Origin of the sequence: uncultured Mucilaginibacter sp. (genome assembly GCF_913773635.1) — a bacterium.
Lineage (GTDB): Bacteria > Bacteroidota > Bacteroidia > Sphingobacteriales > Sphingobacteriaceae > Mucilaginibacter.
Map to the genome: position 1 here is coordinate 173,015 of NZ_CAJYGQ010000011.1, position 57,671 is coordinate 230,685.

44 protein-coding genes and 1 tRNA gene (2 of these 45 running past the window's edge) are annotated in these 57,671 nt (G+C 40.8%); 38 read left to right on the forward strand and 7 right to left on the reverse strand.

The window, feature by feature from the left end; all coding sequences use genetic code 11:
• Nucleotides 1–2,053, reverse strand: the 5' portion of a protein-coding gene (locus QZ407_RS14205) for a DUF4175 family protein (RefSeq protein WP_295772233.1). It extends 1,280 nt beyond the left edge of the window; 2,053 of the gene's 3,333 nt are visible here — the first part of the coding sequence; its start codon is at nucleotides 2,051–2,053; its stop codon lies beyond the left edge, outside the window.
• Between the two features lie 236 nt (nucleotides 2,054–2,289).
• Between QZ407_RS14205 and QZ407_RS14210 the strand changes: the two genes are divergently transcribed.
• From QZ407_RS14210 to arsB, 8 genes are all read left to right on the forward strand, one after another.
• Complete coding sequence (locus QZ407_RS14210) at nucleotides 2,290–3,909, forward strand: ATP-binding protein (RefSeq protein WP_295772235.1); 1,620 nt, start codon at nucleotides 2,290–2,292, stop codon at nucleotides 3,907–3,909.
• Nucleotides 3,910–4,011: 102 nt separating this feature from the next.
• Nucleotides 4,012–4,085 (forward strand) — tRNA-Pro (locus QZ407_RS14215).
• A gap of 133 nt (nucleotides 4,086–4,218) precedes the next feature.
• A complete protein-coding gene (locus QZ407_RS14220; RefSeq protein WP_295772237.1) occupies nucleotides 4,219–4,506 on the forward strand; it encodes a hypothetical protein in 288 nt (95 codons plus the stop codon).
• 10 nt (nucleotides 4,507–4,516) lie between these two features.
• A complete protein-coding gene (locus QZ407_RS14225; RefSeq protein WP_295772239.1) occupies nucleotides 4,517–4,732 on the forward strand; it encodes a hypothetical protein in 216 nt (71 codons plus the stop codon).
• Nucleotides 4,733–4,802: 70 nt separating this feature from the next.
• Nucleotides 4,803–5,132: a metalloregulator ArsR/SmtB family transcription factor gene (locus QZ407_RS14230; RefSeq protein WP_295772241.1), complete on the forward strand. Its 330-nt coding sequence runs from the start codon at nucleotides 4,803–4,805 to the stop codon at nucleotides 5,130–5,132.
• Between the two features lie 63 nt (nucleotides 5,133–5,195).
• Nucleotides 5,196–5,744 (forward strand): DUF6428 family protein, encoded by a 549-nt coding sequence (locus QZ407_RS14235; protein WP_295772244.1) that lies wholly within the window; start codon nucleotides 5,196–5,198, stop codon nucleotides 5,742–5,744.
• A gap of 21 nt (nucleotides 5,745–5,765) precedes the next feature.
• Complete coding sequence (locus QZ407_RS14240) at nucleotides 5,766–6,185, forward strand: arsenate reductase ArsC (protein ID WP_295772246.1); 420 nt, start codon at nucleotides 5,766–5,768, stop codon at nucleotides 6,183–6,185.
• Nucleotides 6,186–6,188: 3 nt separating this feature from the next.
• Nucleotides 6,189–7,259, forward strand: coding sequence for an ACR3 family arsenite efflux transporter (arsB, locus tag QZ407_RS14245; RefSeq protein WP_295772248.1), 1,071 nt, complete (start codon nucleotides 6,189–6,191; stop codon nucleotides 7,257–7,259).
• Nucleotides 7,260–8,066: 807 nt separating this feature from the next.
• Here the strand turns inward: arsB and QZ407_RS14250 are convergent.
• Nucleotides 8,067–8,669: a sigma-70 family RNA polymerase sigma factor gene (locus QZ407_RS14250; protein WP_295772250.1), complete on the reverse strand. Its 603-nt coding sequence runs from the start codon at nucleotides 8,667–8,669 to the stop codon at nucleotides 8,067–8,069.
• A 128-nt stretch (nucleotides 8,670–8,797) separates the two neighbouring features.
• Here QZ407_RS14250 and QZ407_RS14255 point away from each other — a divergent pair, with 128 nt between their 5' ends.
• The 5 genes from QZ407_RS14255 to nhaA all read left to right on the forward strand — a co-directional run bounded on the left by QZ407_RS14255 (nucleotide 8,798) and on the right by nhaA (nucleotide 20,005).
• Entirely contained in the window at nucleotides 8,798–9,934 is a 1,137-nt protein-coding gene (locus QZ407_RS14255) for a FecR family protein (protein ID WP_295772252.1), read from the forward strand.
• 189 nt (nucleotides 9,935–10,123) lie between these two features.
• A complete protein-coding gene (locus QZ407_RS14260) occupies nucleotides 10,124–13,558 on the forward strand; it encodes a TonB-dependent receptor (RefSeq protein WP_295772254.1) in 3,435 nt (1,144 codons plus the stop codon).
• Nucleotides 13,558–15,195 (forward strand): RagB/SusD family nutrient uptake outer membrane protein, encoded by a 1,638-nt coding sequence (locus QZ407_RS14265; protein ID WP_295772256.1) that lies wholly within the window; start codon nucleotides 13,558–13,560, stop codon nucleotides 15,193–15,195. Before QZ407_RS14260 ends, QZ407_RS14265 begins: the two co-directional genes overlap by 1 nt.
• A gap of 272 nt (nucleotides 15,196–15,467) precedes the next feature.
• Complete coding sequence (locus tag QZ407_RS14270) at nucleotides 15,468–18,302, forward strand: glycosyl hydrolase (RefSeq protein ID WP_295772258.1); 2,835 nt, start codon at nucleotides 15,468–15,470, stop codon at nucleotides 18,300–18,302.
• Between the two features lie 374 nt (nucleotides 18,303–18,676).
• Nucleotides 18,677–20,005: a Na+/H+ antiporter NhaA gene (nhaA, locus tag QZ407_RS14275; RefSeq protein ID WP_295772260.1), complete on the forward strand. Its 1,329-nt coding sequence runs from the start codon at nucleotides 18,677–18,679 to the stop codon at nucleotides 20,003–20,005.
• On the opposite strand, the gene QZ407_RS14280 is transcribed toward nhaA, so the two are convergent.
• The 3 genes from QZ407_RS14280 to QZ407_RS14290 all read right to left on the reverse strand — a co-directional run bounded on the left by QZ407_RS14280 (nucleotide 19,985) and on the right by QZ407_RS14290 (nucleotide 22,124).
• On the reverse strand, nucleotides 19,985–20,329 hold the full coding sequence (locus QZ407_RS14280; RefSeq protein WP_295772262.1) for a hypothetical protein: 345 nt from the start codon (nucleotides 20,327–20,329) through the stop codon (nucleotides 19,985–19,987). The genes nhaA and QZ407_RS14280 overlap by 21 nt on opposite strands.
• Nucleotides 20,329–20,565, reverse strand: a complete 237-nt coding sequence (locus QZ407_RS14285; protein ID WP_295772263.1) for a hypothetical protein — start codon at nucleotides 20,563–20,565, stop codon at nucleotides 20,329–20,331. The genes QZ407_RS14280 and QZ407_RS14285 overlap by 1 nt, the downstream gene beginning before the upstream one ends.
• Nucleotides 20,566–20,849: 284 nt before the next feature.
• On the reverse strand, nucleotides 20,850–22,124 hold the full coding sequence (locus QZ407_RS14290) for a right-handed parallel beta-helix repeat-containing protein (RefSeq protein ID WP_295772265.1): 1,275 nt from the start codon (nucleotides 22,122–22,124) through the stop codon (nucleotides 20,850–20,852).
• A gap of 389 nt (nucleotides 22,125–22,513) precedes the next feature.
• On the opposite strand from QZ407_RS14290, the gene QZ407_RS14295 reads away from it, so the two are divergent.
• From QZ407_RS14295 to QZ407_RS14340, 10 genes are all read left to right on the forward strand, one after another.
• Nucleotides 22,514–23,308 carry a polysaccharide biosynthesis/export family protein gene (locus QZ407_RS14295; RefSeq protein WP_295772266.1) on the forward strand — a complete coding sequence of 265 codons (795 nt, stop codon included), beginning with the start codon at nucleotides 22,514–22,516 and terminating at the stop codon, nucleotides 23,306–23,308.
• A gap of 2 nt (nucleotides 23,309–23,310) precedes the next feature.
• Nucleotides 23,311–25,716, forward strand: coding sequence for a tyrosine-protein kinase family protein (locus tag QZ407_RS14300; RefSeq protein WP_295772267.1), 2,406 nt, complete (start codon nucleotides 23,311–23,313; stop codon nucleotides 25,714–25,716).
• 44 nt (nucleotides 25,717–25,760) lie between these two features.
• Nucleotides 25,761–27,092, forward strand: a complete 1,332-nt coding sequence (locus QZ407_RS14305; protein ID WP_295772268.1) for an O-antigen ligase family protein — start codon at nucleotides 25,761–25,763, stop codon at nucleotides 27,090–27,092.
• A complete protein-coding gene (locus QZ407_RS14310) occupies nucleotides 27,052–28,518 on the forward strand; it encodes an oligosaccharide flippase family protein (RefSeq protein ID WP_295772269.1) in 1,467 nt (488 codons plus the stop codon). The genes QZ407_RS14305 and QZ407_RS14310 overlap by 41 nt, the downstream gene beginning before the upstream one ends.
• Complete coding sequence (locus QZ407_RS14315; RefSeq protein ID WP_295772270.1) at nucleotides 28,515–29,684, forward strand: glycosyltransferase family 4 protein; 1,170 nt, start codon at nucleotides 28,515–28,517, stop codon at nucleotides 29,682–29,684. The genes QZ407_RS14310 and QZ407_RS14315 overlap by 4 nt, the downstream gene beginning before the upstream one ends.
• Nucleotides 29,677–30,735, forward strand: coding sequence for an acyltransferase family protein (locus QZ407_RS14320; protein ID WP_295772271.1), 1,059 nt, complete (start codon nucleotides 29,677–29,679; stop codon nucleotides 30,733–30,735). Before QZ407_RS14315 ends, QZ407_RS14320 begins: the two co-directional genes overlap by 8 nt.
• Nucleotides 30,713–31,285: a serine acetyltransferase gene (locus tag QZ407_RS14325; protein ID WP_295772272.1), complete on the forward strand. Its 573-nt coding sequence runs from the start codon at nucleotides 30,713–30,715 to the stop codon at nucleotides 31,283–31,285. Before QZ407_RS14320 ends, QZ407_RS14325 begins: the two co-directional genes overlap by 23 nt.
• Nucleotides 31,260–32,366: a glycosyltransferase family 4 protein gene (locus tag QZ407_RS14330; RefSeq protein ID WP_295772273.1), complete on the forward strand. Its 1,107-nt coding sequence runs from the start codon at nucleotides 31,260–31,262 to the stop codon at nucleotides 32,364–32,366. The genes QZ407_RS14325 and QZ407_RS14330 overlap by 26 nt, the downstream gene beginning before the upstream one ends.
• Nucleotides 32,366–32,917, forward strand: a complete 552-nt coding sequence (locus tag QZ407_RS14335; protein WP_295772274.1) for a DapH/DapD/GlmU-related protein — start codon at nucleotides 32,366–32,368, stop codon at nucleotides 32,915–32,917. Before QZ407_RS14330 ends, QZ407_RS14335 begins: the two co-directional genes overlap by 1 nt.
• A gap of 388 nt (nucleotides 32,918–33,305) precedes the next feature.
• Nucleotides 33,306–34,070, forward strand: coding sequence for a WecB/TagA/CpsF family glycosyltransferase (locus QZ407_RS14340; RefSeq protein WP_295772275.1), 765 nt, complete (start codon nucleotides 33,306–33,308; stop codon nucleotides 34,068–34,070).
• On the opposite strand, the gene QZ407_RS14345 is transcribed toward QZ407_RS14340, so the two are convergent.
• Nucleotides 34,054–36,075: a right-handed parallel beta-helix repeat-containing protein gene (locus QZ407_RS14345; RefSeq protein ID WP_295772276.1), complete on the reverse strand. Its 2,022-nt coding sequence runs from the start codon at nucleotides 36,073–36,075 to the stop codon at nucleotides 34,054–34,056. The genes QZ407_RS14340 and QZ407_RS14345 overlap by 17 nt on opposite strands.
• 291 nt (nucleotides 36,076–36,366) lie before the next feature.
• A complete protein-coding gene (locus QZ407_RS14350; RefSeq protein WP_295772277.1) occupies nucleotides 36,367–36,660 on the reverse strand; it encodes a hypothetical protein in 294 nt (97 codons plus the stop codon).
• Nucleotides 36,661–37,058: 398 nt separating this feature from the next.
• Between QZ407_RS14350 and QZ407_RS14355 the strand changes: the two genes are divergently transcribed.
• The 15 genes from QZ407_RS14355 to QZ407_RS14425 form a co-directional block, all read left to right on the forward strand.
• On the forward strand, nucleotides 37,059–38,333 hold the full coding sequence (locus QZ407_RS14355; protein ID WP_295772278.1) for a hypothetical protein: 1,275 nt from the start codon (nucleotides 37,059–37,061) through the stop codon (nucleotides 38,331–38,333).
• A gap of 162 nt (nucleotides 38,334–38,495) precedes the next feature.
• Nucleotides 38,496–38,867: a hypothetical protein gene (locus QZ407_RS14360; protein WP_295772279.1), complete on the forward strand. Its 372-nt coding sequence runs from the start codon at nucleotides 38,496–38,498 to the stop codon at nucleotides 38,865–38,867.
• Nucleotides 38,868–38,982: 115 nt separating this feature from the next.
• The gene (locus QZ407_RS14365) at nucleotides 38,983–40,371 is read left to right on the forward strand and encodes a TolC family protein (protein ID WP_295772280.1); all 1,389 of its coding nucleotides are present in this window, start codon (nucleotides 38,983–38,985) and stop codon (nucleotides 40,369–40,371) included.
• Nucleotides 40,372–40,379: 8 nt separating this feature from the next.
• Entirely contained in the window at nucleotides 40,380–43,634 is a 3,255-nt protein-coding gene (locus tag QZ407_RS14370) for an efflux RND transporter permease subunit (RefSeq protein WP_295772281.1), read from the forward strand.
• Between the two features lie 4 nt (nucleotides 43,635–43,638).
• Nucleotides 43,639–44,718 (forward strand): efflux RND transporter periplasmic adaptor subunit, encoded by a 1,080-nt coding sequence (locus QZ407_RS14375; RefSeq protein ID WP_295772282.1) that lies wholly within the window; start codon nucleotides 43,639–43,641, stop codon nucleotides 44,716–44,718.
• 79 nt (nucleotides 44,719–44,797) lie between these two features.
• Nucleotides 44,798–45,193: a DUF202 domain-containing protein gene (locus QZ407_RS14380; protein ID WP_295772283.1), complete on the forward strand. Its 396-nt coding sequence runs from the start codon at nucleotides 44,798–44,800 to the stop codon at nucleotides 45,191–45,193.
• A gap of 375 nt (nucleotides 45,194–45,568) precedes the next feature.
• Nucleotides 45,569–47,284 carry a potassium-transporting ATPase subunit KdpA gene (gene kdpA / locus QZ407_RS14385; protein ID WP_295772284.1) on the forward strand — a complete coding sequence of 572 codons (1,716 nt, stop codon included), beginning with the start codon at nucleotides 45,569–45,571 and terminating at the stop codon, nucleotides 47,282–47,284.
• A gap of 111 nt (nucleotides 47,285–47,395) precedes the next feature.
• Complete coding sequence (kdpB, locus tag QZ407_RS14390) at nucleotides 47,396–49,423, forward strand: potassium-transporting ATPase subunit KdpB (protein ID WP_295772285.1); 2,028 nt, start codon at nucleotides 47,396–47,398, stop codon at nucleotides 49,421–49,423.
• 11 nt (nucleotides 49,424–49,434) lie between these two features.
• Nucleotides 49,435–49,992, forward strand: a complete 558-nt coding sequence (gene kdpC, locus QZ407_RS14395) for a potassium-transporting ATPase subunit KdpC (protein ID WP_295772286.1) — start codon at nucleotides 49,435–49,437, stop codon at nucleotides 49,990–49,992.
• 80 nt (nucleotides 49,993–50,072) lie between these two features.
• A complete protein-coding gene (locus QZ407_RS14400) occupies nucleotides 50,073–51,152 on the forward strand; it encodes a porin (protein ID WP_295772287.1) in 1,080 nt (359 codons plus the stop codon).
• A gap of 74 nt (nucleotides 51,153–51,226) precedes the next feature.
• Nucleotides 51,227–52,363, forward strand: a complete 1,137-nt coding sequence (locus QZ407_RS14405) for a sensor protein KdpD (protein ID WP_295772288.1) — start codon at nucleotides 51,227–51,229, stop codon at nucleotides 52,361–52,363.
• On the forward strand, nucleotides 52,360–54,117 hold the full coding sequence (locus QZ407_RS14410) for an ATP-binding protein (RefSeq protein ID WP_295772289.1): 1,758 nt from the start codon (nucleotides 52,360–52,362) through the stop codon (nucleotides 54,115–54,117). The genes QZ407_RS14405 and QZ407_RS14410 overlap by 4 nt, the downstream gene beginning before the upstream one ends.
• A 262-nt stretch (nucleotides 54,118–54,379) precedes the next feature.
• Entirely contained in the window at nucleotides 54,380–54,961 is a 582-nt protein-coding gene (locus QZ407_RS14415) for an RNA polymerase sigma-70 factor (RefSeq protein WP_295772290.1), read from the forward strand.
• Nucleotides 54,962–55,045: 84 nt separating this feature from the next.
• A complete protein-coding gene (locus QZ407_RS14420; RefSeq protein ID WP_295772291.1) occupies nucleotides 55,046–56,206 on the forward strand; it encodes a FecR domain-containing protein in 1,161 nt (386 codons plus the stop codon).
• 60 nt (nucleotides 56,207–56,266) lie between these two features.
• Nucleotides 56,267–57,671, forward strand: the start of a protein-coding gene (locus tag QZ407_RS14425; protein ID WP_295772292.1) for a SusC/RagA family TonB-linked outer membrane protein. The gene runs 2,201 nt beyond the window's last position; the window shows 1,405 of its 3,606 coding nt (coding positions 1–1,405); its start codon is at nucleotides 56,267–56,269; its stop codon lies beyond the right edge, outside the window.

A 57,671-nucleotide genomic window follows, 5' to 3' on the forward strand; every position in this document is an offset into this window, starting at 1 on the left:
TTGTTTTTTCAGATAGCGATTGTTGTTGTTCAGCCAGCTTTTGCAACTCATTAATATTTTGATTGAGTTTTTGTTCAAACTCCAGTTGCTTATAAAGCTCAAGCATACGATCGAGTTCTTTTTTCAAAGATTTATTATCGTTCTGCATTTTTGAAAGCTCACTTCGCGCACCATCTTTCTGATCTTTTTGAATCATTTGCTGCAACTTATTGAGCATGTCCTGAGTTTTTTCGTCAAGTACATGGTTCAGCAAATCTTCCATTTGCTTTTGCTTCTCCTGTAATTCAGGGCTTTGCTTTTGGTTTTCTTCGCGGTTGTAGCGGTCTCGTTTATTATCGGCCTGTATATCTTTAACCAATTGGTTCAACTCATTTTTTCGGCGCAATAAATCTTCTATTTGCTTTTTTTCTTCAAAAGTTAATGAGTTTTTATTTAGCAGCAACTGGTTAAGTTTTTGTGCATCGCGCTCAACCTGTGCAGCTAATTTTACGGCCGATTGCATTTTTTGCTTTGTAGCTTCGCTATTGGCATCTAATTGACCGGCAAGCTCTTTTTGCGTAGGTACCTGTAATGTTCGTTCATTTGAACGAACGGTTTTCGGGCCGGTTACGGCATCATTATCAGTTACTTCAAAGTAATAGCTTACCTCTGCCCCGGGTTCAATATTCAAATCTTTTAGGTTCCAGTAGTAAAAAAAGTTTGATTGGTTTGAACTTAAATCGGCCTTTACGGAGCGAACGGTGTTTTGTGATTTATTCCCCGGTTTCCTCACATTAAAATGAAACTTCAAAGCAATAAAGCCATGATCATCATGAATATCGCCGGTAAAATAAATTGCTTTGCTGCTTATGGAGTCTTGCTTTTGCTCTACATTTATGGAGGGCATTTCATCGGCAATAACGTTAATCCGGTATTGTGCTTTATCTCCCTCATTAACATGGTTGCCTTGAGGGGTAAGACTGTATGTTGTAGCCTTTATAATACGTTGGTTGTATTTAAACTCACCTTCTTTGTATGGTTGCAGTTGTTTGGGTTGCTCATCTATTACAAATTTCAGGGCTGATGAATTAGCAGTATGTAGATACCAGTTTACCGTAGTACCTGCAGGAATGGTAAGATCGCCGGCGTTATTAAGCCTTTCACTGGTTTTATGTAAATATGCCGGATACTGCAGTTGGGCATCAAAGCTTAGCAAAGATGGTTTGAGACCAACTTTTATTTCATAAGGCTGTGAGCTAAAACCATTTGCCAAAATACGGAATGATGTATTTTGCTGAAGGTTGGTAAACGTGTAATGAAAAGCAGAAAGGCTTTCTTTATCAATTTTAAAGGTATTATTACCGGTTTGGACATAGACATTTGCCGGTAGGTTGTTGCCTTCAAGCTTAATGTTGAGTTTAAAATCGGCTCCTTGTACCGCTTTTAAGCTTTTGTTTAATATTACAAACTTGAAAGGGGCCGCAGGTTCAAAATGTTTATCGTGCTCAATAAGTCTTTTTGTACTCTCGGTCAATATAGAAGGCGCAATAAGCGATATTACAATAATTAATGTTAATGGTAAGGCAATCCATTTAAGATAGTGCTTGTTTTGGCCAAGGTTTATGGCCGATGGAAAACTAACCGGTGTTAACGCAGCAATTTTTTGATTAATACTTGCCTCAAGCAACTGGTAGCTTTGATGACTTTGCTGAGCTTGTTTTTTAAGCTGTAGTGTGTTAAGCAGTTTATCTTTTACATCAGTAAAATGTTCACCAATAATTTCCGCTGCCTCATCATGCGTAAGTGTTTTTCCTAACCTGAAATAAGCTAAAAGCGACGGTATAACCAGCAGTGCAATTAACGCAAGGTTAAGCAATATAAATGCATAAAATAGTACGGTACGCAATACCGTATTAAAATTGCCAAAATGCTCAAGTAAAACAATGGTTAGGTATGCACTGAAGAGTCCTGCGCCCAGAAAAATAAGTCCCCTTAATAAGTTGTTAAGATAATACCTCTTTATAAAAGCATTCACCTTACTTATTAATTGGGTATAACTATCGGGCGTTTGCATACTATTGCTACTAAAGTATGGAATATAAATTTAAACGAAAATTTTAAAAAAGTATTTGCTTACATAGCAGTCATTAAAAATTTTCAAGGTTTAAATTGCAGGGATTTTAAAAATGCACTTAATGGTTAAACTTTTTAATTGTTTTGAGGGTTTATGATACAAGCAACCCAATAATTTACAACCACTTTGTTTATTTTTGTAACGAAGGCATACACTCTACAGTTGGATAAACGGAAATGATCAACACGCTGCCATCGTTAAATAATGAAATGTTACTCCATGTTTTGTCGTTATCGAAAGATGCAACGGCTATTTACAGCGGAAATGATCTTACAATTGAGTTTGCTAATAACGCAATGCTCGAATTTTGGGGTAAAGACAGCAGTATTATAGGGCAATCATTAATTGATGCTGTACCAGAATTGCAGGACCAACCCTTTTTTGCTTACCTGCAAGGTGTATTTGAAACGGGTATAAGCAAAGTAGGCATCTCTGCTGCAGAAACTTTGCGTAATGGCATGTTGCAAACAAGGTATTATGAGTATGAATACAAGGCTGTTAAAAATGCGGCCGGCGTTACTTATTGCATATTACACACAGCAGCTGATGTAACTAACAACGTGTTAGGACAGGAAGCAATAGAACGTTCGCGCGAGCAGGAGGAGGCGCTTAACCGTGAAACTAGTTTGAACGAGGAGCTGGCAGCAGCCAACGAACAATTAGTATCAACTAACGATGAATTACAGCAAATACAACAACAGCTCAATGAGTTAAATGCGGAGCTTGAAAAAAGAGTATTGGGCCGTACGCGTGAGTTACAGGAAAGCGAATCAAGATTCAGGGCTATGGCCGAAGGATCGGGTATTATGATAGCGGTTGAAGATGACGCCAGCCAAATTACATTTTTGAGCAAAGCCTGGGCTGATTTTACCGGCCAGGACCAAGCCACGCTTGCAGCCAACGGATGGACCGACTTTATACATCCTGATGATAAGCAAAAATACCGTGAACTTTACCTTGCAGCGTTTAATAAGTGTGAACCATTTACAGGCGAGCTGAGACTGCGCGGCGTTAACGACCATTATTACTGGATACTTTCAAAAGGTAACCCATTGTTCAGGCCCGATGGTTCATTTGCCGGTTATATAATTACTTGTGTTGATATTACTGAGCAAAAAGAGCTTGAGCAGCGTAAGGATGACTTTATAAGCATTGCAAGCCATGAGCTAAAAACACCGCTTACCAGCTTAAAAGCTTCGTTACAGTTGATGGATAAAATTAAGCATAACCCAACCAACGCAATGATGCCAAAGCTTATTATGCAATCGCGTAAGAGCATACAGCGTGTAAGCGCACTGGTTGACGATTTGCTTAACGTGCGCCGCCTGCAACAGGGCGAAATGCAGCTTAATAAAACTTATTTTATATTATCGCAGCTACTTAACGCCTGTGCAAATCCAATTGCTATCACCGGCTCCCACCGCATAAGCATTACCGGTGATTTGGAGTTGGAGATATTGGCCGATGAACATAGAATAGACCAGGTTGTAACCAATTTTATTAATAATGCCGCAAAATACGCTCCCGATTGCGGCCTGATTTCCATGCATATTGAACAGGTAGATGGCGTTGTAAAAGTTTCAGTATCTGACACAGGTCCGGGTATTCCTAAAAGTAAAATACAGCATTTGTTTGACAGGTATTACCGCGTCGATGCCTCCGGATTCCAGGTATCAGGCCTTGGTTTGGGATTATACATAAGTGCAGAAATTATAAAACGACATGGGGGAGAAATTGGTGCCGACAGCGAACTTGGACAAGGAAGCACCTTTTGGTTTACCTTACCTATTGAGTAGTGACAAATTTGGAATAGAACAGAATACTTGATTTTATAATTTTTATCAAAAATATATATTTGCACTCCTGATAACAATTCAGAATAGGTTAGCTAATGCTTTCGGGATGTAGCGTAGCCCGGTATCGCGCCAGCATGGGGTGCTGGAGGTCGTAGGTTCAAATCCTGCCATCCCGACTAAAAGAAAGCATATTTGAGAGGTTTTAGGACTGATTGAATATGCTTTTATTATTTTTATTCAAGGTTGTTTACCCCTTTGTTTACTCCCTTGTTTACCTCATTTCTGTAGACTGTCATAACAAACATTGTTATGGCTACAATAGCTATTGTCCTTAAAACAACCAAGAAATTAGCAAATGACCAATATGCGGTTGCTCTAAGAGTAACGCATGAAAGACAAAGCAGGTACTTTGTAATTAGTACCCTAATCACCAACCAATCATTGAAGATGAGGTGTAAACCTCAAGACTGGAAACCAGCCGAATTGGAAGATAATGGCCTTGGGCGTTTTCGAAAAACATTTAAGGCTTATAAAGAATGTAATTACTTGTTGCAAGATGGCGTTGGTGAATATGTTGCTGAACTCTTTACAAGGTGAAATAGCTCACATGAACTCATTAACCAATGACTTTTACAGAGGCTACAAAGTGAGCACGACATTAATTAATGATTACCACATGCCTTATTACATTGAGTTTACAGAAGCTGAACGTAGTCATATATGGCTTAGGCCAGTAAAGGAAGCAGCACCTAAGCTTGATAAACAATTTGAACCTATGAGGGCATCACAGCATGTCAATGGCATACAAGGTAGCCTCTTTTAACCGGCTACCACAAATTAAAATTAACACTTGACAGTACAAGTGCTATATCGTAATATTGCGATGTAATACAATGGGTATAACAAAGTCAGATATCTTTAACGAGCAACAAAACCAATTATCGGTTCTACTCAAAGCCGTAGCGCATCCAGCCCGAATAGCCATCCTTCAACACATCATTAAGGCGAACGCTTGCATATGTGGAGATTTGGTAGATGAATTAGGGCTTGCACAAGCGACTATCTCCCAACACTTAAAAGAACTTAAGAACGCAGGACTAATACAAGGCACTATTGAAGGAACAAGCATTTGTTACTGCATAGAACCTAATGCTTGGAAGGCACTTCAACAGCAGTTGAATAACTTCTTTGATGCTTACAAGGAACCTACAAGCTGCTGCTGAATTTTTTTGACAACGATCATCGTAATATTGCAATAACACATTAACCATCGTAACATGGAACCCATGAACTGGCAAACCTTCAAAGAACACCTAGAAGCTCACACTGAGCAAGTCCTCCAATTCAGGTACGCACCTGATACTTTGGTGGAAGCGTCTTATCATATTACAGAGATCAAGCAAGCGCCTATCACCTCTGTTGATTGTGGAGGCGTTATGAATGCATGGACAGAAGTAATCATGCAACTATGGGTGCCCGACAACGAGGTACAGGATCGCGCGATGCAGGTCAACAAAGCGCTATCTATTGTGGCATTAGTGGAGAAGGTGTTGCCACTCAACCCAAACGCTATCGTTAAAATAGAATTTGGAAACTCACAGTTCGACACTCGGCAGATGTTGCCTAACGCCATCATTACGGAAGGTGAAAACTTAGTTGTAGACCTTCAAGCTGATAGCGTGCAATGTAAAGCGATTGAGCGAGGCGGAAGCTGCGGCACAAATGAACAAGGTGAAGAATGCTGCACACCAGTTGTTGAAGTAAAGCCAAAGGTACAATTGAAGAATTTAGTAAGCAGTGCTTCTGCCTGTACACCCGGCTCTGGCTGTTGCTAAGCACTTAAAACAATCCATACAATGAAGAATATCTTAATCCTGTGTACAGGAAACAGTTGCCGTAGCCAAATTGCTCATGGTTACCTGAAAGCTTTTGCAGGCGATCGAGCAAACATTTACAGTGCTGGAATAGAAACGCACGGAGTTAACCCCAAGGCAATTGCTGTGATGGCTGAGGATGGTATTGACATCTCCCATCACACCTCCAATCATGTGGATGAATACGTGTCCATTCCTTTTGATTACGTCATCACCGTATGTGACAACGCTAATGAAGCTTGTCCTTTCTTTCCCGGTAACACAAAGCGCCTGCACTACAACTTTCCAGACCCTGCTAAAGCAACAGGCACACCTGAAGAAGTCATGAGCGAGTTTAGAAGGGTTCGAGAAATGATAAAAGCGTATGCCCACGACTTTGTTGCTAACCATGTTAACGTTTAAAGCATGAGTGCTAATGATTGTGCGCCTGCTGCGAACCGTAAACGACTAGGCTTTCTTGACCGCTATCTAACGTTGTGGATATTCATTGCGATGGCGGTTGGCGTAGCTTGTGGGTACTGCTTTCCGTCCATAGCAAGTAGAATAAATGCTTATTCCAGCGGTACGACCAATATCCCAATAGCAATCGGTTTGATACTGATGATGTACCCACCACTGGCTAAAGTTAAATATGAGAGTCTAGGCCAAGTGTTTAAGAACACCAAAGTGCTGAGCGCTTCCCTTTTACTTAACTGGGTCATAGGGCCAGTACTGATGTTCGCGCTTGCCATATTATTTCTTAGGGATAAACCTGAGTACATGGTAGGGCTTATTATGATCGGTTTGGCACGCTGTATAGCTATGGTTATTGTGTGGAATGAGTTAGCAGAAGGCGACAGGGAGTATGCAGCAGGTTTAGTTGCACTAAACAGCATTTTTCAGGTGCTCCTGTACAGCGTTTATGCCTATCTGTTCATCAGCATATTACTGCCGCTGTTTGGTGTAGAAAGTTTGACGGTAGATGTTGGCATGGGCGAGATAGCAAAGTCAGTAGGTATATACTTGGGGCTGCCATTTGCAGCGGGTGTCGCAAGTCGTTACGTGTTGGTTAGAGTGAGAGGTACGGACTGGTATAATCAGCGTTTCATTCCAGCAATATCTCCATTAACGCTGATTGCGCTCTTGTTTACTATTGTTGTTATGTTTACCCTAAAAGGCCAGCTTATCGTACAGCTACCTTTGGATGTGCTACGCATTGCATTACCGCTTGTAATCTATTTTGCTGTCATGTTCATGGTCAGTTTCTTTATTGGGAAGCGCTTAGGAGCGGACTACACGAAGAATGCCGCAATAGCGTTTACAGCAGCAGGAAACAACTTTGAGCTAGCCATAGCCGTTGCCATAGGTGTGTTTGGTATAAATTCAGGACAAGCATTTGCAGGTGTTATAGGACCGTTGGTTGAGGTACCTGCACTCATTGCGTTGGTAAAAGTAGCCTACTGGTTAAAAGTTTGGTGGTACAAGAAAGCAGTGTAGAAAGTGCTTAAACGCTAGGCTTCTTAGCCTGGCGTTCTGCTCAAGAACCTTGTACACCTGTGATTGCCCAGCACTTAAACAAATTTAGCTTTTAAAGGCTATAGATTAACTTAACAACCAACCACCGCAGAATCCCTAGGTTCCTAATTCAGCTTTCTTATACTCTCTTAAAAGATAATTACTCGATTACTTTGAATTGAAAGTTGAGAATAGCTAGTTGGCAATTGGGGTTTTCTAATGAAGGTTTTGGTTACCCTCTATAAAGAAGAAAACATCCATATTTTGAATTAGGAAGTGGAGTGAAATAGAGAATTATTCAGCAAAGTTACGCTCATAGCTGCTGTAGCGTACAAGAGCTTCCGGCATAAACGCTCAACACAACCGCACAGTCCATTTATTCCTTTTCCATCTTGCACTTGATTGCTATAAGCGTGTGTGGGCATCATAATTCTTTTATTAACTTAACTAAATGCCTATGACACATTCTAAAGATCATTTCACTAAATTTGATCACTGTTTACTCCTTTGTTAACTCCCATCGAGTTAGAAGTGGTAAATAGTGCCTTAATTAACTAAATAATCAACATTAAAGACAGTATAAGTGCAGCATGGGGTGCTGGAGGTCGTAGGTTCAAATCCTGCCATCCCGACTAAAAACAAGGCTCTTGAATCTATAATTTAAGGGCCTTGTTTATTGATGCCCAGATTCAACTCGTGTAGTTTATATTAAAGAAAATAAGCCCAATCCGGTGCCTGTTATTATTTGGCACAAATAGTTTATCTAGCTGAAACAGTAATGCTAAAAGGTCAAAAACTTTGTAAGCGAAGCATTAGGAATACGCATATACAAAATAGCTCAGCTAAAGTAATATGGTCTCTTATGTAACGCGTAGCCTGACTTAGTTGGTTTTCTACAGTCCGTTTAGACAGGTTCAACTTTTGTGCTATTTCCTCATTAGTTAAATGATTTTTACGGCTCAGCAAAAATATTTCCTGGCAACGTTTGGGGAGAGATGTAAGCTTTCGTTCAACCGTTGAAAATATATGCTCATGGTTATAACGGTCCCACGCTTCGTTATACTCAGATGCTATATTAACTTGCTGATATTCGGGCGTATCTACAAAAATTAATTTATTGGAAGCTAGTTTTTGCTGATCATAATAATGATAACGAACAGCGGTAATTAAATATGTATGAAGGGAGTTTATATTAGCCTGATGCCTGCGCTCCCATAAATTCACAAAAATAACATGTACCGCTTCTTTACTTTGATGCTCATCACCAAAGTGTTTGAATGCGTATTTATAAAGTTTTAGCCAATACCTTTCAAACAGCTCACGATAAGCTGAAGCATCATCAGCCTTTACGGCCAACAATAGCTGTGCGTCAGTAATGGAAGAATTAAACATATAATTGGTTAAACAAATAACAATAAATAATTCGGGTTTTCAAAAAGGGTCGCCGATAGTATTTTTTTTAAAAAGTTTGTGAGTTATCTACTACCAAAACAGACTATTAATAAGCAGACCAACCTAAGATGACTCAGGAAGAATACTTTAAGCTTTGTAAAAAATACCTGGATGGCCAGTGCTCTAAAGAGGAAGAAGAGTTATTGGAGTCTTATAGCGCTAATTCATCTTTTAAAGATGATGTGTCTGAAGCTGACGCTATTCTTCATAAGGACATATATTCTGACTTAAGTGAACGTATTAATTGTTATTTAAAGCAGCGTACTAAAAAAACGGCTGGTATTAAGTTTCTATGGCTCCGGGTTGCAGCGTCATTACTTATTGTTGGAACACTAGGTTTAGTTATTTACAATGTTACCCAAACTCATTCCCCACGGAATTACGTTTCCAAACCTGTATCGAAAAAAACAGAAGCTACCGCGCCTTTATTAAAACTACCCAACGGCAAAGAACTACAGCTTGATAGTGCAAGTAAAAATGCGGCCCTGTCTTATCAAACCGGCGTCGATTCTGTTTCCGGCGGCTACATCAAATACCGTAAGCAACTGGCCCCGAATGCTGAAACGCTGGTTTACCATACCATAACCACTCCGGTTGGTAAGCAGTATCAAGTTGAGCTTTCCGATGGAAGCAGGGTTTGGCTGAATGCACAGTCGTCTATTAAATTTCCGGTTGCTTTTAGCAAGCAAAACCGCGACGTCACTATTACCGGAGAGTGCTATTTTGAGGTTGCAAAAAATAAGGAAGCACCGTTTAGTGTGCTTGCTAACGGAACAGTTGTGCGGGTATTAGGTACCCATTTTAACGTGTCGGCCTATCCGGAAGATAAGCTTGTGCAAACAACCCTTTTAGAAGGTGCTGTTCAACTTGCAAATGGGGAGTCGAAATTAAATCTAAAACCTGGAGAGGTGGGCATTGCCAATCTTAACAACAAATCTTTAAAATCCAGAGAAGCAGATGTAACCGATGCTATGGCCTGGAAAAACGGACTGTTCATATTCAAAGACGAGAACATACAAAATGTAATGAAAATAGCAGGCCGCTGGTATGGGGTTGACGTTAAAATTGCTGATGAAGTGAAGCAAAAGTCATTTTACGGCACTATCTCAAGAAAACGAAGCCTCGAAGATTTTATGCAATTACTTAAACTAACAGAAGGGATTAACTATACGATTAAAGAAGGGAGTGTGATTGTTATGAAATAACTTAACTTTTATAACATGACGTAACCTTAAAAATAACCGGAAGCGTTGCACCGCCCCCGGTATTGCTGGTTAAATCGTCAACGTGTATAAGCCATACCATCAATTATTAAACCAAACCAAATGTACAAAATTTTTACTGCTAAAACTTGCAGGTGTCATAGCTATGCCCATAAACGACTGTTTATAACCATGAACCTCACCTTCGTATTTATGCTGCTGGCTTTAATGGAGGTAAGTGCTACAGCAATTGCTCAGCGCATTACGCTTAATGAAAAAAATGCAGCTTTAAAACCAATTTTAGAAAAGATAACCAAGCAAAGCGGGTATGAAATTATTTATGATAGTGATGTTCTCAGCACCGCCAAAAACGTAACCATAAATGTTCATGATGCCAGCATTGATGAAGCACTGACGCTGTGCATGCAAAACCAGGGCTTAAGCTATTTAATAAAAGACCGCACCATTATAATTGTGCCTAAACGGATAGTTAAAACTCAAAATGAGGCAGCGCTACAAGTTAAAGGTATTGTAACAGATGAAAGCAAGCAGCCTCTCCCGGGTGTCAATATCAGGATTAAGGGTGGCACCGTAGGTGCTGTTTCACTGGCCGACGGCCGCTTTACCATCAACGTGCCTGACAAAAGCACAATTTTGGTTTTTAGCATGTTGGGCTTTGAAACCCACGAAGTAACTATAAATGATAGCCAGCCGCTAACTATTGTTTTAAAACAGGTAACCAGTCGCCTTGACGATATTGTGGTTGTAGGTTATGGCACACAGCGTAAAGCAGACCTTACCGGATCGGTAGCCAGTGTAAAGGCCAATGAAATACAGCAGGCCAAATCAGTATCATTTATGGAAGCCATGCAGGGCCGTTTAGCAGGCGTGCAGGTAACTTCATCTTCGGGCGAGCCTGGTGCTGCTGCTAACATCACTATCAGGGGTACTAATTCTTTTAACTCCGGAACGCAGCCACTATATGTAATTGATGGAGTTCAAATTGATGTGAACAATGCAGAGGCCGCTTCGTCGGGCCTGGGCAGCACAGCCTTAACCAATCCGCTGGCGGGTATAAGTCCTAATGATATTGCCTCTATCGAAGTATTAAAAGATGCTTCGGCTACAGCAATCTTTGGCTCAAGAGGTGCTAATGGTGTTATCGTAATCACAACCAAATCGGGCAAAGCCAATACATCAAGCTTTGAGTTTAACAACTATACTGGTTTTGCCTGGGCACCTAAGCATATACAGATGCTTGGTGCGCAAGACTACGCATACTATAGATTAGCCAACAATACCGCCGATCAAAACTATGCCATTGATACAAATGGCGATCAAATTTATGATCAGGTTAGAGATTTAAGTTCCGTTGAATCTCACGACTGGCAAAAAGAAGCATTGCGTACTGCTATAACTCAAAATTATGGCTTGAGCTTTAGTGGCGGTACGGCAAAAACCAACTTTTTTACCTCGGCATCTTATCTAAATCAACAGGGTTTAATTATCAATAACAACTTTGAAAGGTACGGCTTGCTGATGAAAGTTAACCACAACGTTACCGACCGATTGAGATTATCAGCTAATGTTAACCTGTCGCATGCTACCGGCAGGGGAGTTGCATCAAATGGAGGTAACGACGTGCGAAACTACAATGGTTTAATGCAGATGCTTTTAATTACAAGGCCTCTTAACGCACCAGATCCGGCTCAGCTTGCACTTGACCCTGATGGCGCTGCCGTATCAAGCCCGGTTGATTTTGCCAATCTTTCTTACAAAAAAAGCCCTCTATCAAGGGTACTTACTGATATTGGCGCCAACTACCGCATCATTAATGGACTAAACCTTGATGTGAGGGGTAGTGCGGTAATCACGCAATCCGAAAACAATGAATTTTATCCGGGCACGGTTTCATGGGGTTTCCCAACTAATGGCCTCGCGTTTTTAAATACCAGCAAATCAATTAACTGGTATCAAACCAGTACGCTTACTTATAACAAGCGTTTTGCTAAAGTTCATTCTTTTAATGCATTAGCCGGCTTTGAGATGAACTTTTATGATATAGAAACCTTCTCATTGCAGGGACGTGGGTTTGATATACAAAGTGTTAACCCGGTATTTAACTTTGGTTCTGTTAAGTTAATCCCTGTACCACCCGCTACCTCAAAAGTAAGAAATACCCGTGTTTCACAGTTCTTCCGTGTAAATTATGGTTATAACGATAAGTACTTACTAACCGCTACCATTCGTAACGATGCATCTTCACGGTTAGCCGATGGCCGCAAGTCCTCTCTTTTTCCAAGTGCCGGGTTAGCCTGGAGGGTGTCAAAAGAGAGTTTTTTGCAAAACAATAAAGTTGTATCTGATTTGAAGTTGAGAGGTAGCTTTGGCGTAACCGGTAATGAAAGAATACCGGCTTACCAATATTTCCCAACCTTTGGGCAGGTATTTTATGCTTCGGCCACAGGCGCCGCTACATTAGGTATTGCACCCAATACCATCGCCAATCCTGACTTGAAATGGGAAACAACTTATGCTTATGATTTAGGCTTTGATTTGAGTTTGTTTAAAGACCGCATAACCTTAACTGCTGATGCATATTTGAAGCAAACCAAAGACTTACTAGTGCTGGCAGATATACCCGCGCAAAGCGGTTTTTTACGCCAATACCAAAATTTAGGTCAGGTTGATAACAAAGGTATCGAGTTGGCCTTAAACACCATCAACATCAGAAAAGGTAATTTTAGTTGGAGCAGCAATATCAATGTTTCCATAAACCGCAATAAAGTAATATCGCTTGGCGGTGTACCATTTATACCTGTAACTGTTTACGGCGGTCCTATTGGTACATTAGGCCGGGTAACGCAGGGACAACCTATAGGCACAGGTTACGGCTATGTGTTTGATGGCATATACCAGCTTAATGATTTCGTAATTACCAACGCTGCCGGTACTGTAATTAACCCATCGGCGGTAACTGATGCAAATTTAATTGGATATACCTATACGCCTAAGCCAGGCGTTCCGCGTGGGCCTAACAGGAATGCACGCCCCGGTGATATCAAATTCAAAGATTTGAATAATGATGGCTTAACCAACAGCAGCGATGCCCAGGTTATTACCAATAGTAACCCTAAGCATTATGGCGGTTTCAGCAACAACTTTACTTACAAAAATTTTGATTTAAGTGTGCTGTTCAATTGGTCGTACGGTAATGATATTTTGTATGTAGGAAGAGGCCGTATTGAGGCGGGCCAATCTACATTCGCCAATCCTTCCGAGCAGTACTGGTTTAACCGCTGGACTGTTGCCAACCCATCAAACACTTATCCTGGTATAAGCTCGCAGGGCAGGCTTGATGTTTCCTCATATTACAAGGAGGACGGATCATTTTTAAGGTTGAGAAATTTAACTCTGGGCTATAATTTGAATGAAACCAAAGTTTTAAAAAAGATAGGTATTAAAGGCCTGCGTGTTTATGCCACCGGTGTAAACCTGTATACCTGGACAAACTACAGTGGCTTTGACCCCGAGATTAATTCTTACACGCCGTTGTTACCTGGTGTTGACAACATTTCTTATCCCCGCGAACGGTCAATCATTTTCGGACTTAACATTAAACTATAATGAAAAAGATATTTACCCTCATATTCTGCGTGCTTGCATTGTTATGCGGCTCGTGTAAAAAATTCCTTGATCAAAAGCCGTATTCACTTATTGCACCCGAAAACTTTTTTAAATCGGCAAATGATGCTGAATTGGCCATTACCGGCGTGTACGATGTGATGAATGCACCCTCTATACAAGGCTATGGCAACCAAGCTCTTTGGGGCAGGGGTATGCATTACCTAACCAACTTAGGTGTTGATGATTTAACTCAAGATGTGCGCTATACCACAGCAATCCCTGATTTGATGCCGTTTTATGACTATACTTACACGGCCGATAATCCTAACTTATGGTATGCCTATTTTTCATTGTATGCAGGTATAAACCGCGCAAACTTTGTTATTGAACGTGTACCAACCATTGATATGAATGCAACCCGCCGCGCTCAAATTGTGGGCGAGGCGCAATACATGAGAGGTATGTTTTACTGCTATCTTGCCTGGCTTTGGGGCGGTGTACCTGTAACAACAAGCACCAATCCGGAGATTACCACTCCACGTTTACCGGTACAGCAAGTGTTACAGCAAGCCGAAGCCGATTTTAAAGCCGCCTACAACGTGCTTCCCGCTCGTAGCACTATTATAGGGCGTGTTAATAAATACACAGCGGCAGGTTTTTTGGCTAAGCTTTATTTGTATGAAGCATCGTGTAAACAAAACAATGTAAGCCAGTCGTTAAACTTTGCACTAAACAGCTTTGATTGGGTGAACGCCAGCGAGGCCTACACACAAGCACTAAATTGGGCTAAGGATGTGTATGACAACAGCGGCTATAAACTAATCCGCCCGTTTAATTACCTTTTTCTGGCCGCAACCGAGGCAGCAGCACGCGACGAGAACATGATGATTGTGCAGGCTGGCACCGGCGGCTCGCAGGAGATTATTTTATTTTCATACCTGGCCGGCCCAAGAGGTAGTTACCGTACAAATTCGGGAACTTACGGTTGGCTAAGACCGCACCGGGAAACATATCTGCGCTATAACGCTAATGACGGCCGCATAAGCACTATGAGTGGTTACCTCAATACCACTACCAATTTTACCACTATAAACGGCTTTAAATATTATACTCCCGAACCTATATCAACAAGCACCATAGGCACCTTATGTGTAAATAAGTGGCGCGAAGATGATCCAAATGCTAAACTGGCAAGAGGTATAGACACCTTTTCGGGAGAAACTGATTTTGCCATACTGAGATTTGCCGATATTATACTGATGTACGCCGAAGCCAAATTCCAAACAGGTGATGAGGCGGGTGCACGCGCACTGCTGCGCGAGATACGTTTACGCGCTTGTGGTGATGATGTTGCTAAAACTACGACAGTTACTACAGCCTACTTTAAAACCGATTTTATGACAGAATTGCTGGATGAGAGAGGTCGCGAACTTTTGGCAGAAGGCTGGAGAAGATTTGACCTGATCAGAACAGGCAGAATAAGAACTGTTTTAAATGGATTAAGCACTGCCAATATGTTTCCCGGGCATGACATAAACTTGATTAAAGCAAATTTTCAAGATTATAAAATATGGTATCCAATACCAAGTCGTGACATTGCCACAAACACTAATCTGGTACAAAACCCAGGTTATTAAAAGTTTTCAGTTTTTAAATAAATACCTAAACCATATCTACATCTCATGCCCGGCAACGAGCGCCATAATGCAGCAATGCGTAATGGCACTCGTTGCAAAAGGCATGTTATGCGCCTAATTCTATTTTCTAGCAACAATAAGCAGGTGGAGCTTCAATATAGTGAATAAGCCTCTAAGTTTAATCAATCTATATGGCCTGCTATATAATAGGCAGGTAAAGCGTTGCCCTCCTGGTAAGCCGATTCTAGTATTTCTTCTGCAACTAAAAAATAATGAAAAAACTATCTATAATAATTGCCTTGGCTGCGGTTTACTTAACGGCACCCCAAATAAGCCATGCACAAATTCAGTGGCCTGCAATAACACACGAAAACCGCCCGTGGGGGCGATGGTGGTGGCAGGGCAGCGCAGTTACCAAGCCCGATTTGGCCTGGACAATGGAGCAGTACAAGGCTGCCGGCCTGGGAGGTATGGAAATTACACCCGTATATGGCGTAAAGGGTGCAGAGAAGCAGTTTATACCTTTTCTTTCACCCGCGTGGATGGATATGCTAAAATATACCGTACAACAAGGTAAACGCCTTGATATGGGCATAGACATGGCTAATGCCACAGGATGGCCTTTTGGTGGCCCCTGGGTTGATTATGCTGATGCCACTAAAGAATTGTTTTGGAAATCTTACAGTGTTAAAGGAGGAGATGTATTAAACGAAACCGTGACGTTTGTACAGGCACCCTACCTTACACAAGCCGGTACACGTGTCAAGATCAATGAAATAAAGCAACCTTTTGTTGCAAACAATAACTTACAGCAACTAGGTATAGAGCAAATAAGATATCCTGTTGCGCTGCCATTAAGTGTACTAATGGCTTACAACCAATCAGGATCAGCAATTAACCTTACCAGTAAAGTTGGTGCGGATGGCCGGCTTGATTGGAAGGCACCCGCGGGTGATTGGAAACTGTACGCTGTTTTTACCGGCAGCCACGGCAAGATGGTTGAAAGGGCTGCTCCCGGCGGAGAAGGTTATGTAATAGATCACTTTTCAAAACGGGCTATTAACAACTACCTGAAAAATTTTGATAAACCGTTTGATCTTAAAAACGGTAAGCTGATCAGGGCATTTTTTAATGATTCGTATGAGGTAGATGATGCAAATGGCGAGGCTAACTTCACGCCCGCATTATTTGAAGAATTTAAAACCCGGCGTGGCTATGACCTGCGCAACCACTTGCCTGGGCTTTTAACAGCAGATGGCAAAGAAACAGATAAACGCATATTGTATGATTACCGTTTAACTATATCCGAATTATTGCTTGACAATTTCACCAAACCCTGGCAGGAGTGGGCGCGCTCAAAGGGTTCAGTTATCCGTAACCAGGCACATGGCTCACCAGCCAATATTTTGGATTTGTATGCTGCATCAGACATTCCCGAAACTGAAGGCAACGATGTAATGAGCTTCAAATTTGCTACCTCCGCTGCGCATGTTAGTGGTAAGCGCCTGGCGTCTACCGAGTCGGGCACATGGATGAACGAGCATTTCATGACCAAGCTGAGCGATGTAAAGGAATCGGTTGACAGGTGTTTTGTTGGAGGTGTAAACCACGTTTTTTATCATGGCGTAAACTATTCTCCAAAAAACGTTTCATGGCCTGGCTGGCTGTTTTATGCAGCGGTAAACTTTACACCCGCTGATCCTTTTTGGCGTGACTTTGGAACGTTAAATAACTATTTTGCACGTTGCCAGTCGTTTTTGCAACAGGGCAAACCCGATAACGATGTACTGCTATATATGCCCATAGCTGATAGCTTTTCTGATTATGGCGGTAGCTTATTAAAGCACTATCATAACATGGATCAGTTTAAGGCACATGGTTTTGAAAAAAGCGCACGCGAAATGCTGGCCAAAGGCTACACATTTGATTTCATATCAGATAGGCAGCTTATGGATGTAAAACAAAACAGCAATAATCTACTTACAGGTGGCGGAAACTATAAAACCCTTATAATACCCGATTGCAGTTTAATTCCCTTGGCAACCTTACAACGCATTATTGAATTGGCTACTAACGGCGCACAAATTATTGTGCTTAAAAATCTCCCTAATAATGTTGCCGGGTTGTACACCGCCGAAACCAAAGCTAAGTTTGACGCGCTTATTAGTAAGTTTAATTTTACCGATTTAAGCTCAGGCATAAAAAAAGCGGTTATAGGCAAAGGAAGTGTTTTGATAGGTGATGATTTACAAAAACTGTTAAATACAACAGCTGTAAAGCGCGAAACCATGACCGATGCAGGCCTGCAATTTTCACGACGCAGCAACGCTAATGGCAAAACTTATTTTATTGTAAATCAAACCCGCAAGGCAGTAAACCAAAATATACAACTAAACACAAATGCAGTTTCGGCTGCAATATTTAACCCTATGACTGAGCGTTACGGTTTGGCAGCTACTGCCAAACAGCTCAACAACACTTCGATGTATATACAATTGCAGCCGGGCGAAAGCTGTATTGTTCAAACCTTTAATACGGTAAAAAAAGGCCAGCAATACGCTAATTATGAACCTGCCGGCAACGCAACCAAAATTAGCGGTACATGGAATCTTAAGTTTGAGCATGGTGGCCCCGAATTACCGCCATCGGTACAATTGGATAAACTCAAACCCTGGACAGATATAGAGGGAGAAAGTTATCAATCATTCTCTGGAGTTGGCAGTTATAGCATCACTTTTCCAATGCCCAAAGCAGATGCCGATATGTGGCAAATGAATTTTGAAAAGGCTTTTGGAAGTGTTGAGGTTTATTTGAATGATACCAAAATTGCTACCCTGTTAGGTCCGCAGTATACGGTTAACATACCGGCCGGTAAATTTAAACATTCAAACAAGCTTGAATTTAAAGTGGTAAATTCAATGGCAAATCGCATTAAGGATATGGAGAAGAAAAACATTCCATATAAGATTTTTTACAACGTTAATTTTCAGCCACGCGATCAGGCCAACAGGGGTGCCGACCGCTTATTCACTGCACTGAATATGCCGGTTCAGCCATCAGGAATGGTTGGAAATGTAACAGTGGCGCCATTGCGTTTAATGAAGTAGAATTTTAGATAAGCACATATTCCTAACGAACTTATCTATAGTTTGCCACTCTTCATAAAGGAAAAGCATATTTAAAAGGTTTTAGGACTGATTGAATATGCTTTTTGTATTATTGGAGTTTAGTGAGTTGAGCGATGATGTTCGACATGCTTTTGCATTAGCCTGCGTTGTTGCGGCATGTAACGAATCATTATGACACAATGAAACAATTAGTTTTTAGACAGATTATACATTTGTAATTAAACCGCTAAACAAGCAATGATCAGTCATTGCTACCTTAATTTTGCAGTTGTTAATTATATCAAATTCGTTAAACCCAGCAGCTGTATACAGTAATCAACTAATACGTTTGCGAAACAATTCAAGTAACATTAATGCCTCAAAAAGCGCCTATAGATCAATTATTGAAGCCGGTTAGTAAGTTTATACACTTGGAATACACCAGTGGGCTTGTACTGCTTTTTGGCGTGGTATTGGCCATTGCCTGGGTAAATTCACCTTTTGCTGATTCATATCATCATTTATGGGAGATCAATTTTTCGGTAGGCTTTGGGGGCGACAAGCTTAGCTATCCCTTACATTTATGGATCAATGACGGGCTAATGGCCATATTCTTTTTTGTAATTGGCCTTGAATTAAAGCGGGAGTTTTTGGCAGGTGAATTATCAACGGTTAAAAAGGCGGCGTTACCCATGTTTGCGGCTTTAGGCGGGATGCTGGTACCGGCCGTTATATACACGGTTATTAACAGGGGGGGAGATGGTGCTCACGGTTGGGGAATACCCATGGCTACCGATATTGCCTTTGCGCTTGCACTGCTGTCAATGGCCGGTAAGCATATACCATCATCGGTTAAAGTATTTTTATCAGCTCTTGCGGTGGCTGATGACCTTGGTGCTGTGCTGGTAATTGCTTTTTTTTACAGCAGTAACCTGCATTTTACGCCACTGATGGTTGGCGGCGTATTTTTACTGGCATTGGTTATAGGCAATGCAATAGGTATACGACACTCCGCTTTTTACCTCGTACTTGGGCTTGGCGTATGGGTTGGCTTCCTGCTGTCGGGTGTGCATGCTACTATTGCAGGTGTGTTGGTGGCATTTACTATTCCTGCAAGGCGAAAAGTAGATGAGCAGCGTTATGCAACGCGCCTCAAGGAACTTTCAGATGAATTTGAGCAGGAAATACCCAATTGCAGTACCCTTATAACGCCAAGACAACATGAGCTTATTGAGTATATAAAAGGCTTAAGTTTAGCGGCGCAAACGCCATTACAAAAAATTGAATCGTCATTACATCCTTGGGTAGCGTTTTTAATTATGCCGCTGTTTGCTTTGGCAAATTCGGGAATTGTCATAAGCGCTGATTTTATAGAAAAATTGGTTAACCCGGTTAGTATAGGAGTAATTTGCGGGTTAATATTGGGCAAGTTTACAGGTGTGCTTGCTTTCACCTGGCTGTTGGTTAAAATCAAGGTTGCAGAGCTGCCGTACGCCGCTAAATGGCAACATATTGTAGGTGTATCAACACTCGCCGGTATAGGTTTTACCATGTCATTATTTGTTTCGTCGCTTGCATTTTCAAATGCCGAACGAATAGAGCAGGCGAAATACGGTATCCTGGTTGCCTCGGTTGTTGCCGGTATATCAGGCATCATTATTTTGAAACGCTCTGCGCCTGCATCAACACCGGTTAATGAATAAAAGATAAAATATGCCGCCTAATGCGTACATCATTACGTCAGCATAATCGGCCGTGTAACGTTGTATGTAAAAGGGTAATACAAGCTCAAAAATAACGCTGTAGAATACTACTATGTAGAGCACTTGGCCGATAGTTAAAATCAATGTTTTAGCTCCAAAAATTAAACGCATAACCGATCGGGTAATCAATGCAGTTAACGGAACGATAAGCAAATCATTAAGATAGTACCTTACAAACTCAGGGAGCGCGATGTGTGTCTTTTCGGCAAAATAGACCGTTAACCCAACGGTAGATAATACTGCTAACCAATACCTCCAGTTCATTAAGCAAATGCAATTACTACAATAAGCCCAACAATGGAAACTATTGCAAGAAAAATGTAGCGAGCGTAAGCTGGCAATGAGTCAATAAAGCTATAACCCTCATTTACTGATTTTTTTATGCGGGTTGCATACCTGCTGTCAAGTATTGCATCGCAATTGCTGCATCGCTGATCATGTTTGCCGTCAGAAATACTCCATTGCCCACAACCAGGACATTTGATCTTGTTTAAGCTCATAGTAAATTTAAATAAAAAGATAGACTGGCCTATATTCAAGGTCTCGGGCAAAGTGTAAAATCAATATTAAATTCTGTTAAGACAAGTAATTCCAGAAACGAACATATTTAGAGCTTAGTGTTAGGTGTATAAACCGCCAATTTGGCAACCGTAACGGACAAATGATAACACATTCGAACAATACGGAACGTAGCGTTAAGTTGCTCGATTTGCTAAAAATTACAAAAGAGCTTTGATGACAATCAAAAGCTCTTTTATCAGCACAATGACTCTTTAATATTCTTTTAATTCAACTCGTATGCCCCAAGCGTAACCGACCCTTGCCTACGGCTTTTTCCATTGAAATCTGTAGTGCTGAATATCCGGGGGTGCCCCATGCTTATAGCAGGGCTTCCGGGTTTAAGCGCAAAGTTTGCATTGAGGCTGTTTGCCGCGTTTACAAAATCAGGACTTTTACCATTTATGCAGGTGCCGGTGTTAACGTTTACTACAGCTTTTGACGGTGTGGTAATGTTATAATGCAGGTTGTTTTCATAAATGAGCTTAGTGTTTTGATAGTTGGAATTGATAACGGAAGCACTTTCGGCAACCAAAATATTATTTACAATATGTACGTCGCTGCTTACACCGGTTAGTATTTGCCCCGGGTTAAACTCCGGACTGCGTGAGTTGCAATATGCAGTGTTGTTAACAATGTCAACATGATCGCTTTGAAAGGCATGTATACCCGTGCCGCCGTTATACCAGCAAACATTGTTCTCAATTAACGTGCGGGAGCTGTATCCGCCCTGTTTTGATCCGTTTTGCTTGTTGCGGAAGTCATCAATGATGATACCATTACCATCATAAATTTTGCACATTTTTATCCAGGGTACTAACGAACGGTTGTTGTAGCACTTATTTCTACGGATAACGTTATGATATCCTGGCTTTTTATCGTAGTTGTAAAACTGGTAAAATGCAATGCCACTGGTGCCAAATAAGCTATACAAGCTATTATTATAAACTACATTATCTTCAACGGTAACATAATCGCACTGCGATGCGCCAATACCCCCGCCCCCACAATCATGCACAATGTTATTAGTGATAATAATATGGTGCGACCGTTTCTTTTTATAGCTCTCCACCACAATACCATTACCGTTATATTGCGGGTCAATAGTACCTTTTTTGTTTGCGCAACTTTGCGGCTGCTTCAGCGCTTTGGCTAACTTGATGTTTGCATTATTCCCAATAACTTCAAATCCATCAATCTTAACATAACTTACCCCTTTGTTAATAGAAATGCCCGCCCAACCGTCAAACTTAATTACGGGTTTATGGCCAGGGTAGTTGGTGTAGGTGATGTACTTGTTCTTGTTGCCGCTTTTGGGTATGTTAAGTACGTTGCAAGGTGCGCAATCATTGGTGTAAGTACCGTTCATCACAAAAACAGTATCTCCTGCCGAGGTAAGGTCTGCCGCCTGCTGTATTGTTTTCTTGGGCCTTTGAACGCTTTGTCCGTCGTTTTCTTTTTTACCGTTTGCAGCGCTTACATAATAGTTTTTGGCGCTCAATTCAGTTGCAAAACAAACTAGTAAGCATAATAAATAACAAAGTCTCATCCCAATAGTAGCCTTAAATTCCATCCACAACAATAATTAACCGGTATTGTGTTATTAACATAACATGCAGGAACTAAAATTTGATTAAAAATTAAATGTAAAGGCTGTTTAATACAATTGCCGCACTGCCCTTAGTGTTTGAATTAAAGGTAATTAACACATGGTTAAGCAGGGGCCATCACAATTAATTTAAGTTTGCGCAAACTAATCTGCATAAAATGTATTTATGTACCTGTTACAATGTATTAAAAAGCCACTCATAAATATTATGATAGTGGCAATCATATGTTGTATTTAATGAGAATCAGTTAATATAAGTGACACTATTTAATAAATTATCTATGGAAACAAAAACGAGTACTAAAAAACTGCAAACTATCAAGAGCTTAGTAATATTATTTGCTGTTACAGCAATTTTATCATCATGTGGCTCGTACAAAAAAGTTCCTTATTTTCAAGATTTGGACAGATCGCAGGTAACATCTGAAGCCATTACCAATATGTCTTCACTTACCATTCAGCCCGAAGATCAGATATCAATCAGCGTAACCAGCCTTAACCAGGATGCGGCTAACGTTTTCACTAATAATGGCAATCTTGCCGGTACCGATTCACAAAACCCGGTTTATGGTTACACAGTTGACTCAAAAGGTGAAGTTACCCTGCCATTGCTTGGTGTAGTAAAAGTAAGCGGTAAAACCAGCGAAGAACTTTCAAAGCAATTACAACAACAACTTACCTCTTTCCTGAGCAAACCAAACGTATCAGTTAAAATTGTAAACTTTAAAGTTGCCGTACTAGGTGATGTTGCCCGTCCAAACATCTACCGCAGCTCAACCGACAGGCTTACTATTACAGAAGCTTTAAGCTTAGCTGGAGATTTAAACATCACTGCAAAACGTGATGATATTACTTTAGTAAGAGAGATTGACGGAAAGAGAACATATATTCCTATCGACTTAACTTCCAAAAACTTATTCCAGTCGCCTTATTTCTACATGAAATCAAACGACTTATTATTTGTACAGCCTGGAAAACTTAAACTGGCTACCGTTGATACCGGATACCGTAATGCCAGCTTAATTATTTCTGCTTTAACATTAGTGGCCATAGCCATTTCATTATTCACTAACTAATTATGAGCACCAGGCAGGCATCAGGCCCTAACAGGGCTAACAGGCATCAGTTTTCTGACTTGAAAACGGTATTAGCTAAGTACTTTTATCATTGGCCATTATTTGTTCTGTGCCTGATTATTGCTTTTACCGGTGCATACTTTTATTTGCAGAACGCTAACCCCGCTTATGAGGTAAGCGCAACAATACTGGTAAAGGATGAAAAGAAATCGCCGCAGGAAAAAGCTGTTTTACCGGAGCTGGAGCAATCCAGCTCTCCTAAAAACGCCGAGTCGGAGATTGAGATTTTAAGATCAAAAAAACTGGTTAGCCAGGTTGTAAATGATTTACAGTTATGGACTACCTACAAGGTTCATAAAGGTTTAACCTCAAAGGATTTGTACGAAAATCCGCCGTTTAAATTTGTTCTGTTAAAAAAGGGAAGTTTTGATGGTGAGAAGATGGAAGTACTTATTAAAGACAATAAGCACTTTGAAGTTGAAAACCTGAACGGTAATAAGCAAACCGTTGCTTTTAACCAGTCGTTTAAAAACAGTACAGGTACCTGGTTATTAAAGCCAACAAATGTACTTGATCAGTATATTGGGTCGGTAATAACCGTTACCGTTAAAGATCCTGAGATGGTAAGCAACGCCTACATCAAATCGCTTGATGCGCATTTGTTGGATAAGCTGGCTCCTACTATTGGGTTATTTATTACTGATGAGGTTCCGCAGCGTGGATTAGACTTTTTAAACAGCCTTATTACTGCTTATAATGATGCTGCATCTGATGAGCAAAAGCGTACTACAAAAAGCACTATTGATTTCATAGATCGCAGGCTGGCATCATTAACAGGTGAATTGAACACTGCTGAAAAGCAGGTTGAAGGTTACCGCAGCAGCCAGGGTTTAACCGATATTAATTCGCAGGCTAAGGTTTACCTCGAAAACGTACAGGCTAACGATAACAAATTAAACGAGGTTAACGTTCAGCTAAACGTAATTGCCGGTATTGAGCAGTACGTTAACTCGTCATCGGCCAATGCCACTGCTCCTGCAACCATAGGTATATCTGATCCGGCGTTAAACAGCCAAATTGAAAAGCTATCAGAACTGCAGCTGAAGAAAAGCGCTTTATTAGCTACCACGCCTGAAAACAACCCGTTGTTTGAGCCTATTAACAAACAAATTGCAGTTACAAAGGCTGCCATACGCGAAACGGTAAGCGGTGTTAAGGCATCGCTACTAAATTCAAAGCGTGAGCTGCAGGCGGTAAGTAACAAAACCGAATCTTCTATTAAAGATATTCCGGTGCAGGAGCGTCAGTTTGTAGGCATGAAGAGGCAGCAATCAATAAAGGAAAACCTTTACGTTTATTTGCTTCAAAAACGCGAAGAGCTGGCATTAAGCTATGCATCAACCTTTGTTGATGCACGCATTGTTGATAAAGCTAACATTGGTGATAAAAAGTGGCCTAAACCACCGCTTATTATGGCAATTGCGCTTTTATTAGGTATTGGTGTACCGTTCATGATTATCTATTTCAGGCAATCATTCAACAATAAGATAACCGGAAGACGCGATATTGAAAAGGCGCTGAACGTACCTATCCTTGCAGAATTGTCTTACAATGATTCGGAAAGGGAAGCTATTGTGGTTAACACCAAGCACCACCTGGTTGGAGAGCAATTCCGTACGCTGCGTACTAACCTTAATTACCTGCATAGCAACCTACTACAGGAAACGGATGCATATTCTGCCAACTCAGCAACCATTACAGCACCACGCGGTAAGGTGACGATGTTAACCTCAAGCGTATCAAAAGAAGGTAAAAGCTTTGTATCTAGTAACCTTGCTGCATCGTTGGCTGCATCGGGTAAAAAAACGGTGATTTTAGAAATGGATTTGCGCAAACCAAAAATCACCAGGGTTTTTGATTTGCCATCTAACCATCCCGGAATAAGCGAGTATTTATCAAAAGGTAATATTCCTGTTGAAAGCATTATTCAGCATACACCTGATAACCCAGGCCTTGATGTAATAGGTGTTGGTCAAATTCCACTCGATCCATCAGAGTTATTGGAGCGTGAAGGCCTTACAACCTTAATAAACGATTTAAGGAACATGTATGATGATGTGGTTATTGATACAGCTCCGCTGCATTTGGTAACCGATGCTATGATTATTGCCAAGCAAGCAGATGTTTGCCTTTACATTATCAGACAAGGGTATACCACCAAAGATGAGCTTGACTTTTTAGGTACCATTGTAGAGGCCGACTATTTGCCTAGCCTGCAAATTGTGTTTAACGGTATTAAGAAAAATAAATACGGTTACGGATACAATTACGATAACAGCTATTATAGCGAGCAACGTAAGCAGGTATCTTTTAAAAGAGCATTTAAAGGAATGTTAAGCAGGTTTTAACCTGTTTAACATTCTTTTTTTCCATTCACTTCCATTTTTAGTTAATGCTGGATAAGCTGATCTATATTTTACCGGGTATAGTACTGTTATTGTTTGCTGTAAACATTTTTTACAAGGGCAATAATGTACAGTCGTACCTGCTTTTTGTGCTTACCCTTTTACCATTAATGGATTTAAAGGTTACCAACGAGGCATGGGGCGGTTTTAAGGTATTTGATGTAATATGCCTGTATAGCCTAGTATTTCTACTCAAAGAATTTACTGTAATTAACCATTACAATCCAAACGGCTTTTACTTTTTCCTTTTTGTACTGTTTGCTGCCATCGTACTGCTTGGTGGCCTGGCTTCCGAATTTCCGTCAAGGGCATACTTAAACTTTTTTAAGGTGTTGCCCATTTTTGTTTTTGCGCGTTTCTTTTTAACGGAGTGCTACAAGGATCCAACATTTCATAAAAAGGCTGTAAATGGGTTAAAAATAGCTTACGTTGGTGCATTGTCATTCCTGCTTATACAATCGGTAGTGGGTTTAAGATTTACTTTTTACCCGCAGCTTAGCCCCAATACCATTGACCCTATTTTTAAAATCATCAGGTACCCGGGTGTGTTTTATGACTCGCAAGCCAGCGGGCAGTATTTGGCATTAGGAAGCTTTTTATTTTTGTATGTTGATAAAGCAGCATCGCGCAAAGTGCATTTGCTTAACTACCTTGTATTTGTATTGGCCATTGCGGGCATAAGTTTAGCCGGTAGCCGGGCTGCGTTTGGCGGTTTTGCACTAGGGTTAATTATGGTGTTTTTTATGGCTGCGCGGCAATACCGCGTTTACGGTTTAGTTGCTGTAGTGGTTGGCTATCTTATATTTTCGTTCGTATCGCTTCAAACCGGTGTATTTGACCGTACCAAAAACTTATCAGAAGATTTCTTGTTCCGTCAGAGTATATGGAAAGAGGCGTTTGAGATATCTAAAAAGCATCCGCTGCTGGGTATAGGCTCAGGTAATTATCAAAATTATGTAATACGGCATGCACAAGGGCAGTACCTTGAAGTTGAAAACGGACAGCTGGTTTATTTTGATCAGCCCGAAAACGGCTACTTAAAAATCATGTCAGAATTAGGCTTTATAGGCTTTGGCATTTTTGTGTTGTTTTTAATAATACCATTTTTGAAGGGATTTATTTATTACATAAAGGGCATTTATAATAACAACGTTGCCTTTTTTATGGCCGGACTTATCAGTTGGGCAATAGCCTTCAATACCGTATACTCAATTTACGATTACCGTATACTAATAATGGTAGTGAGCATGATTGTACTGATTGTGTCCTACCCTGTTTATGATGATGAAGCTGAACTTATCCCGAATAAAGAAATTTGATTACCGGCAATCGACTCTGGTAAAAAATAGTATTTGGGGTATACTTGCTAACGGGCTGCAAATATTATTCGTATTCCTGTTTTTTTCTATACTGGCACGCCGGTACTCCGCCCCTGTTTTTGCCCAGTTCTTAATATCAACAACGGTATACCAGCTTATTGCTGCATTCTCATCAATGGGTTTGGGGCAATGGTTTATACGCCAATATGTAACCGAAGATGACCAGCCCGGTTTTACCGCCAAGTTTTTGAAAACGCAGTTAGGTTTGGGTATTGCTTTTTACCTGGTAAACATTGTTGTAGCGTACATGCTCTACGATGATGATCAAATCAGAAACCTTTGTTTAATACTGGGTACCAACATCATTTTTGACAACTTTATTAACGCTATTAAAAGCCTTAATGTGGTGCAAAATGAGCAACGCAAAACTGCATCTATATTAGTAATAGATGGTTTTTTAAGGTTGTTGATTGGTGTTGCGCTGTTTATTTATGTAGTGCCCATAACCCAACTTGCCGTTGCTGTAATAGTAGTAAGGTTGCTTACTTTGGGTTTGTTCATCAAGGTAGGATCATCAGATACGATAACCTTGCGGGCTATTGGGCTTGCTAAAATTAATTACGCCGATTTAAAGGGACTTATTGTTAAAAACTGGCAGTTTATTGTTATTGGCAGTATATCAATTATTTACTGGAAAATTGGTAACATATTAATTTCTAAGATACTTACGCTGCAAAGTGTGGCTAATTATGAAGTTGCCTTCCGTATATTTTCAGTGCTGCAAATAATGCCGGTTATTGCCTCAACTACCATATATCCTCAATTTATTAAGTTTTACAACGAGGGTAACCTAACAAAACTGAACAAGTTGTACAAAAATGTATTTGTGGGATATACCATATTTGCTCTTGCATCTTATACTTTTATTTATCTGTTTTCCGACTTTATTATACCTACTGCTTTTGGCAGCGGTTACCCTGGTGCGATTGAGTGTTTACAACAAATGTTTCTTACATTTTTAATATTGCCAACGGTACTTTTGCAGGCTAATTTGTTGGTTGCCATAGGTCTCGAAAAGCTGGATATGTGGTTTAACGTTGTGAGTTTATTAATTAATATTGTTGGCTGCCTGGCAGGCCTGTATTTTTTCAAGAGCCTGGCAGCGGTCAATTACTCTGTATTTGCATCGTTTTTAATATTCCACTTGTTGCAGGATTTCTCTTTGATAAAAAAGCAGTTCATGACCCTGAAACACTGCATCATATTTTATACAGCCATCAGCATTACCATATTAGGATGTATAAAATTGGCACCGTTAATAAACCCATATGCATTTTTTATGGGCTTTTTAGTGATAGCCGGCATGGCAGCCTTTGCTTTTTTTGCTAACAAAAGTGTTGATACGTTAAGCGGAGGTAAGGCATGACGGTAGCCTACTATACCTCTACGTTTTTTTTAGATTTATCGCTTGATGTAATTAATGTACTTAAGCAGCATGTTAACCTGCATGTGTTTATTGAGGTTACGACCGCCTCAAAAAATGCTACGGTTGCCAATATCAACGAGTTGCCGGCAAATAAGCTGCTGGCTAAACCAAACGAGGTTTTAAGTATAGATGCGCTTCAAAAGCTGGCGCCTTATTTTGAAGGAACGGCCAGCACGCAGTTTGTTATTCATAGCCACCCAAGCGGTTTTTCATGGTCAACCATTAAGGCCTCGCGTGCAGTTTATAATTTTATAAAGCCCTTTAAGCCTTCGGCTTTTTATTTTGAAGGATATACGTTACGAACTGTTGGCTTGCTCCCATACCTTCTTGGCATCAAAAAAGTATTTTTGACCATACATGATCCCATACCCCATACTGGCGAGGGAAGCTGGAAAATAAGTGTTCCTAATTACATGTTCTTCAAGCTTCCGCTTAAACGATTCTTTGTATTCTATTCTGAGTTTGCCAGGCAATTATTTGTAAAAAACTATGCAGGTGTAACAGGTGAAAAGTTGCTGATTGCCATGAAGCCTTACAGTTATTTCAAATTACCTTCAGCAACAGAGGTTAATACGGAGTATATATTATTTTTCGGGCGGATATCTGCTTACAAAGGTGTAGATGTATTGCTTCAGGCCATGCAGCAGGTTTTTGAGGAATACAAAAATGAAAAGCTGATTATTGCAGGCAAAAGTGCCAACGGATTTGTAATAGATGATAAGCACATTGGCACTAATAGTAACGTTGAAATAATTAACCGTTACATTGATAATGATGAATTGGTAGATTTGATAAGCCGGGCAAAATTCATTGTTTGCCCATATTTAGATGCCACGCAAAGCGGTGTTTTAATGACAGCTTTTGCGCTTAATAAAACTGTCATTGCGTCTGATGTTGGCTCTTTTCCTGAATTTATAACTGATAATTATAACGGCCTGCTGGTGCCGCCTTCAAACCCTGCATTGCTTGCTACTGCCATAAAGCGGGCACTGAAAGATGATTATTATAAAATTCTTCAAGCGAATCTTCTTCATCAGAATAACCAAACCTCATGGCAAAACAGTTTCGCTAACCTGATAAACAATCATTTAAAGCACAATGAGTAAGTTTGCCATTGGCAAAACCAGGACCGTTTGGATGGACAACTTACGTGTAGTTGCAACCATTGCCGTAATCATTATACATGTGGCTACCCCTGCTGTGTTTACACAATTCAACGTAAACAACAATCACTGGTGGATTGGAAATATTTATGCCTCAATTTGTCGTTTTTGTGTACCTGTATTTTTGATGCTAACCGGCGCTTTACTTTTGCCTCAACAACAAAATTTAAGTACGTTTTTAAATAAGCGTTTTAAGCGTGTACTATTACCATTTATATTTTGGTGCTTTGTTTATATAGCATTTAACCTGGCTTTAAAAGTTAGAGATGTAGGCACCGGTGCGGCATTAAGTAATTTACCGGTATGGTTATATGCCCAATTCACACTAGGGCCAGCACCTCATTTGTGGTATATTTATATGCTTATTGGCATTTATCTTTTTATTCCGGTTATTCAGCGGTGGGTTGTTGAAGCAAGCAACAAAGGCATCTTGTTGTTTTTGAGTATATGGTTATTAACAATTTTAGTGGGGCAGTTTGGTTTAGTGCCGGCAAACTCACCGCTTGATTTGCGTTATTTTAGCGGCTACATAGGCTATGTAATATCAGGCTATTTTATAGCACACCGGCTTTCTGTAACTGTTAATTTGAAATTAGTTGCCGTGTTTTTGTTTATTGCGGGCGTTGTAAGTACTGTATTTGGCACCTATAAATCTACACAACAAGCTGGTGCGTTTTCACATGTTTACTACGAATATTTGACTATGAATGTATTATGTGCTGCTGTGGGTATTTTTATGTTATTTAAAAGTTTTACAGCCTCTGAAACTGAAAGCACTCCAAATTTGCTAAGCAAGTTTGTGGCACGTTACGGTTACGGAATCTATCTTGCTCATTTGTTAATAATCAGCATTTTATCACATTTAAATATTGATTATAAACTTGTTACACCGGTTTTAGGCATACCGTTATCTGCAGTTATATGTATGGGCATAAGCTCAGGTTTAGTTTACATAATTCACAAGCTCCCCTATGGAAAATATTTCGCAGGATAAAATGAATTTTTTTGAATTTGTTTTTCAGGATTGGAGGGCAAATAAAGGCAATATTAAAGGGCGTTTAATTCTGGTTTTATTCAGGATTGCCAATTTTTGCGCGCGCAGAAGGATATATTATTACCTTGGGTTTTTATACCTGTTGTTTTACCGCATTTTGGTTGAATGGTTTTTTAGTACCGAAATTCCCTGGAATACAAAAATTGGCAGAAATCTCCGGCTTTATCACGGGCAGGCTTTGGTAATGACAAACCAGGTTGTAATTGGCCACAACTGCACCATAAGGCAAAGTACCACCATTGGTAATAAGCAAACCGCTACGGGTTTTAGTACCTCTCCTGTAATTGGCAATCATGTTGATGTGGGCGCCAACGTATGTATAATTGGGCCGATAACCATATCCGATTATGTTAATATTGGTTGCGGTGCAGTGGTTGTTAAAGATGTTGAACCTTACTGCGTGGTAACGGGTAACCCCGGCGTTATGCGTAAGAGAAAAGATTGGCAGGATATAAGTTTAATAAATGAGCAAACCAAGAGTATTATTTAGTGTGCCAACACGGCATCATGTTGAAATTGCGTTAGACGAGTTGGAGGGTTTGCAGGAGCTTGGTTTTGCCTGCGCAAGTTTTGATTATGCCGCCAGGGAGGGTGTTGTTTCAAAATTTGGTAGACTTAAAGTGCTTATTGAAAATGCTTTAGGGTTGGTAAAAGTGGCCCGCAGTTTTAAGCCCGACGTTATTTATTTTAATTCGCGCCTTGAAAAGTTAGCCGGCTTTCGTGATTTTATTACCATTGCTATTTGCAAAACATTATACCGTAGCCCTGTAAAGTTTGTCATTAAATCACACGGATCAGATATTGACGTTCTGCATCAATCAAATGGCTTTTGGGGGAAATTAATATTGCCTTATCTTAAAAGAAACGTAGCTGGCTGGCTTTTTTTATCAACAGAAGAAAAGCAAAAGACCATTGAGGCAAATTATCTTTCTCCTGATAATATTTTTGTCACCAAAAATATAGTTCGTACCAATCAGTTCAAGAAAGCGGCTGACTTTAAGTCAAAGCACAATATTCCCGAGCATCATTCGGTATTCCTTTTTGTAGGAAGGGTTATTGAAGAAAAAGGAATTTATGATGTAATAAAAGCGTTTGCAACAATAGCAGCTCATGATACTGATGTAACGCTAATTGTAGTTGGCGATGGTACATGCCTTAATAGTGTAAAGGATTTAAGTAAGGCCTTAAAAGTTGATAACCGTATTTATTTCACAGGTTTTATACCCGAGCAGGACGTAGTAAACTACTACGCTAATTGCGACATCCTGGTATTTCCAACTTATTTTCCCGAGGGTTTCCCTATGGCTTTGTTTAACTCGGTAGCTGCCGGTATGGCCGTGGTTACTACCCCTACCCGTGCAGCAACAGACTACCTTACTGAATATGATAACTGTATTTGGGTTGAGCCGAAAAACTCAAAAAGTGTTAATGCTGCAATGGTTAAGCTACTGAATGAGCCTGCTCTGGCTAATGCCATGAGAAGCAAAAATGTGATTAAAGGTACAGAGTTTAGCCGTGCTGTGGTATGTGGCGAATTGGCTGCTATATTAAACACAATTTATAAAGCATAATGGGAGTAGTAAGCTTTTTAAAAAAAATAAGGAACGAATTTTTAAGAAAGGTAAAGTATCGTCATTATAAAATTGCACCGGGTTTTTACAGTGGTATAAGAGTAAGAATATGGGGGAAGCAAAGGATAGAGATTGGTAAAAACTTTTACATCGGTCGCGATTCATTCATTGAAACTGATGTGGTCATAGGTGACAACGTGATTATGGCTAACCGTACTGCTATTGTTGGACGCTATGATCATCATTACCAGCAAATAGGTACCCCCACCCGTTTGGCCTCACAAATTAGAGATGCTGATTATAATTGGCACGGCCTTAATAGCTTAACCATTATTGAAAATGATGTTTGGGTAGGTTACGGAAGTACTATACTTAGTGGCGTAACTATCAAAACAGGAAGTGTAATTGCTGCCGGATCGGTAGTAACAAAAGATGTTGATGCTTACTCCATTTATGCAGGAGTGCCTGCAAAAAAGGTCAGAAATCGTTTTGAGTGTCAGGCTGATTTAGATGAACATATACGTTTAAGCGCTAAAAAAGGGCATATTTAACTAAAAATGCGTGTGAAATTGCTTAAAAGTTAACATCTGCAATTAATTTATTGGAAAATGGCCGGTGGCAACAAATTTGCCTAATATAAGTAAATCAGTTAAATCTTTTGGATTTACGGATTGTTTAACTTAACAGGAAATGAATATTTGCATTATTAAAATACTTTCTTAATAATTATTCGGACACTATTATAAGTAAAATTTAAGAAGTATAAGTTAGGCCCTATAAAAAACTTTAAGTGCTTAACTGATAAGGTATAAAACCTCTGGTTGTAAAAGTGGGATGGTGGGATGACACGGAGGTTAATTATTTTGCTTAAAATAGTGCCGGAAAGTGTTGAAAGTTAACGATTGATAACTGCAGATTAATAAAGAAGGAGATGAACTAATGGAACAAATTGAAGATGCTGAAAAATTTCTTGATTACCCGCTGTATACCAAATCGCTTAACGATCTTCCGTTAAAATCTTCGTTGTTAGTCAATACAATTAATCAGTACTCATTTTGTATGGCTAATGAAGATATGGGCTTCAAGGAGTCTTTACAAATGTCAGATGTGCTTTTGCCTGATGGTATTATGGTAGTTGCTGCCGAATATGTAATGACAGGTAAGGTAATTAAAAAAATATCGGGTGCAGACTTGCACCGCCATTTACTTGAAGATTTAAATGCTAAAGGTGGCAGCTGTTTTTATCTTGGATCGAGCCAGCAAACACTTGAAAAGATAAAAAACCGCATGGCCAAAGAATATCCTAACGTTAGAGTTGGTGTTTATTCGCCGCCGTTTGCAAAAACCTTTACTGAAGAAGAGAACGACGAAATAATTAACTCAATAAACGAGTTTAAACCTGATGTATTATTTGTTGGTATGACCGCTCCAAAACAAGAGAAATGGTCATACGCTAATAAAGACAGGATTGATGCCAAAATGATTTGTACTGTAGGCGCTGTATTTGATTTTTATGCAGGTACTATTAAACGTCCCAGTAACATTATGATTGATTTGGGTTTAGAGTGGCTGGGACGTTTGGTTAAAGAACCTAAGCGCTTGTGGAAAAGATATTTAGTTTACGGGCCGGTATTTGTTTGGCTTATTGCTAAAGAACGTGTAAAGAAAAGCTTGTTTGGCATTTTCTTTAGTCACGCCATTTAAACGACTCAATTTTTTGCTTCGATATTGCTGTGTAGGCATTGCCATGTTTAACAACAGGTTCAGCGCTTGCGATCAGCAATACCGAAGAATATGAGCCAATGACAACTTTGTCAACATATACGTTTTGATGCACATCAACGTATGGCTGTTTAAGTATTACTGTCCTAGCCTTTCCGCTGGCATTGTATTCAAAAAGTATATTGCCATTACGGGCCTCTACAGACGAGTGATCCTTTCCTGAACTTGCTTTCCAAGATGACAGCGAATAGCTTGAGTTAACATGCTTTCCGTTTTTTACGGTAGCCGCCTTAATGCTATTCGGATGATTTTTGTTATAGAAATTGCTGTCTATTTGGCCAAAAGCTTTAATGTCATCAAGGTGAGTTGAGAATTTTGCAACCGGCTGCATGTCAGATTTAGAAAAGAAAGTGTTGTTTTTAACACTATTATTTCTGATAAGGCTGCTTGTGGCAATGTAATGGTCTTGCTCCATACGCAGCTGTACGCCGTTATCAAATACAGTATTGTTAGCAATGCTTACATTTTTTGCATTATGTACTTTAATACCATTGTTGGCGCACTGCGATACGGTATTATTGTTAATAGTTACACTTTCAGAATTGTCATCAATATAAATGCCTTCAGCTTGTAAAGATTGAGTGTAAGGAGTTCCATCACTATTACCTACACCGTGTAATATGATATTGCTTATTACCTTTTTATTAACAGTTTTTGACCAGTCGCCTATATAAATACCGGCTCCATCATCTTTAGTTAGACAAAAGTAAGTAATGTGGTTGTTCTTTACAGTTGAAGCATTCCCGCCAAAATAAATACCATTGTAACCAACGCTGTCTATCCTGTTTTGCTCAATTTTAGTATTATCTCCAAAGGATGTAATTCCTTCATAAGTGCCCGAGTTACTTTTCCCCATTCCAGGCAGCAAACCTGTATTTAAAATTTCATTTTCGCGCACAATTGAATTTACACAACCGGCATCCATGTTTATGCCTCCGCTTAATGAATGGTTAATAACACAGTTTGAAACGGTTAACAAAGGGCTATAATTAGCAAACACGGCATCGGCACCTGTTAAATCAATTTTGCAGTTTTTAATAACAATGCTTCTGCTTTGAATGATGTTGAAAGCATTCTTTCCAGCGCCAGTAAAAGCAATATCATTAAAGGTTAAATACTGAAACTTTTGTATGTCAACCAGGTAATCAGCGCTGTTTGTAGTCACCGTAAATTTATCAGGATTACGGTTGCCGAAAAACACCATCATTTTGTTGCGTTGTTTGTCAAAGTACCACTCGCCCAGTACATCCAGCGTTTTTAAATTATCCTGAATAAAGTAACCGTATTTGTTAGTAGGAGCATAGGTGGTATTACCTGGCTCGTAGTTGATGGTTGAGCCGGTTTGCGAAACAATTTTGTTTCGGTCAATTATCCAGCGGTTTTTTCTGATCACTACCTCACCGCTGCTCCAGTTTGAAGTTGCCGGTAATTGGTTATCTGTAATTGACGTATTACCATCGTGGTTTTGAAAGGTAAGATAACCTTTGTTTGGATACCTGCCCATTGCCTGTTGTTTGCCATTCATTAAAAGCATTGTACTTCCAACTGCACAAGGAGCTTCGTAAATGCCGCTCTTTACCATTGTCCAGCCGGTAACAGGTTTAAGTGTGGTTATTTGAGGCTGTGCACCATTGCCATAAGCGCCAAAGCAGATAGGAGCGAACACAGCACCTGATTTGGTTACCACGATGCTTCCATTAAATACATCGCCGCGTTTGAATAATACAGAGTCGCCCGAATTTAAATTTTTGAAGAAAGAGTTTAGCTTATCAATAGACTTCCATGGAGTTTGAGGGTTTCTGGCCTCTAAGCTTGTATATGAATCATTGCCTGCAGTACTTGAAAAGTAGTACGTAGTTGCATGCGTGTTTTTGCAAAATGCTATAAAACTAAAACCAATAAGTAACTGCACAAATCCTTTTTTCATATAAATACGCCAAGCGTTTATTTATCAGTGTCCTAAAAGAAGCACATGCACACAGTTAAATTTATATTAACACAAAGAATAATGTGTGTGCTATGCGTTTAATTACAGCTGTTTACGCTAAGGTAGGAATTTTTGTTTCAAGAAATATGCAATTGTGTAGCATAAATCAAACAACTGGTGTATTTAAAACTATACTTATTCGGAAAGATTAGGGCATGCCAAAACACATTCTATTGTCAAACAAAATGTGTTTTAATTACAACAAAAAGTGGTTATAAGATAAAGAGCTTATTACGGTGTGACAACTACTGGAGTTCTTACTTTGCTCTTGAGCATATTAAGCTGCATCTCCAACGCTTTAATCATAAACTCATCATTAAGATTGGAAACGTAGTTTGATACCGTTTGGTTGTCTTCTACATCAAAAGCAAGTAGCGCGAAGCCACAGTCGGGCAGTTCTTTTTTAAGACGTCCCGCCAACTCAAGCATCTTCTTATCATTGATTTTCTTCGCCTTCACCTTCGTATGTATATAAAATAATTGTAACTGTTCTCTAACCCTGCTCTTGAAATCAACAAGCCTCATGTTGGCTTATACGGGCTCAAATGTTTTAAGTTACAATAAAATGAATTAGTTAATATTTAATGGTACCAATGTTTAAACAATTATAAAAATTAAATGCCTCATTCGGAAAAGGCTTTTGCAAATGAAACCAGCAGTTAATAAAGTTATCTTCATATTTATCTAATTGCAGATAAGATTAATACGCACTTTAAATTGCTCAGGCGCATGGTATTTATACAGGTTTAAAAATGATAATATCTGCTTAACATTTACCTGCCAGAAATTAAACATTTTTGGTTATTGCTTTTGTGTGTATTAATTTAAGTCAAAGAAAAATTAGATGTAATTTATTTTTGAAATTTAACTGCAACAAAGTAATTTGTAAACGCGTAAGAAAAAACTTTCCCCTAATTGGTTTTATGCTGCGATCGAAGATACTTATATTTTTATGCCTGCTGTTAGCAGCTACAGGCTGTATAAAAAAGAACCTTATTCCGGGAGGATCATCAGGTTATCATGAAACAGGTGCTGATAAATCAGTTACAGATACTGCTAAATTGCCTGCCGGTTTGCCGCGTAAGTTGGCATTTGGTACCGAGGGTGATGTATCGGTAAGTAATCAGTTTATTGCAGAATGTGATTATCAATACCAATACCTGGCCGGTGATATATTTTCAAACGGGTGGACAACCTGGAATGCTCCCAGCGGCCAGTTTGCACGTAACTTTTTGAATAAAATGGGCCAGATGGGTAAAACACCCGTATTTACCTATTATAATATAGTACCAGCCAAACATCGTTTCGAGGATCCGGGCTTTACCAACCTTAATGATGCTGAAGTAATGAATAAGTACTTTGACGATTGGAAGTTTTTACTTCAAATTTGTAACAGCTACGGTAAAAAGGTAATTATTCACTACGAGCCTGATTTATTCGGGTACATGCAAATGTATAAAGGTGATGCGGTCAAAAGTGTTGTTAAGGTAGGCTTAAGTAAGCAGGCTGATGTATTATCATTTAGCAACGATGCTAAGGGACTGGCACAGGCTATAGTAAGTATGCGTAACAAATATGCACCCAATGTAATTTTAGGATGGCACGCATCACAATGGGCTACAGGTGTTGATGTTATAAGACATAAGCATAATCCCGAAGAGGTAGCAAGCCAAACGGCAGACTACTACAAGTCATTACAAGCAAATTTCGACATCATTTTTTCGGAGTTTGCCGATCGTGATGCCGGGTTTGACTTATTGGTTAGGAAGAAAAGTGATCCTATGTGGTCTGCCATTGGCGATAAATCAAACAACAACCTAAGTGATTTTGACCGCTTTCAGCGCTTTTTAAAAAAGCTTAATTTAAACACAGGTAAAAAAATAATATTGTGGCAAATTCCGGTAGGCAACACGCTTACTAACACATGTAACAATACGCCAGGCCACTATAAAGACAATCGTGCTGAGTACTTTTTGAAACCGGTAATTGATGATAACAATGTTGAAAAGTTGCTTGATTATCAAAGGGCCGGTGTGGTAGCCTTTTTATTTGGCCGTGGTGCCGAGGAGTGCACCAGCTTTTATGATTTAAAAAACAACGGTGTTACAGGCCCCAATGAAACCGCTGATGATGACGGCGGCTTTTTACGCAAAGGCATAAAAGCATACTATCAAAAAGGCGCGTTGCCATTAAATTAAATTTACGAAATTTATTAAAAAGGGAGGCTTTAAAACGCCTCCTTTTTGCATTTTGTATAGGTGATTAGTTTACGGTAGTCTTGCAACTTTTCCGTTACTATAACTAAGTGATGCTATAAAACGCCAACTTTATACGTTAAATACTGAGTGCAGTACTAATTAATGAATAAGACAAATACTTTTAAACTCATACTATGCCTTGCAGCAATATTATTTATTGCCAAGCCATTTATGGGCTACACGGTATTTGAGCGCCTGCACGATAAAGAAGAAACAAACCTACTGGTAAAAATATTTGCCAAGCGCAAGCCTGAATTTTTAGATGAGGCCGCTGCAAAATCGGCCACTGTAAAACAGCTGCTGCGTCAAAATGCTAAAGCATTTAATTTAACGCTAAGTACGCTGCTGGTTACACTGTTCAGTTACTTTGCCACACGTTTTAAGGCATTATCTGCCCTCTCAAAATTACATCATAATGTTGTTGCCTCCTGTGCAACGCCAATTTATCTGCTTAACCGTAGTCTTACTATTTGATTTTCATTTGCTGTTATTTAGTTGCTCTGCCTTTGCAAAGGTGGTGTAATTCTGTTGCGCAATTTCACCGCGCTGTTTAGTTATCCAGCATTGTTTCAAATTATTAAAATTCAAAATGCTACGTTTTAAACTTAGCTGGTGCCTTGGCTTTTTGCTGTTGGCACCCCGGCTATTACATGCACAGGCTCAGCCGAGTATGAGCTTAAAGTACCTGCTGCAAAAAGTCAGTCAATCGGCTCCTACGCTTTTAACAGATTCATCGGCTATATTAATTAAAGAGGCACAAGCCCGCGAAACCGGGTTAAACTGGCTTCCTAATTTAAAGCTAAACTACCAGGCCAATATTGGTACCAACAATAACGTGGCCGGACCATATTTTGGTTATGGCATAGTACCATCAAACAACCGTGGAGTGCGCGACGAAAGCAACACCACTAACGTTTTAGCCAACCTGGGTATTGCTGCGTTTGATTGGGAGCTGTACAATTTCGGATCATACAGGGCGCAAAACAAAGCAGCCGAAGCTGATATTGAAGTGCAAAAAACCCAGTTTGCTACATCAAAGTACAACCTGGAGGCTTATACTATTGAAAATTACCTGCAGCTTTTACGCCTGCAGGAGTATGAGGTTATACAGCTTCGCAACATTGAGCGTAATAAAGAAATACGCAGATCGATAAGGGCATTAGCCCGCAGTGGCATACGCGCAGGTGTTGATACCAGTATTGCCGAAGCCGAGCTTTCAAAATCGAGACTGAATTATATTGAGCTTACTAACCAATCAAAGCAAATACAGCTTAAACTTTCGGCCATCAGTGGGCTGCCTTATCAAACCATTATCCCCGATACTACGGCCGAAAGCAAGCTGTTCGGACAATCGGCCGAAATGAAGTTGTTTAACGCCGACACCCTTAACCACCCGCTCGTAAGCTATTATTCGTCATTATATAACAGCAGCTTACAGCGCGAGGAGGCGGTAAAGAAAAGCTATAACCCAAAAGTATTGTTACAAGCAGCAGTTTGGGGCCGTGGTGCAAGTTTAGATGCCGAGCAGAACTTTAAGCCATTGCATACAGGCTGGGGTTTTCAGCGCGAAAATTATTTGATTGGTGTGGGAATCACTTATAATTTGTTTGATATAAAGCGCAAGCAAATTAAGGTGAATACACAAAAGCTAACATCGCAGTATGCGCTTAACAAACTGAACGAACAGCGAACCCTGCTTAACGCAAGCGCCGTACAGGCCGATGCTAATGTGAGTGCTGCTTTAGAACGATTGAATGAAATACCCAATCAGCTAAAGGCAGCCAATGCAGCTTACCGTCAAAAGTTCTCGCTTTATAAAAACGGACTTACCGACATTATCGAGCTTAACGCCGCACTTAACCTGCTTTACCGGGCCGAAATTGATTTAATATCAGCAAGGTATAGTTACGTGCAGGCGCTGTTTCAAAAGGCAGTAACCGAAAACCAGGTCAATACAGTTATCAATCTACTTAATTAATAAGAGCTATGTCAATGGTTACATCAGCGCTAAAAAGGCCGGTTACAACAGTAATTATAACCATAAGCCTTTTACTGTTTTCGGTACTCAGCGCTATTAAAATACCGATAGATATTTTTCCGCAGTTAAACATGCCTACCATGTACGTAATCGAATCATACGGGGGAATGTCGCCGCAGCAAATGGAGGGCTTTTTTTCAACCCGTTTACAAGATCAGTTTTTGTACGTAAACGGTATTAAAAGCATCACCGCAAAAAACATACAGGGCTTAACCATGCTCAAACTCATGTTTTACGAAGGCACTGACATGGGTGAGGCCTCGGCACAGGTAGCCTTGCAGGTAAACCGCTCCATGAAATTCTTCCCGCCCGGTGCATTGCCACCACAGGTGTTGCGTTTTGATGCATCATCATTGCCGGTGGGGCAGCTGGTTATGTCCTCAGAAACACGCAGCCTTAAAGACATTTATGATTTAGCAACCACCCGTGTACGGCCAACCTTCTCGTCTGTTCCGGGGCTTTCGGCACCGCCGCCGTTTGGGGCAAATTCACGTTCGGTTATCATCAACGTTGATCCTACAAAAATGCGCAGCTACAGCCTTACACCCGATGAAGTGGTTGCCTCGTTGGCCAAGTACAACGTAATGTCGCCTTCGGGTAACCTGCGTATGAACAATACCATGTACGTTACTACCATGAATTCGCTCATTAAACAGGTGGAAGATTTTGGTAACATACCAGTCATTAGCAAAAACGGGTCGCCGGTGTTTATCAAAGATGTGGCGCGGGTAAGCGATGGTGCCGATGTTACGGTAAGTTATGCACTAATCAACGGAAAACGCTCAGTATATATCCCTGCTGTTAAAACGGCCGACGCATCTACCTGGGCTGTAGTGCAAGCCCTGAAAGCAAAAATACCCGATATGCAAAGCTTGCTGCCTGATGATGTTAAGGTATCATATGAATTTGACCAATCAGTATTCGTTATAAACGCAGTTGAGAGCTTGCTTACCGAGGGCGGCCTGGGAGCCATACTAACCGGCTTAATGGTACTGCTCTTTTTGCGCGATTGGCGCAGCAGTTTAATTGTAGTAATCACCATTCCGGTATCTATCATTATTGGCGTTATGCTGCTTGGTTTTTTTGGACAAACCATCAACATTATGACGTTGAGCGGATTGGCGCTGGCAATTGGTATTCTTGTAGATCAGGCTACGGTAACCATTGAGAACATACACCAGCACCTTGAAATGGGCAAATCAAAAAAGCGTGCTATTTATGATGCCTGTGAGGAAATCGCCTTTCCGTTGCTGCTTATTTTGCTCTGTATACTGGCTGTATTTGCACCATCATTTATGATGCAGGGCGTGCCCCGTGCTATGTTCCTGCCGTTATCGCTATCCATAGGTTTAACCATGATTGTGTCGTACATTATTGCACAAACACTGGTGCCAATTTTAAGTAACTGGATGATTAAGGCCGAACAATATCAGCATTATCACCATGAAGAAGTACATGCCCATGCCGGCGAAGCGCTTGACAATGAAGAAAGGCAGCAGGTTAAGCAACACCTGCATGAAGAGAAAAGTCACCCTGAGCAAAATGACTTGTTTGAGCGCATAAAACTGCGCTTCATGAATGTATTACAGCGCTGGATGCCTGCCAGAAAACCTATTGTAATTGCTTACCTTATTGGAGTGCTTGCGCTTGCTTTAGGCGGCTTTATTATTATTGGTAAAGATATGATGCCTAAACTCAACAACGGGCAATTCCAAATTCGTATCAAAGAGCCCGATGGCACCCGTTTGGAGCGAACAGAGGCCAAGCTTAAGCAAGTGCTGCAAATTATTGACAGTACATCAAACCATCATGTGGCTATAAGCTCAGGCTATGTTGGCCTTATTCCCAGCAGTTATGGCGTGAGTAACTTGTACGTGTTTAACACAGGTACGCATGAAGCCATACTGCAGGTAAACCTTGATGCGGAGTACAAAGTAAACATGGACGATTTTAAGGAAGCGCTGCGCAAAAACATTGCCTATGCCATGCCCGAGCTGAGGATAACCTTTGAACCTATTGACATGACCGAGAAGATTATGAGCCAGGGCGCCGCAACTCCTATTGAGGTTACCGTTGCAGGTAAAGACATGGCTCAAATTGAGGCGTTCAGCAATAAGCTGGTAAACAAGCTCAAAAAAATTGATTACCTGCGAGATGTGCAGATTGCCCAGCCTCTAAAGTTTCCGGTAGTGAAAATTACGCTTGACAGGCTAAAGTTAGCACAAATGGGTTTAAGCGTTAGCGAAATTGCACGCTCGGTTACTGCAAGTACATCATCAAGCCGTTTCTCCGAAAAAAACCAGTGGTTGGATGAAAAAGCATCTAATACTTACCAGGTGCAGGTGCAGATACCCGAATACGTAATGAATAACATGGACGAAATACGTGAGATACCACTGGTAAAAGGGCAAAGCACGCCGGTATTGGGCGATGTTGCTCAGTTTAAGACTGTGTATGTACCCGGCGAGTACGACCGGATGGGGCCACGACGGTATTTAACGGTAAGTGCAAACATTCACTATAAGGATTTGGGCACGGCTACCACTGCCGTTCAAAAGGCAGTTGATGAGTTAGGTACGCCACCTAAAGGTATTGTAACCCAGGTTCAGGGCATGTCGGGCTTGTTAACAGAAACACTCTCCAGCTTGCAAAATGGTTTGTTGTTTGCCATTTTGGTTATCTTCCTTTTACTTGCAGCCAACTACCAATCTGTTAAATTATCGCTAACGGTACTGTCAACCGTGCCTGCAGTGGTGCTTGGGTCTATAGCGGCATTGCTGCTTACGGGTTCAACGCTTAACCTGCAAAGCTATATGGGTATGATTATGTCGGTAGGGGTTTCGGTGGCTAACGCCATTCTTATTGTTACCAATGCCGAAAAGCTCCGCCTTGATTACCGCGACGCTACCAAAGCCAGCGTTACCAGTGCTTCAGTACGTTTACGCCCTATTTTAATGACCAGTTTGGCCATGATAGCCGGTATGATACCGATGGCATCGGGCATGGGCGAAGCCGGCGAACAAAGTGCACCGCTTGGCCGTGCGGTTATTGGTGGTTTATTTGCATCAACCATTGCTGCCCTGTTTATACTGCCGCTGGTTTTTGCGTGGGTGCAAAATAAATCAACCTACCAGTCACCATCATTAATGCCCGATAATGAATCATTAGTTCCAACTAACGAAACCTTGCAATTAAATCAATAATAAAATGAGATCTAAAATATTTGCAGTATTGTTTTCAGCCATTGCTTTAAGCAGCTGCTCGCACGCTGATAAACCGGTAGATATGACGGAAAAGAAAGCCGCTACCGATAAATTTGAAACCGGTACAGTTTCTGAAAAGGCGCTATCGAGTTATGTACGCTTACCGGGGCAATTAAAGCCGTTTAACGAGGTAAATATATTTGCCAAAATAAACAGCTTTGTTAAGCAAATGAACGTCGATCGCGGCTCTTTGGTGAAAAAAGGGCAACTACTGGCTGTACTTGAAGCCCCCGAAATGCTGTCGCAGGTGCAATCGGCCAATGCCCGTTTTTTGCAGGCGCAGGAATCAGCCAATGCAAGCCGCGAAAAATACCGCCGTTTAAAAGAAGCAGCCAAAGAAGAAGGAGCGGTATCACCGCTAGATTTGGATAACGCACTTTCAAAAATGAAGGCCGATGAGGCTGTGGTATTGTCAGAGCGGTCAAATGCGGCATCCATGCGTGATATACAATCATACTTAAATATTCGTGCACCTTTTGATGGCATGATTGTACAGCGTAACGTATCGTCAGGCGCTTTGGTGGGGCCGGGCAAATCAACTGACCAGCCTATGCTGGTTTTACAGGATACTCGTAAGCTAAGGTTGGAGGTAATGATACCCGAAGCCTATGTAGATAAAGTGGATCTTAAACAAAAAGTATCTTTTGTGTTTAACGCCCTGCCCGGTAAAGACAATAAGGCCTTCATCAGCCGCTCGGCCAATGCTTTGGGTAACCAGCGTTCAGAGGCAATTGAAGTTGATGTTCCCAACGCCGATCAGCGTTTAAAACCAGGCATGTACGGTGAAGTTAAAATACCGCTTGTGCTGGGTGCAAAATCCTTAACTGTACCTAATAATGCCATAGTACGTTCAACCGAACGTGAGTATGTTATTAAAATTAAAGAAGGTAAAGCCGTATTTGCCGACGTTAAAGAGGGTGTAATTGGAGACGATCATACCGAAGTATTTGGCAACATTAAAGCGGGAGATAAAATTTTGCTTCATGCCAGTGATGAAATTAAAGAGGGGCAAGCTATAGATTAGTATTTCCACATCATAAAGTTAAACTATAGGAAACTTTTAGCCATGCTGTTTTGTGATTAATTTAAATGGCATTGAAGTAATGAGTGAACTTAACAACGAGAGGAAAGGCTATAGTAACCCGGCAGACCATTTAGCTAACGAACGTACATTTTTAGCCTGGATAAGAACAAGTATAGCATTAATGGGCTTTGGTTTTGTTGTTGTGAAGTTTGCTTTGTTTTTAAAGCAAATATCGATTGTGATCAATAACCCTGCTGTAGTAACACCCTCCCGTGGGTACTCGGCAGAAATTGGGATATTTTTGGTAGCAATTGGCGTTTTAATGGCTATTTACGCATACATACGTTATCGCATAACCGAAAAGCAATTGTTAACAGCAACATTTAAACCGTCGTATGTACTGGCCATATCACTTACTGTATTAATTTTGATAGCTGGGGTGTTGCTGGTTGCATACCTTATTCCGCACAGGTAGTTATCATATGTAAGGCTTAACCAAGGCCGTTAAAACCATTATACCTTTCAGTTTTGAAAAACGACCCTTCCATTTTGGAAGGGTTTTTTTATGTCCAAAAATTCGGAAATAATTTAATGTGCTGTTTTTGAGTGAATTAATTATTTGGCGTACGTGCGGGCATTGCGTTTGGCTACATGGTTTTCAAAAAGTAATAAAAATGATCACTGCACTACTCATCCTGGCCATACTGCTTTGCATGTGGCTGTTCTTTAAATCTGTTGACTGGTTCGAAAAAATCTAAAATTATGATAGCCTTATTCATCATCTCCATAGCCGTATTTATATACATGATTTACGTGCTGCTAAAACCCGAAAAATTTTAACTAACACCTCATGAACTCAGAAATATCAGGCGTAGTTGCCTCTTTCTTGATTACCCTGCTCATTGCCGTACCGCTGGGTAAGTACCTGGCTAAAATGTTTGCCGGTGAACGTGTATGGACCGATTTTATGAAGCCTTTAGAAAACGGGCTCTTCAAAATATCGGGGATACGCCCCAACGAGCCTATGGACTGGAAACAGTTTTTAAAGGCCATGCTAACCATTAACCTGCTTTGGCTTGTTTATGGCTTTTTTGTATTAATATACCAGGATAAACTGCCGCTAAACCCAGATGGTAACACGGGTATGACGCCTGATTTGGCTTTTAACACCATCATAAGCTTTGTTGTAAACTGCGACTTGCAGCACTACTCGGGCGAGAGTGGCGTAACATACCTTACTCAGCACATTATAATGATGTTTTTAATGTTTACCAGTGCGGCAACGGGTATTGCAGCGGCTGTAGGTTTATTCAAAGCCTTTCGCGACAAAACGGTTGATAACATTGGTAACTTTTGGGAGTTTTTTGTTAAAGCAATTACCCGTTTATTGCTGCCTCTGTCTATAGTAGTTGCCGTAATACTCGCTTTTAACGGCACACCATCAAGCTATGCCAGTAAAGATCAGTTCATATCGCTTCAGGGCGACACCGTAAATGTTTCGCGCGGCCCGGCAGCAGAAATGATTGCCATTAAACACCTGGGTACCAATGGTGGTGGCTGGTTTGGCGTCAACTCTGCTCACCCGCTTGAGAACCCGACGTATGTAACCAACATGACCGAGATCATATCACAAATGATCATTCCCATGGCTATGATAATAGCTTTTGGTTACTTCATTCGCCGTAGAAAACTTGGCTGGGTAATTTTTGGCGTAATGACTATAGGCATGTTTATGCTTATGATTCCAACTATAAGCAGTGAGTTGGGTGGTAACCCTAACATTGCCAAAATGGGGGTTACTCAAGCCACCGGTGCTATGGAAGGTAAAGAGGTACGCATTGGTCCTATGGCCACCGGTTACTGGAGCACCTTAACCACCATAGTTTCAACCGGATCTGTAAACAGCATGCATGACAGTGCTATGCCGCTTACCGGTGTATGGCAATTGCTGGGTATGATGATAAACGGCTTTTTTGGTGGGTGTGGTGTTGGTATACTTAACTACTTCATTTACTTGATTATAGCCGTATTTATATCTGGCTTAATGGTTGGCCGCACACCGGAGTTTTTGGGGCACAAAGTTGAAGCCCGTGAGGTTAAAATAGCCGCATTGGTAACACTTATAAGTCCGTTGCTGATAATGGCAGGTACAGCAATTGCCGCATTTGTATTCAGCACTTATGGCAATGCCGATTGGGCTGTTAAACCATCAAATTGGTTAAACAATCCTGGTTTCCACGGTTTTTCGGAGATGCTTTATGAGTTTACATCTGCCAACGCAAATAACGGTTCGGGCTTTGAAGGGCTGGGCGATAACAACGTATTCTGGAATGTTAGCACCGGCTTCGTGCTCATACTCGGCCGCTTCCTGCCAATTATTGGTCCGGTTGCCATTGCGGGTATGCTTGCTAAAAAGAAATACATACCCGAGTCGGCAGGTACGTTACGTACTGATACCGTAACCTTTGGTATGATGACTTTAGCGGTTATACTGGTACTCAATGCCCTTTCTTATTTCCCGGCATTGGCTCTTGGTCCGCTGGCCGAATATTTCAGCATGCGCTAAGCGCACCTTTACCTCAGCTATACTGAAAACTTTAGGGTAATTATTAAATAAATAATACGCTTCATAAACATGCTTACCTACAGGTAATGAATGAAAAGAAGCTCTCAGATCATGAAAAATCAATCGAATAAATTATTTGAACCAGCTTTAGTAAAAACTGCGCTGCGCGAGTCATTTATAAAGCTAAACCCCCGCATTATGTTGCGTAACCCGGTAATGTTTACCGTTGAGGTTGGCACCGCCATAATGCTATACGTAACCATTTACGGCTTTATGTATAGCGGGCAAGGCAATTGGGGTTATAACTTCATCATTTTTCTTATACTGCTGCTTACCGTGCTGTTTGCAAACTTTGCCGAAGCCATTGCCGAGGCAAGAGGGAAAGCCCAAGCCGATAGTTTGCGTAAAACCCGCGAAGAAACTCCGGCAAAGGTTGTACTTGATAACGGAACAGTGGTAACAAAGTCATCCAATGAGTTAAAAAAGGGTGATGTGTTTGTATGTGAACCTGGCGATACCATACCCACTGACGGAGAAATTACCGAAGGTTTGGCAACTATTGATGAATCGGCCATTACGGGTGAATCTGCTCCGGTTATACGCGAAGCCGGCGGTGATAAGTCATCAGTAACCGGTGGTACCAAAGTTTTGTCAGACCGTATTAAAGTAGTGGTTACCACGCAGCCCGGCGAGAGTTTTTTAGACAAAATGATTGCCTTGGTTGAGGGAGCATCACGGCAGAAAACGCCTAATGAAATTGCCCTCACCATTTTGCTGGCAAGCTTTACGCTCATCTTTATAATTGTATGTGTTACGTTAAAACCCTTTGCCGGTTACGCCAACACGCCCATAACTATTGCCGCCCTTATATCGCTGTTTGTATGTTTAATACCAACCACTATTGGCGGTTTACTATCGGCCATTGGTATAGCAGGTATGGATAGGGCCTTACGTGCAAACGTAATTACCAAATCGGGTAAGGCCGTTGAAACCGCTGGTGATATTGATACACTGCTGCTTGACAAAACCGGAACCATCACAATCGGTAACCGTAAAGCCACGCAGTTTTGGCCGGCACCGGGCGTAAGTCCTGATGATTTGGTTAAAACAGCCGTTTTATCATCATTGGCCGATGAAACCCCCGAAGGAAAATCTATTGTCGAACTGGCTGCAACACATATTAAACTTCCGGCAGTACCCGAAGGCTCAGCATTCATCAAGTTTACTGCCGAAACCCGCTCAAGCGGTATTGATACGCCCGATGGTTTGCGCATACGCAAAGGTGCTTATGATGCTATGCGTAAGTTGGCCCTTAACGCAGGCCACATTATGCAAAATGCAGTTAAAGAGCGCGTTGAAGCTATATCATCAAATGGGGGTACGCCATTGGTTGTAACTCAAAATGAAGAGATAATGGGCGTAATTGAGCTACAGGATATTATTAAACCGGGCATTGCCGAGCGTTTTGAGCGCCTGCGTAAAATGGGCGTTAAAACAGTAATGGTAACAGGCGACAACCCATTAACTGCCAAATTTATTGCCGAAAAAGCCGGTGTTGATGATTTTATTGCCGAGGCCAAACCCGAAGACAAAATGAATTACATTAAACATGAGCAGGCCAGCGGTAAACTGGTAGCCATGATGGGCGATGGTACCAATGATGCCCCAGCCTTAGCCCAGGCGGATGTTGGAGTGGCCATGAACAGCGGAACACAGGCTGCTAAAGAAGCTGGCAATATGGTTGACCTTGATAACGACCCTACCAAGCTTATTGAGATTGTTGAAATTGGCAAGCAGCTGTTAATTACAAGGGGAACGCTCACCACCTTCTCCATTGCAAATGACGTAGCCAAATACTTTGCCATAGTCCCGGCTTTATTTATTGCCTCAATACCTGCCTTGCAAAGCCTAAACATTATGGGTCTGCACAGTCCAGAGAGCGCAATTTTGTCGGCCGTTATTTTCAATGCCATCATTATTCCGGTGCTTATTCCCTTAGCCTTAAAGGGTGTTGAGTACAAGCCTATTGGTGCCAGTGCGCTGCTGCGCCGCAACCTTCTAATTTATGGTTTAGGAGGCGTTATAGCACCTTTTATAGGTATTAAGCTTATTGATGTTGTTATAGCCCTGTTTTTATAAAATCAAAAGTCATGAAAAGATACATCATACAATCTATACGTTTAACCGTAGCACTTACAGCATTGCTATGCGTTTTATATCCTGTAATTGTTGCCTTTATAGGCAGGTTTTCAAACGGTGCAGGTAACGGGCAACCCATTATGGTTAACGGTAAAGTTGTTGGCTATGCCGCAATCGGGCAAAAGTTTAATAAACCGCAATATTTTTGGGGGCGACCTTCAGCCGTTGACTACAACGCGGCAGGCTCGGCAGGCTCAAACAAAGGAGCAACCAACGCCGATTATTTGAAGCAAGTGAAAGACCGGGTTGATACCTTGTTAAAATATCATCCTTACATAAAAAAAGCCGATATACCTTCAGATATGGTAACAGCATCAGGCAGTGGTCTTGATCCGGACATATCTGCCCAGGGAGCAGCCATTCAAATACAACGCGTTGCTCAGGTGCGTGGTTTAACTGTAGCCAGCGTAACTAAGCTGGTGCAAGATCATACCGAAAAACCGGTATTTGGTCCTGCGAAAGTAAACGTACTTAAGCTTAACGTAGCGCTTAATGAGCTTAAGAAATAAGCAGACACCTCAAACCTTATCACTTTACAATTATAATGTGGCTAACATAAGCCACGTATATCTATAGTCTCAACACCTCAATGAAAAAACTTTTACTGGCTGCTGCCATTTTAGGCAGCACAGCCACTTACGCACAAGATTCTGTAAAAAAGTCATCTGATCTTACTATTAGTGGTTATGCCGAACTTTACTATGGGTTTGACTTTAACAGGCCTGTAAATAATACGCGGCCTGGATTTGTGTACTCACACAATCGGCATAATGAAGTGAACCTCAACCTAGGCTTCATAAAAGCTAATTATGATAACGGTAACATAAGGGCTAATTTGGCATTAATGGCAGGTACCTATGCCAATGCCAACCTGGCTGCCGAACAAGGCGTATTAAAAAACGTTTTTGAAGCTAACGCAGGTTTAAAGCTATCAAAAACGGCAAACCTTTGGCTTGATGCTGGTGTGTTTGCGTCGCACATAGGTTTTGAAAGCGCCATATCAAAAGAATGCTGGGTACTTACGCGTAATATATCATCAGATAACACGCCTTATTATGAAACCGGTGCAAAGCTTACTTACACAACAAATAACGGAAAGCTTACCCTTACTGGCCTGTATTTAAACGGGTGGCAGCGCATTAACCGGGTTGATGGAAACAGCAAGCCGGCAGGTGGTTTGCAAGTTTATTATAAACCAACGGATAAAATTACGCTAAATTACAGTAACTACCTTGGCACCGAGGGGGCCGACTCGGTACGTGTGCGCCGTTTATACCATAACTTTTACGGAATTTTTCAGCTTACGCAAAAGCTTGGGCTTACAGCCGGCTTTGATTACGGTACCCAACAAAAAGCTAAAGACAGCAATGAGCACAGCCATATATTATCGCCGGTTGTTATTGCACGTTACCAGTTAGCTGATAAGTGGGCGGTAGCCGGAAGGTTTGAGTACTATAAAGATAAAAACGGAGCCATTATAGCCACCGGGACAACAAACGGTTTTCAAACAAAGGGGTACTCGTTAAATGTAGATTATGCGCCATTCAGTAATGCATTAATACGTTTGGAAGGTAAAGTTTACGACAGCAAGGACGACATATTTGCCAGGCATAATACCTTAACCAACCATAGTCCGCTTGTTACCACAAGTTTTGCCATATCTTTTTAAATTAGTTAGTTTTTGTAAACGGGCAGTAATGCTGCCCGTTTTTTCAGTTTACAAGGCTTTAGCTAAAACCAAATATGAGCCAGAGAGAAGAAACCAAAGACAGCTCAGTTAAAGATTTTATTGAGCTTGTAAAACGCTCGAGGCGTGGCAAGCTCAAAATTTATATTGGTATGAGTGCCGGTGTAGGTAAAACTTACCGTATGCTGCAGGAAGCGCACGCCCTTTTAAAAAACGGTATAGATATACAAATTGGTTACATTGAAACTCATATGCGGGCCGAAACGCATGCCCTTTTAAATGGAATACCTTTAATACCACGCCGCACCACATTTTATAAAGGAAAGGAGCTGGAAGAAATGGACCTGCAAAGCATTTTAAACCGGCACCCCGAAGTGGTTATTGTGGATGAACTTGCGCACACTAATATTGAGGGAAGCAAAAACGCCAAACGGTGGCAGGATGTAACTGATATACTTGATGCCGGTATAAGTGTAATTACGGCGGTAAACATTCAGCACTTAGAAAGCCTTAACGAAGAGGTTGAAAATATTACCGGCATAGCCATTACCGAACGCATACCCGATAAGGTTTTGGAAATGGCCGATGAAATTGTGAACATTGACCTCACCGCCGATGAGTTGATTGAACGCTTAAAGGCGGGAAAAATTTATGATAAGGCCAAGGTTGAGCGGGCACTTGAAAACTTTTTTAGAAATGAAAAAATACTGCAGCTGCGTGAGCTGGCGCTAAAAGAGGTTGCGCATCATCTTGAACGGAAGATTGATATTGAAATACCAAAGCAGATTAAATTGCGGCCCGAAAAGTTTCTGGCCTGTATATCGTCCAACCATGAAACGGCTAAGGTTGTAATTCGTAAAACGGCGCGGCTGGCATCTTACTACCGCTCACCCTGGTTGGTTTTATATGTACAAAGCAGCAATGAAAGCATGGATAAAATAAAGCTTGATAAGCAGCGGCATCTCATCAATAATTTTAAGCTGGCCACAGAGTTGGGTGCCGAGTTGCTTAAAGTTAAAAGCGATAACATTGCTCAAACTATTATGAAGATAACTGAAGAGCGCGAAATTACAACCATATGCATTGGAAAGCCGCACCTTAACCTGTTTCAGGTTATATTGCGCACCGCTATATTTAACCAGCTGCTTACCAAAATTGCTACTACAGAAACTGACTTAGTGATACTGTCATGAAAATAAAAACCAAACTCCGCATAGGCTTCGGCTTCCTGTTTGCCGTTGTACTGTTTTTTGGAGCGCTTTCTTTATTTTATATTAATGAAATAGCCAAAAGCTCACGCGTAATACTAAAAGATAATTACGAAAGCCTTAGGTATGTACGCGAAATGCGGAAGATTTTAGATGCAAACGTGTTCCCTCTGCAGCAAAAAGAAATTGATGCATTTAAAAACCATCTTGCAAAAGAAGAAGCCAATATTACCGAACCAGGCGAAAAGTATGCAGTAAAGAAGCTGACAGAGGCTTTTGTTTTGTTAGGAACACCCGGTAAGCCAGCTCAAAACTATGTTGATGCTTTAATGCAGGTACGATCGGTTTTGCTTGAAATTGAGGATGTGAATATGCAGGCTATTGTGAAAAAAAACGATGCTGCGCAGGCGTCCGTTAAAAAAACCTCATTATTGCTGGGTTTGGCAGGCACGTTCACCTTTTTAGTGCTATTTAGTTTCAGTGTTAATTTTCCTACGTTTATTTCTGAGCCGTTGAGAAAGCTGCAGGAAGGTATTGCTGAAATAAGCAGACAAAATTATAGCGCCCGACTTGATTTACCTCAGAACGATGAGTTTGCAGAACTTGCCAGTGCTTTCAACAGCATGGCAACGCGGCTTAAAGAATGGGAAAACAGCAATTTGGCCAATGTACTATCTGACAAAAGGCGCATTGAGGCCATTATTGAACAAATGACCGATGCCATAATTGGTGTTGATGAAAAACGAGAAGTACTGTTTCTTAATTCATCTGCCAAAGACATCTTAAATTTAGGCAGTAAACAGCCCGAAGGTCAGAATATTGATTATTTAAGTAAAGGGAATGATTTGCTGAAGAGCATTGTAGAGCAGCATGCAGACGGGAAGACATTTAAGATTGTAGTTAACGGTAAGGAGTCGCACTTCAGGCTTGAAACAAGGGAAATTAGTGTGCCGAACATGAATTTGCAATCATCAGAAGCATTAGCAGTTGCCAGCAAACCTGCCGGTAAAGTTTACATACTCGAAAACATTACAGAGTTTAAAGAACGCGATTTAGCTAAAACCAACTTTATTGCCACTATATCACACGAACTTAAAACACCAATATCATCAATAAAAATGAGCCTTAAGCTGTTGAATGATGAGCGCGTTGGAAAGCTCAATACCGAGCAGCAACAATTAATGGAACATATTGGCGAAGATAGCGCACGGTTGCTTAAAATTACCAGCGAGCTGTTAGAGCTTTCACAGGTGGAAACAGGCAATATACAATTGAACTATGTGCCGGCTGAACCAATTCAAATTGTAAACTATGCAGTTGATGCTGTAAAGTTTCAGGCCGGGCAAAAACAGGTTGAAATTGAAGTGAAAAGCGATGCTGATATGCCTAATGTACAGGTTGATGTTGAAAAGACGGCATGGGTACTTGTCAATTTCCTTTCTAACGCACTCCGCTATAGTTCCGAAAAATCAAAGGTTGTTATTGAGTTGAAGAAGTATGCAGGCAGGGTTGAGTTTTCGGTAAAGGATTTTGGTAAAGGTATTGATGAACAGTTCCAAAAGCGATTGTTCGACCGGTACTTTCAGGTTCCAACCGATGGGCAAAACAAGTCGGGGTCGGGGCTTGGGCTGGCCATTTCAAAAGATTTTATTGAAGTGCAGCAGGGAAAAATAGGTTTGGAAAGTGCCTTAGGCGAAGGAAGCAGGTTCTTTTTCATTCTTCCGGCTGTTGAGGCATAAAGTAAAACCTCCTTATAAGTATTGATAATAAAAACCGCCTGCAATTCTTTGTCGGCGGTTTTGCTTTCACAAAAACTTTAACATTATAAATCATTCCAATTAACCACGCTTTACTGCACATTTCATAGCTGTAGGTAGTCTCTTATTAGCAGATTTCTAATTTTTAACACAAAATACATATCTTAGCTAATTAGCTGCAGATGTTGATCTGCATGCGGGTTAGTTAACAAAGTCTGTTTTAATCTTCATTATTGGCGTTGGTTTGGAAGCCGGGCATGAGCAAATTATACGGTTATTAAAGGAAGGAGATACTGCTGCTTTTGGTCAGGTTTATGATCAATACAGTGGAATGCTGCTGGCCAAAATATTGCGTATGGTGAAAGATACCAGTGCCGCCGAAGAACTTTTGCAAGACGTTTTTTTAAAAGTTTGGAGTAACAGGGAGAAAATAGACGCCAATCAATCTTTTAAACCCTGGTTGTATGCAATTGCCATAAACGGGGTGTATGATTACTACCGCAAGCTATCTCGTGATGCCCGTTTACAGGAAGAAATGATAAATCGTTTCGAAGAGTTTTACAATTCGGCAGATGATGACGGAATTTTTGAAAAAAGACGCGAACTTTTAGACCAGGCACTTCAAAAACTGCCCCCACAGCGCCTTGCTGTGTTTAAACTTTGCCGTATTGAAGGTAAAAGTTACCAGGAAGCTGCTTTAGAGTTGGGCATAAGTGCATCAACCGTAAGTAATCAGCTTGTTCAGGCTACCAAAACTATTAAAGAATACATCTTTAATTCAAAAACACTAATGTTCCTGCTTATATCGTGGGTATTTAAAACATAAATTTAAAATTGTTTTAATTTATTTAAAAAAATCTTGCAATTGAATAGTGTGTTTTTTGATTCTGTGCGTATTAGCAAGTGATTTATGAGTAATGCGGAAAATATAAGGCAGGTTTACCAGCGGTTTTTACAAAACGAAGCAACCCGTGACGAGCTTCAGCAACTTTTTAATCTTATTGATAAAAGTACTGAACAAGAGCTAAAGGACCTGCTTGGTGCTGCTATTGGTGATTACGTTAATGAAGACGCCGCACTGCAACATATTGCCTTACTTAAAAAGGTACGCTCAAGGGTAATGCATTTTGCAGGTGCTGATGCTACCCCTGTTATTGAACTTAAGCCTCGCAAACGCACTGTATGGTACGCAGCGGCCAGTGTTGCTCTTGTTGCCGGTATAGCAGGTTTATTATTGCTTAATAAACCAAAACCAACACAACACTCAACTGATATATTGCCTGGTGGTAATATTGCCATGCTTACCGTTGGCGGTAATGATACCCTTGATTTACAAAATAGTACAGCTGGTGGCATAATTAAAAAAACTGCCGGCGTAACCATTAGTAAAACCAGCAATGGTACAATTACCTACACAGCCTATGGTAATGATACGGTTGCGCTCAATAAAACCAATACTTTAATTACTCCACGCGGCGGTCAATATCATGTACGGCTTAGCGATGGTACCGAAGTGCTGCTTAACTCCGAATCAAGGCTGGAGTTTCCGGTTGGTTTTACCGGTAACGAGCGCAAGGTGGTGCTTAGCGGCGAAGCGTATTTTGAGGTTGCCAAAAATAAGTTAAAGCCGTTTATTGTTTCTACAGGCAAGCAGGAGGTTGAGGTTTTGGGCACCAAATTTAACATTAGCAATTTTGCAGAAGATGAAGGTACACTAACCACGCTTAATGAAGGCAGCGTAAAAGTAACAGGTGCCGGAGTAACTACCGTTTTAAAACCCGGTCAGCAAAGCCGTGCCACTGAGGCCGGCATCACCGTTGCCGATGTTGACACCGATTTGTATAGCGCCTGGAAAGGCGGCGAATTTGTGTTTGAAGATGCATCGCTGGATTTAGTAATGCACAAACTATCACGTTGGTACAACTTTGAAACAGACTACAGCAAACTTCCCCCTAAAAAATTATATATGAGAATCAGCCGGCAGGTTAACCTCTCAGAGGTGCTTGGCATGATTACAACAACAAGCGGCATTAAGTTCAGGATTGACGAAAGGAGGGTTACGGTTATGTAGCGCCTGCAACTTAATACAATTTTACTCTCCTTAACACTATTAACATCCTAATTAAAACTAATGATTTTTTTTACCCAAAAGCATCGGGGTACACCCTTCCTATGCCCCGCCAAAAGTAAATTCAGCGTACTGCTCCTGTGCTTCGGAGTCCTGTTTTCATTACAGGTATTTGCACAAAAAATCAGCGTTGACTACAAAAACGTTCCATTTGCAAAAGCAATTGCCGATTTTTCAAAGAAAAGCGGTTACCAGTTTGTTTACGATGCATCCTTTTTAAAAAATGCATCGCCGGTAACATTAACAGCAAGCAACGTTAATTTTAGCGAGCTGGTACCACGCCTGTTTGCAGGCCAGCCTTTTACTTATGAAGTAAATAAAAAAATTATCGTCATTAAGGCCCGCCCGCAACTGGTTAACCCCATACAGGTAAGCGGTAAAGTTATTGATACATTAGGTATGCCTTTGCCAGGCATTGATGTACAAGTTAAAGGCGAAACAGCAATTACCAAAACGGCTAATAACGGTACATTCACTATTCCGTCTTTTACCACTAATCCAGTAATTGTTACCCGTAGTATGGGTTACACATTGAAGGAAACGCCACTTGCTAACGTAAAATCGGCTGATTTAATCAGTATTGTGATGATTGCGAGCAACGCCAACCTTAAAGAAGTAGTTGTTACCGGTTACCAGACACTTTTAAAAGAGCGTAGCACTGCGGCTGTTGTTAAAATAGATTCGGCAACGTTAAACCAGCAGCTTAATCCTAATTTAGCTTCTGCGTTGGAAGGTAGGGTTGCAGGTTTACGCTTTAGCCCCGGCAGTAATGATTTAGAGTTACGCGGACCGGCTACATTTCAGTCGTTTACCATTGGTACTTACCCGTTAGTGGTAATTGATGGGTTACCAACCAACTTGCGCATTGAAGAAGTTAACCCTTATGACATTGCATCAGTCTATGTTTTAAAGGATGCTGCGGCATCCTCCATATACGGTTCAAAATCAGCCAACGGTGTAATTGTATTAACCACCAAGTCAGGTGCAAAAGGCAGCGTGAGCATTAACGCCAATGCCGATTATTTTGTAACCACCAAACCTGATCTGGATAAAATGCATTATGCAAGCACCAGCCAGATCATTGACTACGAAACCGCTAAATACAAAAGCGAATTATTAAATTTTGCCAATCCGGCAACCATGTTCGCTTCATATGGCGATGTAGGTGTTGGTAATATCAAATACTATTCGCCATTATATCAGCTTTACCGCTCACAGTCTGAAGGTAAACTTACTGCCGACCAGGTAAACAATACTTTGAACAGTTGGCGTAACAACGACTATATCAGAGATTACGCCAATAACGTTTGGCAAAATGAGACACGCAATCGCTACAATTTGTCATTAAGCTCGGGTTCGGCCAAAAGCAACACCTTTGTGTCTTTAAATTATGATGAAAGTGCCATGC

Excerpts from the sequence above, each read along its gene's own strand:
- QZ407_RS14210 (WP_295772235.1), top strand. The coding sequence starts at position 2,290 with ATGATCAACACGCTGCCATCGTTAAATAATGAAATGTTACTCCATGTT.
- QZ407_RS14220 (WP_295772237.1), top strand. The coding sequence starts at position 4,219 with ATGGCTACAATAGCTATTGTCCTTAAAACAACCAAGAAATTAGCAAAT.
- QZ407_RS14225 (WP_295772239.1), top strand. The coding sequence starts at position 4,517 with ATGAACTCATTAACCAATGACTTTTACAGAGGCTACAAAGTGAGCACG.
- QZ407_RS14230 (WP_295772241.1), top strand. The coding sequence starts at position 4,803 with ATGGGTATAACAAAGTCAGATATCTTTAACGAGCAACAAAACCAATTA.
- QZ407_RS14235 (WP_295772244.1), top strand. The coding sequence starts at position 5,196 with ATGAACTGGCAAACCTTCAAAGAACACCTAGAAGCTCACACTGAGCAA.
- QZ407_RS14240 (WP_295772246.1), top strand. The coding sequence starts at position 5,766 with ATGAAGAATATCTTAATCCTGTGTACAGGAAACAGTTGCCGTAGCCAA.
- arsB (WP_295772248.1), top strand. The coding sequence starts at position 6,189 with ATGAGTGCTAATGATTGTGCGCCTGCTGCGAACCGTAAACGACTAGGC.
- QZ407_RS14250 (WP_295772250.1), bottom strand. The coding sequence starts at position 8,669 with ATGTTTAATTCTTCCATTACTGACGCACAGCTATTGTTGGCCGTAAAG.
- QZ407_RS14255 (WP_295772252.1), top strand. The coding sequence starts at position 8,798 with ATGACTCAGGAAGAATACTTTAAGCTTTGTAAAAAATACCTGGATGGC.
- QZ407_RS14260 (WP_295772254.1), top strand. The coding sequence starts at position 10,124 with ATGAACCTCACCTTCGTATTTATGCTGCTGGCTTTAATGGAGGTAAGT.
- QZ407_RS14265 (WP_295772256.1), top strand. The coding sequence starts at position 13,558 with ATGAAAAAGATATTTACCCTCATATTCTGCGTGCTTGCATTGTTATGC.
- QZ407_RS14270 (WP_295772258.1), top strand. The coding sequence starts at position 15,468 with ATGAAAAAACTATCTATAATAATTGCCTTGGCTGCGGTTTACTTAACG.
- nhaA (WP_295772260.1), top strand. The coding sequence starts at position 18,677 with ATGCCTCAAAAAGCGCCTATAGATCAATTATTGAAGCCGGTTAGTAAG.
- QZ407_RS14280 (WP_295772262.1), bottom strand. The coding sequence starts at position 20,329 with ATGAACTGGAGGTATTGGTTAGCAGTATTATCTACCGTTGGGTTAACG.
- QZ407_RS14285 (WP_295772263.1), bottom strand. The coding sequence starts at position 20,565 with ATGAGCTTAAACAAGATCAAATGTCCTGGTTGTGGGCAATGGAGTATT.
- QZ407_RS14295 (WP_295772266.1), top strand. The coding sequence starts at position 22,514 with ATGGAAACAAAAACGAGTACTAAAAAACTGCAAACTATCAAGAGCTTA.
- QZ407_RS14300 (WP_295772267.1), top strand. The coding sequence starts at position 23,311 with ATGAGCACCAGGCAGGCATCAGGCCCTAACAGGGCTAACAGGCATCAG.
- QZ407_RS14305 (WP_295772268.1), top strand. The coding sequence starts at position 25,761 with ATGCTGGATAAGCTGATCTATATTTTACCGGGTATAGTACTGTTATTG.
- QZ407_RS14310 (WP_295772269.1), top strand. The coding sequence starts at position 27,052 with ATGATGATGAAGCTGAACTTATCCCGAATAAAGAAATTTGATTACCGG.
- QZ407_RS14315 (WP_295772270.1), top strand. The coding sequence starts at position 28,515 with ATGACGGTAGCCTACTATACCTCTACGTTTTTTTTAGATTTATCGCTT.
- QZ407_RS14320 (WP_295772271.1), top strand. The coding sequence starts at position 29,677 with ATGAGTAAGTTTGCCATTGGCAAAACCAGGACCGTTTGGATGGACAAC.
- QZ407_RS14325 (WP_295772272.1), top strand. The coding sequence starts at position 30,713 with ATGGAAAATATTTCGCAGGATAAAATGAATTTTTTTGAATTTGTTTTT.
- QZ407_RS14330 (WP_295772273.1), top strand. The coding sequence starts at position 31,260 with ATGAGCAAACCAAGAGTATTATTTAGTGTGCCAACACGGCATCATGTT.
- QZ407_RS14335 (WP_295772274.1), top strand. The coding sequence starts at position 32,366 with ATGGGAGTAGTAAGCTTTTTAAAAAAAATAAGGAACGAATTTTTAAGA.
- QZ407_RS14340 (WP_295772275.1), top strand. The coding sequence starts at position 33,306 with ATGGAACAAATTGAAGATGCTGAAAAATTTCTTGATTACCCGCTGTAT.
- QZ407_RS14345 (WP_295772276.1), bottom strand. The coding sequence starts at position 36,075 with ATGAAAAAAGGATTTGTGCAGTTACTTATTGGTTTTAGTTTTATAGCA.
- QZ407_RS14350 (WP_295772277.1), bottom strand. The coding sequence starts at position 36,660 with ATGAGGCTTGTTGATTTCAAGAGCAGGGTTAGAGAACAGTTACAATTA.
- QZ407_RS14355 (WP_295772278.1), top strand. The coding sequence starts at position 37,059 with ATGCTGCGATCGAAGATACTTATATTTTTATGCCTGCTGTTAGCAGCT.
- QZ407_RS14360 (WP_295772279.1), top strand. The coding sequence starts at position 38,496 with ATGAATAAGACAAATACTTTTAAACTCATACTATGCCTTGCAGCAATA.
- QZ407_RS14365 (WP_295772280.1), top strand. The coding sequence starts at position 38,983 with ATGCTACGTTTTAAACTTAGCTGGTGCCTTGGCTTTTTGCTGTTGGCA.
- QZ407_RS14370 (WP_295772281.1), top strand. The coding sequence starts at position 40,380 with ATGTCAATGGTTACATCAGCGCTAAAAAGGCCGGTTACAACAGTAATT.
- QZ407_RS14375 (WP_295772282.1), top strand. The coding sequence starts at position 43,639 with ATGAGATCTAAAATATTTGCAGTATTGTTTTCAGCCATTGCTTTAAGC.
- QZ407_RS14380 (WP_295772283.1), top strand. The coding sequence starts at position 44,798 with ATGAGTGAACTTAACAACGAGAGGAAAGGCTATAGTAACCCGGCAGAC.
- kdpA (WP_295772284.1), top strand. The coding sequence starts at position 45,569 with ATGAACTCAGAAATATCAGGCGTAGTTGCCTCTTTCTTGATTACCCTG.
- kdpB (WP_295772285.1), top strand. The coding sequence starts at position 47,396 with ATGAAAAATCAATCGAATAAATTATTTGAACCAGCTTTAGTAAAAACT.
- kdpC (WP_295772286.1), top strand. The coding sequence starts at position 49,435 with ATGAAAAGATACATCATACAATCTATACGTTTAACCGTAGCACTTACA.
- QZ407_RS14400 (WP_295772287.1), top strand. The coding sequence starts at position 50,073 with ATGAAAAAACTTTTACTGGCTGCTGCCATTTTAGGCAGCACAGCCACT.
- QZ407_RS14405 (WP_295772288.1), top strand. The coding sequence starts at position 51,227 with ATGAGCCAGAGAGAAGAAACCAAAGACAGCTCAGTTAAAGATTTTATT.
- QZ407_RS14410 (WP_295772289.1), top strand. The coding sequence starts at position 52,360 with ATGAAAATAAAAACCAAACTCCGCATAGGCTTCGGCTTCCTGTTTGCC.
- QZ407_RS14420 (WP_295772291.1), top strand. The coding sequence starts at position 55,046 with ATGAGTAATGCGGAAAATATAAGGCAGGTTTACCAGCGGTTTTTACAA.